We start from the raw sequence: 55,447 nt of genomic DNA, 5'->3' as shown, positions 1-55,447 counted from the left end.
TCGAAGCCCAGGTCGTGCTGCAGGTGCAGTTCCGCGGTGAGCCGGGCGGGCGGCCGGTCGAGTATGCGCTGTACTTCCTCCACGAGCACGGGCAGCGCGGTGCCGCCCGGTGCGGGATCGACGCTGTCGGCGGTGCCGGCGATGTCGTTCATGGTCTGCCTTCCTCATCGGCCTATGGGTGTGGCGTACAGGTCGTAGCTGCGGGCGTCGTCGAAGCGGTCCAGCACCTCGGCCAGCAGGTGTTCGGTGCCGGACTCCGGTGCGCGTACGGCGCTGCGGTCCAGCCGGCCGACGATGCGGGACAGCGCCAGCGCGGCCCAGGCGGGCTCGGCGAGCAGGCCGCTGTCCCGGGGGGCGCCGTGCCGCCACACGCCGAGGCAGGCGGCGCCCGCGACGATCAGGGCGTAGCGGTCGGCCAGGGCGTAGACGCGGGGGCTGAGGTCCTGGCCGGGCGGACGCTCGGCGAGCCGTGCGCAGTCCTCGCGCAGCAGCCGCAGTTCGGTGGCCAGGGCGTCGGCCGCCTCGCCCAGCGCTCCGGCGAACTCGCCGTGCGCGGCGCGCACCCGGCGCACGGTGGCGGGCAGGGAGCCCAGCAGCGAGTCGCCTCCGGCGGGCAGCGCCAGTTCCTCGGGTCGCAGCGGCGGCAGGTCCGGGTCGTGCGGCCGGAACAGCCGGGCGCAGGCCTCGGCGAGGGGCGCCCCGGCTGACCCGGCGGGCTCGGGCGGCGCCGCCAACTCCGGCAGCCGCAGCAGGTGTTCGACGATGGCGGACCGGCTGGCGGCGGTTCCGGCGCTGCCGAGTCCGATCATGGGCAGGTCCCGGGCCGCCTTCTGGAACAGTCCGTAACTGCCGGTGGTGGCGTACGACTCGGCGCCCAGCACGATGGACAGGTCGTAGACCATCTCGGTGAGGATCGTGGGCAGCAGGTACTTCACGGCCGCGCTCAGGGTGCGGCTCTCGCGCGGCAGCAGGTGCGCGGCCCGGGTGGCGACGAGCGAGAGGCAGTCGCACACCAGCAGGTCGGTGAACGCGTCGACGAGCGCGAACCGGGTGCGGGCGCTGTGCAGCGAGGCGCGGCTGCGGGAGCGGTGCGCGCGGGCGAAGGCGACGGTGGTACGCAGCGCGGTGTCGGCGCAGCCCAACGCCATCGAGGGGCCGGTGCTGCGGGTGATGGGGAAGACCCGCTCGGCGAGCAGGCCGCCACCGCCCTCCGGCCCCAGCAGCCGGTCGGCGCCCAGGCGGTGGCCGGTGAACTCCAGTCCCTGGACGACACAGCCGCGGATACCACTGGTACGGCGTCGGGGCAGCACGGTGATCCCGGGTCCGGCCGCCCCGGGGCCGGGCAGGAGGAACGCCGTCTGGGCGTCGCCCCCGGCCTCGGGGGTGTGCGCGAACACGACGAGCGAGTCGACGCGCGCGGCGTTGTTGAGTGCTTCCTTGCGGCCGTCGAGCCGGTAGCCGCCGGGCTCCCGGACCGCGGTGAGCCGGTTGTGCAGGAAGTCGTTGCCGGGGGCGGGTTCCGGGTAGGCGCCGGCCATCCGGCCGCCGGACAGCAGCAGTTCGGCGGTCTGCCGTCGCTGCTGTCCGGTGCCGTCCGCCCACACGGTGGCGGCCGCCAGGTACGAGGTCATCCCGTGGGCGAGCCCGAGGGCGGCGTCCCGGCGGAAGACCGCCCTGAGCACCCGGGCGAGCACGTCCAGCCGGTCGAGCCGGCCGCCCAGCTCGCGGGGCACGAACTCGGCGTTGAGCCCGAAGTCGTCGAGGAGCCGTTCGGCCGCCGGCAGCAGCCGTTGTCTTCCGTCGGCGGCGAGGAAGTGGTCCGCGCCCAGAGGGTTGCCAGGGTCGTCGAGGTCGCCGAGGTCGTGTTCGAGCCGCGCTATACGTTCCTGTACGGCCCTCTCGGCGGCCTCCGCCCTGTTCACCACCGTGGTCATGGCTGTCTCCGTCCTCGATTGGGTCCCGCTCCGCCCATGCCTAACCGGCGTGGCTCAAGAGGCCCTCAAGTCCTCCCGGGCAGGCTCGGGAGCGTCGTGAGGGATCGGCAGGATCGGCACGGGCGTACCGTCGGCTTCGAACCTGACGCCGCCCAGCCACATGCCGCCGTAGGCGACCAGCGCGTACCAGACCGGCCTGACCAGGCGGTCGACCGCGAAACGGGTGAGTGTGCGTCCCGGATCGCGGGGAATCCGGCCGACGTCGTCGGTGGTGGTGGTCATGAACGTCCCTTCCGTGGTTGTTCTCGGATGAGGGACGGTCCTCGCCCGCGCTCGGCGGGTCCTCGAGGAACTCTCGTGACGGCCGGTCCCGGCCCAGGTTCGAGTGAGGCTCGAGCGGGGCGTGGTCGACTGTCGGCGCGCGTACGCGAGGGGGTGTGCGGGCATGCGGAGAGGCGGAGGGGGAGGTGGGTCTCGCTGATGCCCCCACGTGATCTCGTCAACCGGGTGACGGCCCTGCAGCACTTCACGGCCGCGGACGCCGACCTGGCGCCGGCCGCCGGACTCCGTGCCTACGCGCGCCACCGCGAAGACCTGAGGGGCTTCGACGACGGGATCACGCTCCGGCTGATCGGGCGGCCCGGCGGCTATGTCCGCCTGGAGCAGTGGCGCGGTATGAACGCCCTGCTGAAAGCCACGCACGACGACAGCTTCCTTCCGCATCTGGCCTCCGTGACGGCCCTGGCCGCCGTACGGCACGAACTCGCGGTGAGCGTCGGCCGGATGCCCGCCGCCGCGCCGCTCACCGACGCGGCGCGCGTGGTGCTGGTGCGGGCCGTGGTGGAGAGCGAACCGGCGCGGTTCGAGATGGACTTCGGGGCGCTCGTGGGGTCGTGCGTGACCGCCGGCGGCTACGGCGGCAGCGATCTGCTGCGCTCGGTGGTCGACCCGCGCGCCTACACCGGCGTCCTGTGGTGGCAGGACCCCGAGTCCTGCGACCGGATCCTCAGCACGTCCGCCTACCTGGACCGCCGAACGAAACTGACCGGCACGGCCGAGGTGACCGAACTCCACGCCCTGCCACTCGAAAGCGAGTGACACGGAGGTGGGCAGGCCTTCGCCCCGCCCACCTCGGCCTGGACACCGGCTCCGGCCCAGGCTGTGGATGCGGCTCCGGCTCCCGCTCCGGCTCCGGCTCCGGCTCCGGCTCCGGCTCCGGCTCCCGCTCCGGCTCCGGCCTTCCGCACCCCGTCGTCCACCGGCCCATCGTCCATCGGGCCGTCGTCCATCGGGCCGTCGTCCATCGGCCATCGGCCATGCCCTGTCGCCCGTCCACACCGCGGCTCGCGGGCGCCGCGAGCGACCGGACCGCACGGCGACTTCCGGCCGCCCCCTCCCCCTCCGACAGGCAGGCTCGGAAAGCCGTGCTCGAGGGAAGGCACCGTCGGGCCGCGAGCGGGTCTCGAGGTGGCGGCGGCACGCTCGGAGCATGGAAGCTCCCTTGTCTCTCGCCATCGTGCGCGGCCGGCCGACCGCGGAGGAACTCGCCGCGGTGACCGCGGTACTGCTCGCCCGGCTGCGGTCGGCCGCAGGTCAGGACGGGGCGCCGGACGGCGCGGCCGGGGTGTTCGACGAGCCCCCGCTGCGGGCCGGCTGGAGCAGAAGGCGTCCGCGCCCGCGTCCGCCGGTCGGCTGGTCCCGCTCCTGAGTTCGCGCCCCGCGACCAGCCCGCGTCGAGCGTCCCTCTAGAAGTCGCACATTACGTTCGAAAACAACGATGGGTCCGGGCGCGCGGACGACAAGTCGGGCGCCCGTACCCGACGAACTGCCAGGGGGACCCCACATGACGGAACACGGCACCTTCACCGGACTGATACTCGACAGAACAGAGCGGACACCCGACCGCGAGGCTCTCCTCCTGCTGCCGGAGAGCGACGACCGCGGACGCCCGAACACGGTTTCCTACGGCGCCCTGGACGCCGCCGCGCGCGAACTCGCCGGCTGGCTCCAGGCGCGGGGCGCGACGGGCGAGCGGGTGCTGCTGATGCACACCTCCCGCCGCCAGTTCGCCGTGTCGTTCCTGGCCTGCCTGTACGCCGGTGCCATCGCGGTCCCGGTCCCGCCCACCGGCGGGCGCCGGCATCACGCGGTCCGCGTGGCGGGCATCGTCAAGGACGTGGCGCCCTGCGCGACGTTCACCGACGCCGCGCTGGCCCCCGACGTGTCACGGCTGCTGGCCGCCTGCGGATACGGGTCCGTGCCGTGCCTGGCCGCCGACGCGGTGCCCGCGCGCAGCCCGTGGCGGATGCCCGAGCTGTCCCCGGACACGGTCGCCTACCTCCAGTACACGTCCGGCTCCACCGGCACCCCGCGCGGTGTGGTGGTGACCCACGGCAACCTGCTCGCCAACCTGCGGGCGCTCGCCGACACCCTGGGCACCGAGCCGGGCGAGCGGGTCGGCGGCTGGCTGCCGTTCCACCACGACATGGGCCTGGTCGGCCAGTTGCTGCTGCCGCTGTGGCTGGGCGGCACCGCCGTCCTGCTGTCGCCCGAGGCGTTCCTGAAGCGGCCGGCGCGCTGGCTGGAGGCGATCGGCCGGTACGGCATCACCGTCAGCGGCGCCCCGGACTTCGCGTACGAGCTGTGCGCCCGCCGGGTGACCGACGAGCAGCTGGCCGGCCTGGACCTGTCCGGCTGGCGCACCGCGGTCACCGGCGGTGAGCCGGTGTCCGCCGCCACGGGCCGCGACTTCGCCGAGCGGTTCGCGCCCGCCGGGTTCCGTCCGGAGGCCCTGATGCCCTGCTACGGGCTGGCCGAGGCGACCCTGCTGGTCTCCGGCGAGCGGACCGGTGCCGCCCCCGCGGTGCGCACCGTGGACGGCGCGGCCCTGGAACGCGACGTGCTGCGCGAGCCGGTGGCGGGCCGTCCGCGGCGGACGCTGGTCTCCTGCGGCCGCCCGGCGGGCACCGAGGTCAGGGTCGTCGACCCGGAGTCGTTCGAGGTGCTGGAGGACGGCGCGATCGGCGAGATCTGGGTCCGGGGCGCCGGGGTCGCGGGGGGCTACTGGCGCGACCGGGCCGCGACGGCGGAGGTCTTCGAGGCCGCGACGGCCGGCGGCGCGGGAGGGTACCTGCGCACCGGTGACCTGGGCACGCTCATCGACGGCCGGCTGCATGTGACGGGCCGGCTCAAGGACATGATCGTGGTCGCCGGCCGCAACCTGTACCCCCAGGACATGGAGCACGCCGTCCAGCGGATCAGCTCGCTGTTCGGCACGGGTACCGCCTTCTCGGTGCCCGGCAGGCGTGAACGCGTCGTGATGGTCCAGGAGTTGCGCACCCACAAGCGCTACGACCTCGACCTGGACCGGCTCGCCGGTGACGTGGAGCGCTGCCTGGCCGAGGAGTTCGAGGTCAGTGTGGACGGTGTGCTGCTCGTACGGCCGGGCACCATCCGGCGGACGACCAGCGGGAAGGTGGAGCGGGCCGCGACGCGCCGGCTCTTCCTCAACGGCGGGATCCAGCCTCTGCACCAGCGGCTCGACGAGGAGTTGGCAACCGCGGCCGGGCGATCCGGCGCGGCACGCAGTCGGTGAACGTGTCCGGAAGGGGCAGATGGTGACTGGATCGGGGCGAGGTCAGCCGGACGAGCAGGGCTATGTCGAGTGGCTCACGGAACAGGTCGCCGAGCGCGTCCGCCGGGAAGTGCGCGAGGACATGCCGCTGATCGAGTGCGGCCTGGACTCCGTGGCCCTGCTGGGCCTGTACGGCGAGGCGGAGGAGGCGTTCGGCCCGCTGCCGGACCATCCCCTGGAGGTCTGGCCGTACACCACGATCCGCAACCTCGCCCGTCGGCTGGCCGGCCGGGACCGCGCGGAGCGGTCCGACGGCCGGATCCGCACCGCGTTCGTGTTCACCGGCCAGGGCTGTCAGCATCCGCGGATGACGGACGGCCTGCACCGGCACTGCACGGCGTACCGCCACCACCTCGGTGAGGCGGACGAGGCGCTGGCGCCGCATCTGGGGCGTTCCGTGGTGGCGTTGGTGCGCGACGGCGACCCGCTGATCCACCAGACCGAGCTCGCCCAGCCGGCGCTGTTCGCCGTCGGGTACGCCCTGGCGATGACGCTGCTGGAGGAGGGCGTACGGCCGGTCGCCGTGCTGGGACACGGCGTCGGGGAGTTCGCGGCGGCCACCGTGGGCGGTGCGCTGCCGCTGGCGGCGGCCGCCGAACTGGTGGCGTCGCGGGGGGCGTTCATGCAGCACCTGCCGGTCGGCGGCGGCATGATGGCGACCTGCGCCGACCCGTTCGAGGCCGCCGAGGCGGCGACGCTGGAGCCGGGGGTGTCCATCGGCGCGATCAACGCGGCGCGGGCGACCGTGCTGTCCGGTGACATCGCGGGCCTGGAGCGGGCGCGTCGGCGCCTCGCGGACATCGGCATCGCCAGCACCTTCCTGAAGGTGACGCACGCCTTCCACTCCCCGCTGATGGAACCCGTGGCCCCGCGCCTGGAGGCACTGGCCCGCCGGATGCCCACCACGGCACCCGCGATCCCGTACTACTCGACGGTGTACGGCCGCGAGTACGACGGCCCGCTGGACGCCGCGTACTGGGCACGTCAGATCACCTCACCGGTACGGTTCGCCGACGCGGCCCGCGCCCTGCTCGCCGAGCAACGCCCGAGCCACGTCGTCGAGATCGGCCCCAAAGCGGCCCTCACCCCGTTCCTGCGCCGCATGGGCGGCACCCGGGGCCCCCGCTGCCTCCCCGTATGCCGCGGCCCCCACAGCAACGCGGTGGACCTGGCCGGCATCCTCTCCGCCCTCAACGCCGGCCCCTTGGCCAACGACGAGAACACCACCCTGTAGGGACACGGGACACCCACACCAGGGCGCGGGGAACGGCGCACCAGGGGCGCGGGGAACTGCGCGACCAGCCACACCCAACCCGCACCCGTGAACGAACCCACAGGAACCTCAGGGGCGCGGGGAACTGCGCGACCGGCCGCAGCCGACCGGCACCGAGGAAGCCGGGCCGGCTACGGGACCCACCCCGCCTCCTCCGCGATCCGAATCGCGTCGACCCGATTCCGCGCATGCAGCTTGTCGACGATCGCCGTCAGATAGTTCCGCACAGTCCCCGGCGTCAGAAACAACTGCTCCGCGATCTCCGCCGCGTCAGCGCCCCGCGCCGCCAGCCGCAGCACCTGCGTCTCGCGCGGCGACAGCGGGTTGTCCGGCGCCTCCCACGCGCTGAGGGCGAGTTCGGGATCGACGACCCGCCCGCCCCCGGCGACGGTCCGTACCGCCTGGGCGAGCCGGTCCGGCGGCGAGTCCTTCAGCAGGAAGCCGGAGACCTGCGCCGACATCGCCCGGCGCAGGGTCCCGGGACGGCCGAGGCTGGTGAGAATCAGGCTGCGGCACTCGGGCACTCTGACGCGCAGTTCGGCCGCCGCGGTGAGCCCGTCGGTGCCGGGCAGGTCGATGTCGATGACGGCGACGTCGGGCCGTACCTCCAACGCGGTCTTCACGATGAGGTCTCCCCGGTCCACCGAGGCGACCACCTGCAGATCCTGTTCCAGTTCCAGCAGAGCCACCAGGGCGCCCCGGATCATGTGCACGTCCTCGGCAAGCAGGATCCTCACCGACAGCATTCTTCTCCCCCTGTTCCCCCGTGTTCCATGCCATGCGCGGTGCTGCGGACCTCACGCCACGGACACGCTCGGCTCGCCGGTGCCCGCGGCGCCGGTGGTGTCCGTGGTGTCGGGCCTGAGGGGCGCCTCGGCCACCAGCCGGAAGTGTCCCGCCTCGGTGGTTCCCGCGGCCAGCCTGCCGCCGATCTCGGTGAGCCGGGTGCGCAGGTTGCCGAGCCCGCTGCCGCTGCCGAGGCCCGCGGCGGGCTTCTCCTGGACCACCACACCGTCGTTGACCAGCGTCAGACGCACCGTCTCGCCCTCCACAGCGGCCGCGATCCCGCACGACTGGACCTTGCTGTGCCTGAGGATATTCGTGACGCCCTCCCGAAGGGCAGTGGCGAGCACGGTGTCCACGAGCGGGTGCAGCCTGCCGCAGGCGATGTCCGTCTCGACCTGGACGTCCGCCGCGGCCATCACCTCGGCGACCGCGGCCGCCTCGGTCTCCAGCGACATCTCCCGGTAGCCGCTGGCCACGAGGCGTACGTCGGCGAGCGCCTGGCGGGAGACACCGAGCACTCCCGCCACCTCGTCGCGGGCCCGTTCGGGGTTGGCCGGGATGAGCCGGTGGATCAGCTCGCTCTTGAGCGTGATGGTGGACAGGCTGTAGCCCAGCAGGTCGTGCAGGTCACGGGCGAACCGCAGCCGCTCCTGGGTCACCGCCATCCTGGCCATCTCGGCGCGTGCGGCGTGCACTTCGCGGACCAGGTCGGTGAGGCGGGTCAGTCCGAATATGACCAGCCCGGTCAGGGCGGTGGAGATCGTGAAGTAGCCGACTTCCAGGGCGTGTACGCCCGAGGACTGCGAGGACCAGGCGAGGATCGTCAGCGTGACGGCGCCGTAGCAGGGCCAGGCGAGCCGCGGCGGAAGCAGCAGCAGAATCGATCCGCCGAGCGGACCCGCCATGCTTCCCCAGGCGATGCCGACCCACACCATGGGCACGAACGTGAGCGAGGCCTGGAGGCAGAGCGCGAGTGCCCGGCGGCGGGGGGACCACCGCCGGGCGCCCGACGAGGTGACCATGAACTGAAGGGCGTAGAGAACCAGTACGGCACCGACGCACAGGCCCAGCTGGACGCCTCCCGAGACCGCGTTGCGGACGTTCAGCATCGTGATGACGCCGAATCCCGAGATGACGGTGATGCTGATGCCTTGAGCCAGCCGCGGCGCGGGAACCTCGGTCCGGTTCCCCTGCCGTTTCGCCCCCGTGACAGGGCTCCGCATCGCACATTCCCCCTATCCGGATCCTCGCCGGCCGGTGCGCGGTGGCGCACCTCCAGGTGTCCGGAACATGCGCGGTAGCGGCCCGCCCACATCGGACCCCGGGTCTGGGACTCGGGAAGATCTGAGACTGAACTATAGGCCGTAGCGGCACGACAAGAGGGATATGTGATGCATGCAGCTGTTCTAGACGGGCAGTGGAACGGGGTTCAGTTCCTCGAACACGAGGGGACGGCTTCGATGGCCGAGATGTACCGGTACGTCGTACAGCCGCCCGGGAGCGAACCTGGCATAGAACGGCCGTAGTCCGGGCACCAGCACCTTCACCACCGCGATCCCGACATCCGGCCGGGTCTGGTCGAGGACCAGCAGTTCCATGCCGTGCCTGGTCACCAGTGCGCGGATGTGCTCGATGTCCGAGAGCAGGTCGTCATGCCGCCTGAAGGCCGGCCAGTCGCCGGGGCCTCGGGCCGACTGCCCGGGATCCGGCACGAGTTGGGGCTGTGCGAGTTCGGTCCCGCCGGGCATCGGCTGTGGCGCCGGAAGCAGTTGGGCGGCCTCGGTGAGCGCCCGGCGCAACGCGAGCCGTGGCTCGAAGTGTGCCCCGAAGCCGCACACGAAGTCGGGCTCCGCGTCGCCCGCGGGCCTGGACACGGCGGCCACGACGGGTACGCCGAGGTCGGTGGTGAGGTCGAGCGCCCACACCGTACGGCCGGCCCGGTCGAAGGCGTCCCGCAGCCCGGCGAGCCACGGCTCGTCGAACGAGTCGAGGTCGACGGCGGGCAGCCGCAGCCGGTTGTACCACCACACGGCGACCGCGTCCCGCTCGACCAGCTCCAGGAACCCCTGGACCACGGCGTCCTCCAGGCTGCTGCCCGCCGCGTTGCCGTTGGAGTCGGCCCACAGCCCGTCGGCGGCGCCGCCGGGCGAGGTGTCGAAGTACAGGGTGGAGGTGGGCAGCAGCCGGTGGGTGCCGCCGGTGAGCGACCAGACCGGTGTCCAGTCGGTGGGCGCCGTGGTGTCGAAGGGCCGGCCGACCTGGTGGAAGGAGCCGTGCACGGCGTTCCAGCGGTCCCGTTCGGCGAACTGCCGCTGGTGGAACAGCTGGTAGGTGTTGGGGTGGACGGCCCGGTCGCCCAGTGCGGCACAGCTGTCCCGGACGGTCAGCTCGTCGCCCTGGCGAGAGGCGCAGTAACGTTCCACCGCCTCACCCAGCGCGCTGGCCCGTGCCTCCGCCGCCGTCGCGCCCTTGCCCCCGCTGCGCGCCCGGAGCACCCGCCTCACCCCGGCCGGCGCCTGCGCGCGCAGCGCGAGGTTGGGGCCGGAGTCGTAGGCGTACATCCCCTCGGGCATCCCGGGCAGCGGCCGGATGTCGGTCACGATGCCGGTGAGCTGCCCGACGAGATGGCGGTTGCGCTCCAGCATCTGATCGGCGGACAGCGCCCGGTCGTTGCTGCCGCCGCCGGCCGCCTTGGGTCTGGAGACCGGCACCACCGGGCGCCGGGTCCGCTCGGCCACCAGCGCCGGGTCACCGCAGTCCGGGCACTGCGGGCGCCTGGCCACCGGATGATGGGTGCTGCGCAGCGTCAGGCTGTCCAGCGCGCACACCGCCCGCTGCTCCGGACACCGCAGTCCCGCCAGCCACTTGGCCGCCTCCAGGGCCGCACTGTGCAGCCCCAGAGCACGTACGGCGGCCAGCGAGGGCGCGGGCCTCGGCACCGGTCCGTCCAGCCCGAGCGCCCGCTGCACCTCCAGCTCCGCCCGCCGGTGCGCGCGCAGCCGGTGCGCCAGGCACTCCCAGCAGGGCCCCTCCCCGCCCGGCGCGAACACCGGTCCGGTCCAGGGCTCGGCCCCGAACGGCCTGGCCAGCAGCCAGGGCCGCCCCCGGCCGCGCAGACGCGCGGCCAGGGAACGGAGCTGGGGATGCAGGTAGTCCTCGCACAGCACCAGCGCGAAGGGCGCGTCGGTGCCGGCCGGTACGGTGCTGAGGCCGGCCCCCCGGCAGGCGGCGTGCGCCTCCGCGTCGTCCACGTCGCCGACGGTGAACAAGGCCACCGGGGTGCCGCGGACCTGCTCCTGGGCCGCGGTGCCCTCGAGACCGGCACGGTCCCAGTAGGCCTCCGCGGACCGTCCCTCGGCGCCGGCTTCCTCCGCGCGCCGGCCGTCGGGCCGGTATCCGACCAGGTTGGCCTGGGCCAGCCGGCCCAGCAGCCGCCCGGCCTCGTCCACGGGCATGGCGGCCGCGGCCTCCCGCAGCAGCTCGGGGAGCGTACGGCTGCCGTCCAGCAGGGAGGCCAGGGTCCCCACCCCGGCCCCCCGGAGCGACGTCACGTCCTTGTCGGACAGGACGAACACGGCCTCACCGTGCGCGGTTTCGGTCCGCACGTGGCGCTTGAACGCCACGAAGGGGCCGAGGGCGGATCTTTCCGCCCCGCTCACTCACTCACCTGACCGCTCGGCAGCTCCGGGGACCAGCAGGTGCACCAGCGGGCCGTCGACGCCTCGGCCGCCACCGCGGTGAGGCTCTCGACGACACGGCCCTCGCCGGCCGCGCCCTCCGCCTCGGCGGCCGTCAGACCGAACTCCCTGAGAACGGCCTCCCGGTCCGCCTCCAGGCGCCGGGCGAGCTCGGGCTCCAGACCGGTGCGTGCCGCCAGCTCCGCGAACCGGATGACTTCTTCTGCGACGTTCATGTGTGCCCCCTGTGATGAACGAATACGTGATGGCCGAATGCGTGCTGAACGAGATGCGCGACGGGTGGAACTCACTTGCGCAGATCGAACTTCCGTCGGCGTCTGCTTCGGAAGTCTGGGGCGGACGGCGCCCCGGCGGCAGTGCCACGTTCACAGGACTCCCATGACATTTTCATGAATGAGCGCATGCCTGACTCACTGGGCCGAAGACGCACCCGGATGCGAGTCTCGATGTCAGGACTCCGTACCGGTCGCCGCGGGGATTACCAGGCGGCTGTGCCCAAGGGGGAGACACGCATGGAGATCAAAGTCCTGGGGTCGCTCGCCGCACACGAGCGCGGGGTCCCGGTGGTGCCCACCGCCGCCAAGCCTCGCCAGTTGCTGGCGCTGCTCGCCCTGCACGGCGACCGCGTGGTCACCGTACCCACGCTGATGGAGGAGATCTGGGGCGAGAACGTGCCCCGCAGCGCCTCCACCACCCTGCAGACGTACATCCTCCAGCTCCGCCGGAAGATCGCCGCGGCCCTGGTGGACGAGCCGGCGATGGACGCCAAGGACGTCCTGGTCACCCGGCTCGGCGGCTACCTCCTGCGGGTCCAGCCCGGCCAGGTCGACGCCCACGAGTTCGAACGGCTCGCGGACCACGGCCGGGCCGCCTACGACGTGGCCGACTACCGCACGGCCTCGGACCTGCTGCGCCGCGCTCTGGGCCTGTGGCAGGGCCCGGCCCTGGTCGACGTACCGGCCGGCTCGGTGCTGGAACTGGAGGTGCTGCGCCTCAACGAGGAACGCACCACCGCCCTGGAGCGGCGCATCGAGTCCGACCTGCGGCTCGGCCGGCACGCCGAGGTGGTTCCGGAGCTGCGCGTGCTGGCCGCCCGCCACCCCCTGCACGAGGGCTTCTGCGCCCAGCTGATGCGCGCCCTGCACCACACCGGAGGCAGCTGGCGGGCGCTCGAGGCCTACCAGCGGCTGCGCGGCTCCCTGGTGCGCGAGCTGGGCCTTGAGCCCTCCGCCGCGCTGCGGGGACTGCACCAGGCGGTGCTGTCCGGCGACCCGGACCGCGTGCTGCACCCGGCCACCGCGGACTGACCGCGGGCGGGCGGCGGTCGAGCCGTTCTCCAGGCGACGTGCCGAAGGCTTTGAGGACGTCTCCCTACGGTGGCGCAATGACGACCTTCGACGAACTGCTCGCCCTCGCCCCGGCGCCCGATCTGGGCCGTTCCACCGACGAGTTGAAACGGCTGAAGGAGGAGCTGAGCCGGGGCCCCGACCCGGAGGCCACCCGGCGCCAGCACGCCAAGGGCAAGCTCACCGCACCCGAGCGCCTCCGCCTGCTCTTCGACGAGGGCACCTTCAGCGAGATAGAACCGCTGCGCCGGCACCGCGCCGCCGGATTCGGGCTGGAGGCCCGCAGGCCGCACGGCGACGGCGTGGTGATCGGCTGGGGCCTGGTGCACGGCCGCACGGTCTTCGCCTACGCCCACGACTTCCGGGTCTTCGGCGGCGCCCTGGGCGAGGCCCACGCCCAGAAGATCCACAAGGTGATGGACCTGGCCGAGGCGGCGGGCGCTCCCCTGGTGGGGCTGAGCGACGGCGCCGGCGCCCGCATCCAGGAGGGCGTCACGGCGCTCGCCGGCTACGGCGGCATCTTCCGCCGCAACACCCGCTCCTCCGGGGTGATTCCGCAGATCAGCGTGATCCTGGGCCCGTGCGCGGGCGGCGCCGCGTACTCGCCGGCGCTGACCGACTTCGTGTTCATGGTGCGCGGCACCGCCCAGATGTTCATCACGGGCCCGGACGTGGTCCAGGCCGTGACGGGCGAGAAGATCACCCACGACGGGCTCGGCGGCGCCGACGTGCACTCCGGGATCTCGGGCGTCTCCGGCTTCGTCTACGACGACGAGGCCGAGTGCCTCTCCGACGTCCGCCATCTGCTGTCCCTGCTGCCGCAGAACAACCGGGAACTGCCTCCCGTCGACCGGGCCGGCGACCCCGCCGACCGGCGCACGGACGCCCTGACCTCGCTGGTGCCGGCCGACCCCCAGCAGGCGTACGACATGCGCGCGGTGATCGAGGAGATCGTCGACGACGGCGACTACTTCGAGGTGCACGAGGCGTGGGCGCGCAACGTGGTGTGCGCGCTCGCCCGGCTGGACGGCCACGTCGTGGGTCTGGTCGCCAACCAGCCCGCCGCGCTGGCCGGTGTGCTGGACATCCACGGCTCGGAGAAGGCCGCCCGGTTCGTGCAGACCTGCGACGCCTTCAACATCCCGCTCGTCACCCTGGTCGACGTGCCCGGCTTCCTGCCCGGCGTGGACCAGGAGCACGGCGGGATCATCCGGCACGGCGCCAAACTGCTGTACGCGTACTGCAACGCCACCGTGCCCCGGATCTCGCTGGTGGTCCGCAAGGCGTACGGCGGCGCCTACATCGTCATGGACTCGCGCTCGATCGGCGCGGACCTGTCCTTCGCCTGGCCCACGAACGAGATCGCGGTGATGGGCGCGGAGGGCGCCGCCAACGTGGTGTTCCGCCGGGAGATCGCCGCCTCCGACGACCCCGACGCCACCCGGGCCCGGCTCATCAAGGAGTACAAGTCCGAGCTGATGCACCCCTACTACGCGGCCGAGCGCGGACTCGTCGACGACGTCATCGACCCGGGCGAGACGCGCGCGGTGCTCATCCGGTCCCTGGCGATGCTGCGCGCCAAACACGTCTCCCTCCCGGAGCGCAAGCACGGCAACCCGCCGATGTGAGCCGCCGCCCGCCCACGGGCGGAGGGGCCCGCACCGGCACGTCGTGGAGTCGGTTCCCCTGATCACGGAAAGGGGACCGGCGTGCGGCTCAGTCCACCGTCGGCGCCCACCTGCACGGCCGCCGGCTCGGGCTGCTCGGCCTCGGGAAGACCGGCGGCCGGGTCGCCCGCATCGGCCTCGCCTTCGGGATGGAGGTCGTCGCCTGAAGCCCGCACCTCACCAAGGAGCGCGCAGACGAGGTGGGCGTCCAACTCTGCGCCTCCAAGGAGGAGTTGCTGTCCGGCAGCGACTTCGTCTCGGTTCACCTGGCACTCGGCGAGCGCACCCGCGGTCTGCTCGGCGCCGCCGAACTCGCCCTCCTCAAACCCACCACCTACCTGATCAACACCTCGCGCGCGGCGATCGTCGACCAGGACACGCTGCTCCCCGCCCTGCACGAGGGCAGGATCGCCGGCGCGGGCGTCGACGTGTTCGACATCGAGCCCCTCCCCGCCGACCACCCGATGCGCACCGCTCCTCGTCTGCTGGCCACACCGCACCTCGGCTATGTGTCGCGGGCCAACTACGCCACCTACTACGGCCAGGCCGTCGAGGACATCGGGGCGTTCCTCGCGGGTTCCCCGGTACGGCGCCTGCCCTGACCGGGCCGGCCGTGGCCCGACCCCGCGAACAGGTGGAGACGCGCCTGTTCAAAATGGGTGATTCCACATGATCGCCGTTACCAGCGGTGGGCGGAGGCGTTGAACGGGAAGTGCGGCGGCGGGTCCTGCCGCCGCGCTCACCGAATCAAAGGAGAACGTGATGTCTCGCATCGCGAAGGCAGCCGGAGTCGCCCTCGGTACGGGTGCCGTGGTGCTCAGCGGCGCCGGCCTGGCCATGGCGGACGCGGGTGCCCAGGGCGAGGCCGTCGGCTCGCCCGGCGTCCTGTCGGGCAACGTCGTCCAGGTCCCGGTCCACATCCCGGTCAACGTGTGCGGAAACACGGTCAGCGTGATCGGCCTGCTCAACCCGGCCTTCGGCAACCACTGCAGCAACGACGGCCACGGCAAGAAGACCGACGACGGCAAGCACGGCAAGCACAGCGACGACGGCAAGCACGGCAAGGGCCACGGCAAGGCCGGCTACGGCGGCTGACGTTCCCCGCACGTCTGACGCGCACGGCCCCGAACCGTACGCACCAGGAGAGCCCCGGCACCTCGAGCGCCGGGGCTCCTTCCTGTGCCGGTCACGCGTACCGGTAGATCCTGCCGACGTCCTCCAGCTGGTCCGGCGTCACGTCCCACGGGGGCAGCTTCTCGTGCCGCGCGACGATCCGCTTGTGCTGCTCGCTGCGCGGGCCGGGCGGCCGCGCGGGCTGGTAGCGGGCGCCGCGGTGCCGCTGCTGCCAGCGCGACCACTGCAGGTCGACGAAGGCGTGGTGCAGCCAGAACACCGGGTCGTTGACGGACGCGCCGCCGACCATGACCCCGCCGACCCAGCGGTGTACACGGTTGTGGTTGCGCCAGGCGACGCTGCCCCGGCCGGTCCCCCACCCCTCCAGCCTGTTGCGGAACCCCTTGGCGGACGTCGAGTCCCAGGGCGCGGAGTCGTAGACCGACTCCCGCAGGGCGGACTCCAGCTCCCCCTTGGTCGGCAGCGCGATCGGGTCGCGGGCGCGTCCGAGGTCCCGGGTGAGGAACTTGCCGTCGGTGACACCCTCCTTGAGCGTCCAGTTGCCCCCCGCGTAGGCGAACGGCCCCGTCGTCACCCGGTGGTCCGAGCGCCGCCCGTTGCCGCCGAGGAGATCCGCGGTCCAGGGCCCGGACGTCGCCGTGCGGTCCTTCGTCCAGTCCCAGTAGGGCAGGGTCACCGACGCGTCCACCCGGCGCAGCGCACGTTCCAGGTCCAGCAGGAATTGACGGTGCCAGGGGAAGAACGACGGCGCCATGTGGGCCGTACGCAGTCCGTCCTCGCCGTCCGAGACGTAGTGGTCGATGTGCATGCGCACGAACTCGTCGTACTCGCCCCGCCGTTTGACCTCCAGCATCGCCTTCACGAACCGCCGCCGCTCGGCGCGCGTCAGCGTGCTCACGTCCTTACGGGTGTACGCCATGATGTCCCCCCATGTGGTGCTGTCCCCCACCGGTCAGGTCCGTGGCGGACCCCGCGCCCGCGCCTCCCGGGGCGCGCAGCCGCTGTCCCGGACCCAGTTCGTCGACCGCCGCGCGGGTCGCCTCGAGCGCCGTCGGGTACGACCGGTAGTGGTCGACCATGCTCAGCCAGGTGCCGTCGGCGCGGCGCATCAGATGCAGGGGCCGCCCGTCGACCGTGACCTGCCAGCGGCCGCCGCCGGTGCGGCCCGCGGCGGTCCGGAGGCCCTGGATGCGGCGGCCGAGGTGGGTCTCGTCGAACGCGAGGTCCGCGGGAGGTTCGACCAGGCCCGGAGGCCGGGAGGACGCGAGGACCGGGGCGAGCGCCACGGCGACGGCCGAGCCGACCAGCCCGCGCAGCGCGTCCCTCCGCGTCCCGCTCAGGTGCGCGGGTCTTCCCCGCCCCGTGTCGCCGGGCTCCGTGTCCACCGGTACCGCGCCGACTCCGGCACTGACGCCGGCACTGACGCTGACGACCATCGTTTGCTCCTCGTCCGGTTTCGGTTGTCCACAGCGGTAACCGTCCGGCGGCCCACCGGGTCACGTCCGGCGCCGTCCGCTCCATCCGGTGGCGCACACGATGGCCGTCGGCTCCGCACGGCCCGTCGGCGCGTCCTACAGGCCGGGGCCCATCCCCAGGTCGGCGCCCGGCACGGTCTGCAGCACCGGGGCCAGTACGCCCGCCTGCGGCAACTGCACGGCGGGGAGGCCGTAGTTGTCGGGGTTCGGCGCGGTGAGCGGGGCGTCGAGGGTCAGGCCCGGGGACAGCGTGCGCAGGTCGGCGACGGGCACGCCGACGGCGACGTGGTCGAAGCCGTCACCGAGGACGTGCGGCAGCGGGGCGCGCAGGCTCGCGCCGGGCAGCGCGCCGTCGAGCGGCACCTGCGGGATCACCGGCTCCGGGATGAGGCGGCCCTCGACGTACCGGGGCTGGTCGGGCAGGCCGGGCATCAGCATGGGCACTTCCCCGCCGATCACGGGCAGCTCGAGGCTGAGGGCCTTCTCGGCGCCGTCCAGGGGCACGGGGACGGGGACCGTCCCGAGCGCGGCGGCGGGCGCCGCGGTGGCGCCCACGGCGGCGGCGACGCCCGTGATGACGGCGGCAAGGGTTCCTCGGGTGGTCGGCTTCATGTCAGGTACGGTCCCTTTCGGTATTCGGGGGGCTCAACGTCCGTACCACGTAACGATCCTGAGGCGGACACCAGCGCAGGATTCCCCCGAGTGCCGCAGTAGTACGACGGAGCGTTTTGTCAGCTCGTCCAGAAATCCCACCATCGGGTCAGGACCAGCATCCCGACGATCCCGATGTGGAGGGTCGGCACGACCCAGGTGAACTCGGTGAAGAACGCCCGCGACCAGGCCGGCGCGGGCAGGAACTCCTGTCGTACGGCGAAGGACGTCACGTACCAGAACATGAAAATCGTGGCGACCCAGGCGAGACAGCACCACAGGCAGAGGGCGTTGATCCGGTACAGCGACTCGAACTGCAGCCAGGAGACGAACCCGACCCCGAACAGACAGCCGGCGTCGAGGAGCAGCCAGTACCAGCGGGGGAAGCGGGCGCCGGCCAGCAGGCTCATGCCGACGCAGATCACCATCCCGTAGGCGACCAGGCCCAGCATCGGATTGGGGAAGCCGAAGACCGACGCCTGCTCGCTCTTCATGACGCTGCCGCAGGACACCACCGGGTTCAGGCTGCATCCGGGGGTGAACGCAGGGTCCTCCAGCAGCTTGAACTTGTCGACCGTGATGACCCAGGAAGCCAACAGCCCGGCCGCCCCCGTGATCAACAGCAGCAGGGCGAAGGCGGTACTGCCGCCCGCGGCCCTCGCCCGCTCCGCGGGGGCGTCCATCAGGAGCGCAGGCGGCGGGCGGGCAGGACGATGTGCGCCGCGGCGTTGAGCGTCTCGTCGGCGCCGGCGAAGGCGGCCAGTGCCTCCGGCTCGACGGGCTTGCCGGGCTGCGCCTCGGGCCAGGGGCGCGTGGTGAACACGAAGTAGGCGTAGCCGCGTTCGGCGACGGCCTCGAGCCACTCCGGCGGAGGGGTGCAGGTGGCGTTGAAGCCCGGCATGGTGAGGACGGCCTGGCCGGACTCGACCAGCAGACTGACCGGCAGGCTCGGCCTGGCGTTGCCGTCGACGAGGTCCCCGCCGACGGGCAGGTTGTTGGTCTCCAGCAGTGCTTCGACGGCGGCCGAGGAGGCCTCCGGGCCGTCCGCGGCGTCCCCGAGGGAGTAGGCGAGAAGGTAGGGCATGTCGCCGTCGGGGCCTTCGCCACTCCAGGCCATCACGACGAGCGTGCCCAGATCCGCGGCGGAGGAGGGGCGGGTTCGGTTGGGGGTTGAGGTCACCGCGCGACCTTATCGACGCGCCGGAATACGGCCGTACGGGTCTCACCCGACCGGGCGATCGAGCGGCCCGCGTCCACACGAACGAGGGACCCCCTTCGAACAGCGCGAAGGGCCGGTTCCGTACGCCCCGGAGCCGGCCCTCTTCGAAAGACGGCGCCCGGTGCGCGCACCGCCCGCCGTCAACGTCAGTGCCGCATGGGAAGCCCGCCGAGAAGTCCGCCCTTGTTGTTCAGCGCGTCGGTGGCGCCCTTCACGGTGTTGAGCACGGAGCCCTTGTTCTCGGTGTTGAGCGCATCCGACTGGTGCTGCAGCGGCATCAGGTCGTTCACGTTCGGGGGGTTCTTGGCGAGCGTGTCGACCGCGCCGTTGAGGCTGGTGGGCGTGAGGTCGGCGGTGCTCTGGGCGTACGCGGGCACGGCGACGCCGGCGAGGACCATGGAACCGGCAACGACAGCGGCGGCCTTCAGGGACTTCATCATGTTCCTTTCTGCGGCAACTCACGTCACCGACGGGGATGCTGACGTCGTGCCTAACGATCCGCGGCCGGAGCGGAAACCCCGTACGCGGAAGGTTTCGGCAGGCCACCCGAATGAAGCGCACGGAAAGGCCGTTGTGCCGGCCACGGGGCGGGACCGGCACAACGGCTCGGGTGGTTCGGGGCGACCACCGCTCACGAGGTGGACGGCGCGACTTCCGCCGGCGTCTCCGGCACGGCCGGCACCTCGGGCGCCGCGGGCAGCGCCGGCAGCTCGGGCAGGCCCTCCAGGCTCGGCGCGGGCAGGCCGCTGTCCAGCAGCGTCGCGGTGAGCAGGTTGACCAGGTCCGTCATCAGGTCCGTGACCGCCGGACCCACCTGGCTGACGTCGCCCGAGGTGGCCGCCTTGACCAGGGCGTCGATCGCCGTCTCGAGCTCGGTGAGGGCGTCGTCCGTGAGGTCCGCGGACGGTGCCGCCGCCTTGGAGTCGCCGGCGCTCGTGGTGAGCACGGGTGCCGCGGGCAGCGCCTGCACGACGACGGTCGAGTCGGCGGCTGCCGACGTCGCCGGGAGAGCCGTGGCCGGCAGGGTCGTCACGGGTGTGGCCGGCAGGGTCGTGGCCGGTGTGGTCGCCGTAGCGGCCGGGGTCGCGGCGATGATCTTGCCGACGGCCGTCTTCACGGCCTCGACCAGCGAGTTCGCCTCGACGGCCGAGAGCTGACCGCTGTCGGACTTGAGTACGGCGTTCAGCAGGTCGGTGACCGGCGTGAGCACGTCGCCGAGGTCACCCAGGGACTTGACCTGGGCGACGAGCGCCTCCGCGTCGGCGACGGGCTGGTGGGACGCCGCACGGGTGTGCTCCCGGTCCGGGTGGCTCTCGGCCGCCAGGGCGGCCGGCGCGGCGATCGCGAGCAGAAGGGTGGCGCAGAGTGCGGTGGACGCGATACGCCGTGCGGGCAGAGCACGCATGGGTGTTCCTTTCGATGTGCGTCGGATCTTGTGCCCACCGTGGAAGCGGCCACCGCACTCTGCAACCGAGCGAACGCACCAGGTCACCGCCCCTTCGCCGGTCCGGAGCCGTCATCCCTGGTCAGGGGCGCGTCAAGCCCGGCCCGGCACCCCGGCGGCCCCACCCCCCATTCGGGGTACCGCGCGCGGGCCGAAAGGAGGCGCCGCGGGACACGCCGAGGAGAGCTGCCGGGCACACGCGAACCGGCCGCCCTCCCGTGGCGGAACCACGGGAGAGCGGCCGGTGAAAGAAAGTGCGGCGCCGACGTCAGTCGTTCACGCACTCGTTGCCGAAGGCGGGGTTCAGCAGGCCGATCACGTTGACGGTGTTGCCGCAGACGTTGACCGGGACGTGGACCGGAACCTGGACGACGTTGCCCGACAGCACGCCCGGGGAGTGGACAGCAGCGCCGTGCGCGTCGCTGTCGGCGGCGGCGATGCCGGCGGTGCCCGCAACGGCGGCGGCCGCAACGGAGGACAGGACCAGGCCCTTCGCGATACGCGACATGGAGAGGTGCTCCTTGGGGGTTGACACAAAAACACTCGGGCAGGGATGCCCGGCGCTGTGTCAACGCGTGGCGCCCGCGCGGGTTGCGCCGCCAATGGGGTGATCTCGCCGAGGGGCGGGTTCACCATTCCGACACACTTATCCGGTTTCGCCGTATTAGTACGGATAGCGATTAGTGTGGCCCACCTCCCGACGGCACACCCCCGCCATCCAACGACGCGCGATCCGCAGATTCCCGATGTGCGAACCATTCCCGAAAGGGCACCGCCGGTCATGCTCATTCCCCCGGGTCCGCTGCTGCGCCGTGCGAGGGCCGGCGTCTTCGCCCTCGGCGTTCTGGGCACACCGGTCTGCGCCTCCGCGGCCGCTGTGCCGGCCCCGGCCCCCACCCCGTCCGCACCCCCCGCCGCCCAGGCCCGGCGGCTCGCGTGCGCCGAGCGGTACCGCGCGCTCCAGCACGGCGGGATCGTCCGCGCCGCCAACGCGTCCATCAGCTGCCGCACCGCCGGCGCCCCGGCCTCGCCCTCGTGCCCCGCCGCCCGTGCGGGCTCGGCCGCGGCCAACGACCGCGGCCGCACGGGCGATTCGCTCACGCTCTCGACGGGCCTCGGCTCGTCCACCGCGCTCGCCGCCACCGCCAACCCACGCGACGACGTCCTGAACTCGACGATCAGCGGGCCGGGGGCGGCGCCGGTGGAGCGCACGCCCGCGTACGTGAACACGCTCGGCTACGACGCCGACGTGTTCGATCTCGGAAATGCTCTGCGCCGCGGTGGTGACCAGCTGGCCTTCCGGCTCGTTTCCCAGCGGGACGCGGCATGGGCCGGTGCGCTCTTCGTCGCCCTCGACGCGCAGCACCAGGCGCGTTCCCGCCTGTCCCGAGCAAGCACGTGAGCGAGGAAACCGCGCAATGCACCAGTCAGCAACCGACCCTCGGCCGCGGGTCCTGCACGTCATCCAGCCCGTGGACGGCGGGGCCGCCCGGGTCGTGACGGACCTGACGCGGGCCCAGGTCGCCGCCGGCCTGCGCGTCACGGTCGCCTGCCCGGACAGCCCGCTCACCGCCGCGCTCCGCGCGCTCGGCGCCGACGTACGCCAGTGGGAGGCGGCACGTTCACCGGGCCCGGCACTCGCCGGCGAGGTACGGCGGCTCGCTCGCGTGGTCGAGGCCGTTCGACCCGACCTGGTGCACGCGCACAGCGCGAAGGCCGGTCTGGCCGGGCGGATCGCCGTACGGGGACGGATTCCGACCGTGTTCCAGCCGCACGCCTGGTCGTTCGAGGCGGTCGGAGGGATCACCGAGGCGCTCGCTCTGCGCTGGGAGCGGTATGCGGCCCGGTGGGCCTCGCGGGTGGTGTGCGTGAGCGAGGCGGAGCGCCGGACCGGGCTGCGGGCCGGTATCGGCGGGCGGTGGAGCGTGGTCCCCAACGGGATCGACCCCGAGCGGTTCCACCCGGCCGCCGTGGACACCGTACGGGCCGGGATCGGGCAGCTCGCCGGGGTCGATGTCGCCGCGCCGCTGGTGGTGTGCGTGGGACGGCTGTGCCGGCAGAAGGGGCAGGACGTCCTGTTGCGGGCGTGGGACACCGTCCTCCGGCGCGTGCCGAACGCCCGTCTGGTGCTGGTCGGTGACGGACCGGAGCACGCCCGACTGCGCTCCTGCGCACCGGAGTCGGTGCTGTTCGCGGGGGCCGTCACCGACGCCGCGGCCTGGTACCAGGCCGCGGACCTGGTCGTGCTGCCCTCGCGCTGGGAGGGCATGGCGCTCGCCCCGCTGGAGGCGATGTCCTGCGGGCGGCCCGTGGTGGTGTCGGACGTGGACGGAGCCCGGGAAAGCCTGCCGCCCGCCCTCGCGTCGCGCTGCCTGGTGCCTCCGGACGACCCCGCGGCGCTGGCCGGGGCCGTCGCGGAACTGCTGCTCGACCCGCTGCTGCGCGAGTCGCTCGGCCACCAGGGACGCCGCCATGTCCTGTCCACGCACGACGTGCGGCACGCGGCCCAAGCGGTGGCGGGCGTGTACCGCGAGCTGCTCGACGGTGGGCCCGCCGACGCGGGCCCTCGCGCCCCCGGGGCGAACCGAGGAACAGGGCGTGTCGTGCCCACCGAGTACAGGGAGTCCATCCACTCGTGACTGCGGAAAGCACCGTTCCCTCGCCCGGTGGGCGGGACCTCGGATTCTCGCCCGTCTCGGTCATGCCGGTCCGCGGTCCCGAGGCCGGCTTCCGGTTCCCCGCCCACCGCCCCCGGACCCTCCCCGCCTCCCCCTTCCCCCTGCTCGTCGCGGACTTCGCCGCCGCCCTGCTGGGCGCCCTGGCGTGCGCCGGGGCCCAGATCCGTCCCGTCCTGGTGGCGTCCCTGGTGGCCGCCTCGATACTGCTGCGCCCGCGAGCGCCCCGGCCGGTGGCCGGCGTACTGGACGAACTGCCCGCCGTCAGCGGCCGGATCGCGTTCCTCTGGCTCTCCCTCGCGGCCGCGGTCGCCGCGTACGCACCCGACCGGGCACTGACCGCCTCCGCTCTGCTCCTGGGTTTCGGACTGCACGCGGTCGCGAGCTGCGCGGGCCGCGGCGCCGCGCACTGGCGGCGACGCACGGAGCTGATCGCCCGCCCGCGCACCGCGCTCGTCGTCGGCCCGGCGGCGAGTGCGCAGCGCGTGGCGGCGGCCGTGCTGCGGCATCCCCGGTGCGGGATCCGGCCGGTCGGCATCGTGACCGAGCAGCCGGCCGGCGGCGAGGGACTGCCCGTCCTGATGACGGGTGAGGAGGTCGAGCGGGCGCTCATCCAGAACGGCGTACGGGACGTGCTGACCGTGCATCCGTCCGTACGGTCGAGGCAGGGGCCGCTGCTGCGGGCGCTCGCCGAGTCGGGCTGCGCGGTCTGGGAGATCGACGCGGACTCGCCGTCGTACGAGATGCGGGACCAGATCGCCGGGTTCGCCTGCCGACGGCTGGAGCTGGGATCGCGGCGGCGCGGCAGCGCCGGCAAGCGGGTGCTGGACGTGGCGGTGTCGGGGACGCTGCTCCTGCTGGCCGGCCCGCTGCTGCTGGTGTGCGCGGTGGTGCTGCGGCTGACCGGCGGCCAGGGCGTGGTGTTCCGGCAGGAGCGCATCGGCCTGGACGGCAAGCCGTTCACGCTGCTGAAGTTCCGCACCCACCGCCCGGTCGACGAGCACGAGGCGGCGACCCGCTGGAGTGTGGCGAACGAGCACCACATGCCGTGGTTCTGCCGCTTCCTGCGCCGCACCTCGGTGGACGAGCTGCTCCAGCTGTGGAACGTCTTCCGGGGCGACATGAGCCTGGTCGGGCCGCGGCCCGAACGCCCCTACTTCGTCGCGAAGTTCAGCCAGACCTACCCCGGCTACGCCGCCCGGCACCGGATGCAGACCGGGATCACCGGCCTCGCCCAGGTGCACGGCCTGCGCGGCGACACCTCCATCGAGGACCGGGCCCGGTTCGACAACGCGTACATCGACAACTGGTCGCTGTGGCAGGACGTGTGCATCCTGCTGCGCACCGCGGCCGCGCTCCTGCGCCCGACGGGGAGCTGAGCTGATGAGCCACGCACTGACCCTGCCCCGGATGCGGTCGTTCTCCCCGGTCCTGCCGGTGGTGGCCGTGGTCGCCCTGCTGGCACTGCCGGTGTCACCGGACGGCGAGGGCGGTGCGGGCCCCGCCGACGCGCTGTCCGCACTCGTGGTCCTGTACTGCGTGATCCGTGTCCTGCGCGACCGGCGGCGCCCCCTGTCGCGTACGGCCGCCGTCGTGCTGGGCCTGCCCGTGGCCGGGCTGGCCGTGGCCGCGACGGGGGCGGCCTCGGCGGCGGCCGGGTTCGCCGGGATGGGCCGCTATCTACAGGTCTTCGTGCTCGTCCCGGTGGCCGTCGTCCTGCTGGTCCGCGGCCGGTCCGACTTCAGGCTGCTGGCCTGGTCGTTCGTGGCGCTCGCGGTGTGCCAGGGCGCGATCGGCGTGCACCAGTTCGCGACCGGGACCGGCGCCTCCTACCAGGGCGAGGAGATCCGGGCCGTCGGCACCTTCGGCGCGACGGACGTGATGGGCATGGCGAGCGTGGTCTCCTTCGGTCTGGTGTGCGCGCTGGGGCTGGCCCTGGGCCGCGCGCCGGTACGCCACCGGGCCGTCGCCGCCGGCTGCGCGCTCGCGCTGCTGCTGCCGCTGGCGCTGTCCTTCAGCCGCGGGGCGTGGATCGCGACGGCGGTGACCTGCGTCGCGCAGCTGCTGCTGGCCGGGCCGCGGCGGGCGCTGAAGGTGGGCGCGGTCCTCGTCGCCGTGAGCGTGGTCCTGGTCGGCGGGTTCGGGGTCGGTTCGGCGATGCTCCAGGAGCGGATCGGCAGCATCACGCAGGTCGCCGACGCCCCCGACCAGTCGGTGACCGACCGGTACACCATGTGGGCGGCGGCCGTCGGCATGTGGCGTGAGCGGCCGCTGACGGGTGTGGGGCTCAAGGGCTTCCCCGAACAGCGGGACGCGCACGCCTCGCTGGCGCTGTCCTCGGGCAGTGACACGGAGGGCGCGGGTGCGGCCTTCCGCAGACAGCCGCTGCTGTCCCCGCACAACATGTACCTCCTCGTCCTCGCCGAACAGGGCCTGATCGGTCTGCTCGCCCTCGCGGGAAGCTGGCTGGCCCTGCTGGTGTGCGCGCTGCGCGGGCTGGTGCGGGTGCGCGGGTCCGGCCCGGGCCTGGACTGCGCGCTCGTCGCCTGCGGGCTGCTGGTCTGGCAGTTGACCGACTTCTTCTACGCGGACATCGGCGGGCCTTCGACCGTGCTGACGGCTCTGTGCTTCGGACTGGTCGCCTGGTGGGCGCTGGTCGGCGGCCGCTTCCGGGAGGCGTCCGCCCCATGCCGGTGACCCCTTCCCCGCCCTCCCGGGCCGACGCGGAGGACGCGGACGACGCGGCGGGCGCGCAGGATGCCGGAGAGCCACGGTTCACGCCCGACGCGCAGGACGCCGCCGGCCCGCCCGCCGCGTCCCCCGCGGCCGAGACGCCGACCGTGCCGGCGGCGCGCGTCCGGACCGAGGCCGGGCGTGACATCGCCCCTGTCTCACGGAAGTTCCTCGTCCGGGCCACCGCCGTCACGGCGGCCCTGTCCATCGCCGGCTCGCTGCTGGGACTGCTCCGGGACCAGTTCCTGGCCCGGCTGTTCGGGGCCGGCAGCGACACGGACGCCTTCCTGGTGGCCTGGACCGTGCCGGAGTTCGCGGCCACCCTGCTCATCGAGGACGGGCTGGCCTTCGCACTGATCCCGGCGTTCAGCCTGGCCCTGGCCCGGCGCGCGCAGGGCGCCCCCGGCGACCCGGTGCGCGCCCTGGTCGGCGCGACCCTGCCCCGCCTCACCCTGGCGTTCGTCGCCGCGTCCGCGCTGATCGTTGCCGGTGCCCCCTGGGTCGTCGGGGCCCTCGCGCCGGGGCTGCCCGACCCCGCCCTCGCCGTGACCTGCACCCGGATCACCGCGACCTGTGTACTGAGCTTCGGGCTCGCCGGGTACTTCAGCGCGGCCCTGCGGGCGCACCGCCGGTTCCTGCTGCCGGCCGGGATCTACGTGGCGTACAACACCGGCATCATCACGACGATGTTCGTCCTCGGTGACAGCTGGGGCGTGCGCTCGGCGGCCGTCGGCGTCGCGGCGGGCGGCGCGCTGATGGTGGCGCTCCAGCTTCCGGCGCTGTGGCGGCAGCTGCGTCGGCGGCCGGTGGCGCAGGACGGGCCGGCCGAGACGTCCGGACAGGCGGTGACCCTGACGCTGGTCGCCACGGTCCTGCTGTTCGCCGTGTGCCGGCAGTCGCAGGTCCTCGTCGAACGCTTCCTCGCCTCCACCCTGCCCGTCGGGGCCATCTCGCACCTGAACTACGCGCAGAAGGTGGCCCAGATTCCGATGACCCTCTCGCTGATGCTGTGCACGGTCACCTTCCCGGTGGTCGCGCGGGCCCTGGCGGAGGGTGACACCGAGCGGGCCCGCACCCGTGTGGAACGGGACCTCGCACTGGCGGCCTGCACGGTGCTGCTCGGTGCGGCCACGGTGATCGCCTGCGCCCCGCAGATCATCGGACTCCTCTTCCAGGGAGGTGAGTTCACCGCGCGGGACACGGCGGCCACGGCCGCCGTCATGCGCGTCTACGCCCTCGGGCTGCTCGGCCAGACCCTGGTCGGGGCGCTGGTCCGCTCCTACTTCTCGGCCGGCCGGCCGAGTTGGTACCCGGTCGGCGCGATGGCCGTGGGCATCATCGTGACCGCCTGGCTCGGCAGGTGGGCGGTGGGCCCCTGGGGCGTCTGCGGGATCGCCGCCGCCAACGCCACCGGCATCACCGTGACGGCCGCGCTGCTGCTGGCCGGCATGGGCAGGCGCAGCGTCCCGATCCGCACCCGGAGGGTGCTGGGCGAACTCGGCAGGCCGCTGCGGGCGGCGGCGCTCGCGGCGCTCGCGGGCTGGTTCGTGGCAAGCCGTGTGCCGGCGCCGTTGTCCGGCCTCCTGGCCGGCTCGGCCACCGTCGCCGTCGTCTTCGCCCTGCTCGGCCTCGCCCTGGGCGTCCAGGGCTTCGCACCCGCACTCCGTTCCCTACGAACCGTCACACGAAGGCTCACACATGGCCGCATCCGCTGATCCCCGCGCCCCCGACGACACCCGCAGACCCGCCGGGCCCCGTCCTGGACCGGCCCCCTGGGTGGCGATGTACCACTCGGTGGGTGACTGCTCGGACGACCCGTACCGCGTCACCGTCACCCCCGACCGGCTCGGCCGGCAGCTCGGCTGGCTGGCCCGGCGCGGTCTGCGCGGGGTGTCCATGACGGACCTGCTGGCCGCCCGGGCCGTCGGCGGGGGCCGGAACCTGGTGGGGCTCACCTTCGACGACGGCTACGCCGACTTCCTCACCGACGCCCTGCCGGCGCTGCGCCGCCGGGACTTCGGCGCCACCCTCTTCGTCCTGCCCGGCCGGCTCGGCGGTGACAACGCCTGGGACCCGCTCGGCCCGCGCAAGCCGCTGCTGACCGCCGACGGCATCCGGGGTGCGGCGGCCGAGGGTGTGGAGATCGGCTCGCACGGGCTGACGCATATCGACCTGACGGCGGCGGACGACCTCACGCTGAAGAGCGAGGTCGCCGGGAGCAGAGCCGTGCTCTCGGAGTTGACCGGCACCGAGATCGCCGGCTTCTGCTACCCCTACGGCACGATCGACCGGCGTGCCGTCGACGCGGTACGGGAGGCCGGGTACAGCTATGCCTGTGCCATCGACCCGGGCCCGCTGAACGGTCCGTACGCCCTCCCCCGTCTGCACATCGGGCAGGACGACAACGCCGTACGCCTCTTTCTGAAGTACCGCCTGCACCGGTTGCGCCGCCGTCCCGTGGCGGGGCTGTGACATGAGGGCCCTCCATGTCATCACCGGTCTCGGCGTCGGTGGCGCCGAGCAGCAACTGCGGCTGCTGCTGCGGCATCTGCCCGTCGACTGCGACGTCGTGACGCTCACCAATCCGGGCGCGGTCGCCGACGGACTCGCCGCGGACGGGGTGCGTGTCGTCCATCTCGGCATGGCCGGCAACCGCGACCTCGGCGCGCTGCCCCGTCTGGTCCGGGTCATCCGCGAGGGCCGCTACGACCTCGTGCACACCCACCTCTACCGCGCCTGCGTCTATGGCCGGCTCGCCGCGCGCCTGGCGGGCGTCCGCGCGATCGTCGCCACCGAACACTCGCTCGGCGACTCGCAGTTGGAAGGGCGCGGGCTGACCGCGGGCGTGCGGGCGCTGTACCTGGCGAGCGAACGGCTCGGCCGCGCCACGGTCGCCGTCTCCCCCACCGTCGCCGACCGCCTCCGGCGCTGGGGGGTGCCCGGCCCGCGCATCGAGGTCGTCCCGAACGGCATCGACCTGGCCCGCTTCGGATTCGACCCGGGCCGGCGGCTGCGCACCCGCCGCCGGCTCGGCCTGCCGGACGACGCGTACGTCGTCGGCGGCATCGGCAGGCTCACCGCCGGCAAGCGGTTCGACGTGCTGCTGCGGGCGCTCACCCGGCTCCCCGACGACTACTGGCTGCTGCTGGTCGGCGGCGGTCCGGAGGAGCACGCCCTGCGGCGCACCGCGCAGGAGGTGGGCGTGGCCGGCCGCGTCCTGTTCACCGGCGAACGCCCCTACCTCCCCGACGGCTCCGCCGGCCCCGACCTGCCCTCGCTCACCGACGCGATGGACGTGCTCGCCTCGCCGTCCCCCGAGGAGGCGTTCGGGCTGGCGGTCGTGGAGGCGCTGGCGTCCGGACTGCCCGTGCGCTACACGTCCTGCCCGGCGATCGAGGACCTGCCACCGCACACGGCGCCCGCCGCACGCCGCGTCCGGGGCGGCTCCGAGGCGTTCGCCCGCGCCCTGGCGGAGGCCCGGGCGTGCGGACCCCGCCCGCGTACCGCACCGGACGCCGCCCGCCACTACAGCATCGACCGCAGTGCCGCCCAGCTCATGGGCGTGTACGCCACCGCGGCCCCGCACTCGTTGTCACCGTCACCCCAGGGAGCCAGTTCCTCATGACCGAGAACCCCGCCGGACCGCACCGCCCGGCCCTCGCCCGCGGCCGGGCACTGCCGTCCTGGTCGCTGCTCGCGGCCGGACTCCTCGCCGGCTCGCTGCTCGGCGGCACCTACGGCCTGGTCAGGACACCGACGTACACGGCCACGAGCTACGTCGTCGCCGTGGCGACCGAGAAGACGGAACCGGCGTCCGCGCTCGGCTTCGCCCAGGCCTACAGCCGGGTCGCCACGCAGCTCGCGGTGCTCGGGGACGCGCAGGTGTGGGCCGGAGTGCCGGTGAGGACACTGAGGTCGAGCGTGCAGACGGCGACCTCGCCGGACGCGCCGATGGTCGCGATCACGGCGACCTCCTCCCGCCCGGACCTCGCCGCCGACATGGCCAACGCCGTCTCGCGCGCACTGACCCGGCACGCGAACGACACCAAGGCCGACACCCACGTCGAGCTCCAGCAGTTCGCCCGCGCCATCCGGCCCACGGATCCGTCCTCGGCCTCGCCGACCGTGACGGCTCTGGTGGGGGCGAGCGCGGGCGGTCTGCTCGGCGGGCTGCTGCTGCTCGTCCGGCCCCGGCGGGCCACCGAGGAACCGGCGTGGCCCGCCTCCGTCCCGAGCCCGGCCACCGCCGCCGACGTGCACGGACAGCTGTGAAGTACACGGCGGAACTCGTCACCGACGAGACCGCTTTCACCGAGCTGGCCAAGGACTGGGGGCGCCTGTACGAGCGGTGCGCCGCGGCCACCCCGTTCCAGAGCCACGCCTGGCTGCACTCCTGGTGGCTGTCGTACGGTCGGCGCGGCCGGCTGCGGCTGGTGCTGGTGCGCGACGGCGCGGAACTCGTCGCCGCCGCCCCGCTGATGCGCGTACGACGTCCGGTGCCGGCGCTCGTGCCGCTGGGCGGGGCGATCTCCGACTACGGGGACGTCCTGCTGGACGACGAGCGTGGCGAGGAGGCGGTGGCCGCGCTCACCGAGACGCTCTCCGCCGCCGCCCGCACCGCGCTGATCGACTTCCGCGAGGTCCGTCCCGGCGGCGCGGCCGAGCGGATCTACGACCGCTGGCACGGCCCGCGCCGCCGGGTGAGCGACTCGGTGTGCCTGGAGCTGCCCGCCCTGCCGATGGAGGAGCTGGTCGCCCGGCTGCCCTCGGCGAAGGCCCAACGGGTGCGCGCCAAGCTGCGCAAGCTGACCGCGCTGGGCGTGGAACGTCATGTCGTACGGCCCGACGAGGTGGACGCGGCACTGCGCCGGCTGCTGGAACTGCACCAACTCCAGTGGCAGGGACGGAAGGTGACGTCCGAGCATCTGCGGCCGCGGTTCTGCGACCACCTGGTGCGGTCGGTGGGCCCGATGGTGCGCTCCGGGAACGCCGTGGTCACGGAGTTCCGGCTGGACGACGACGTGGTGGCGGTCGACCTGACGCTGCTGTCGCGGCGACTGGCGGGCGGCTACCTCTACGGCGCCCACCCGCGGCTGCGGGAACGCAAGGCGGACGTGGCGGTGATGCTCCTCGACGCGTGTGCCGAGCACACCCGGACCGGCGCGCCCGGCACGCTGAGCCTGCTGCGCGGCAACGAGCCCTACAAACACCACTGGCGCCCCGAACCGGTCGTCAACCAGAGGCTGTTGCTGGCCCGGCGGCGCACCGCCCCGCTGCTGTCGGCGGCGCTGTGCGACGTCGCCGCCCGGCGGCGGGGCAAGGAACTGCTGCGCAGGTGGAGGGAGCGCGGTGGCGACGGGTCGTGAACGACCCGTCGCCCCCGCGGCTTCACCGGGTGCGCGACCACCAGTCGAAGCGCAGGCACAGCTTCCCGCCGAGCCAGTACTCGACCCAGTCGCCCAGGTCCAGCGGCGAACAGTTGGTCGGGGGCAGCGGAACGGTCGGTGTGGTCGGGGCCGGCGGCTTGGTGGGCGTGGGCTGCGGGACCGTGCCGTCGGTCCGGCCGAAGAGCATGGACCGGTAGATCCGGGACGACTCGGGGTTGTCCCCGCACTGCCAGACACCGTGCGGGCAGTAGTCGGTCAGCGTGTTGTAGAGCGGTTTGTGCTCGTCCATCCAGGCGAGCATCCGCCGCATGTACGCGGAGTTGTCCCCGTTGCGGAACAGTCCCCATTCGGGATAGGAGATGGGCTTTCCGTGGGCCTTGGCGAAGTCCACGTGCTCCTGGAGTCCGTAGGGCTCTTTCACCTGCTCGTCGAAAGTCAGTCCGCGCGGCTGGTCGTAGGAATCCATGCCGATGATGTCGACCGTGTCGTCCCCGGGATAGCACTGCGTCCAGGGGACGGCGTCCCGGCCGCGCGTCGGCGTGAAGTCGAACCGGAATTTCTGGCCCGGCACCGCACGCATGGTGGTGACGATCCTGTTCCAGTACGTCTTCCAGGACTCCGGGTCGGGCCCGCAGCGATGGGTGTACGTGGTGCCGTTCATCTCCCAGCCGAGCACGATGACGGTGTCCGGCACGTCGAGAGCGACCAGCCGCCGGGCGAGCGCGCGGTAGTGCTCGTCGAACTGCCCCGCGGCGGCCCGGCGCAGCAGCAGCCGGACCTCGGTGTCGGAGAGGTCGTCCTCGTTGCGCTCCATCATGGGCACGTTGAGGACGAGCATCCGGTCGGCCTTCTCGGTGCGCCAGTCCGCCCAGACGTCGAGGAATCCGTGGGCGCCCTCGATGTTGCTCCAGCGGTCGCCGGGCAGATAAGTGTGGCCGACGCGCAGTTCGGCGTTGCCCAGCCAGTGGCTCAGCTCGGCGATGCGGGCAACGCCGCGGGGCCCGTAGTCGAGGTAGGCGCCGAAGGCGGGCACGTCCTGCACGGGCTTGCCCGGCTTCGTCGACTCCCCGGGTTTCGCCCCTGCCGCCGGCGGCACAGGCTTCACGCTCGGTTCGGTGACGGTGGGCGGGGTCACCGGCTTCGCCGGGACGGGGAACGTCACGGGGGCCAGGGGGGCCGGGGTGGCCGCGGTCGCCGGAGCGGGTGGGTCGGCGACCCGTTCCGCCCCCGCTGCGAATCCCGGGCCCGAGGTCAGGGCGGCCGACGCGGCGACCCCCGCTGCGATGACCGCCAGCCGCCGGGAACGTGGCCGTCGCTGTGGTGAGGACATGCCTGCTCCTGTCTCCGCTCTCGCGCGCTCTCGTGCCATCTCGCTTGGCGGCCCGATATTTCTTTCCGTCACCTGACACTCAGTCATATCAATATGAATTCCGCCACCGTGGTTACGGCTTTCGAGTGCCTCGATCGCCCGCACGAGTGAAAAAGACCCGAAGGAAAAGTCCGTGTCGCTGTTCGACATCCGCGTCCCCGCCGTTCTGCTGCGGATCGACCGGAATCCCTTTCACCACGGAACGCTGGGCGCCGTACGCTCGCTCGGCCGGGCGGGAGTGGAGGTGCACGTGGTCGCCGACTGCACGGCGAGTCCGGTACGCGAATCCCGCTTCGTACGCCAACTGCATCCCCCACCGCCGCCCTTGGCGTCCCCGGACGACATCGCCGTCGCCCTGCGCCGGGTCGCCGCCCGCGTCGCCCGTCCCGCGGTCCTGATCCCCATGGACGACGCCGGCGCCATCGCGGTGGGCCGGCTGGGCGCGGAACTGGCGCCGGCCTATCTGCTGCCGCGGCAGCCCGGCGCCCTGTCCGCAGGCGTGGCCGACAAGGCGGAACTGGCCGAGGTCTGCGCGTCGGTGGGCATTCCGCACCCGGTCACGCTGATCCCGGACAGCGCCGCACAGGCCGAGGGCGCGGCCTGGCAGCTGGGGTTCCCGCTGGTGGCGAAGTGGAGCAGGCCCTGGCTGGTCCCCGCGGGCAGCGGGCTGCGCAGCACGGTCGTGGTGCGCTCGGTGCTGGAGGCACGCGAGCTGTACCTGCGCACCCAGGAGGCCGGCAGCCGGCTGCTGCTCCAGGCGTTCCTGCCACCGGGCCACGACCGCGACTGGTTCTTCCACGGGTACGTGGACCGCTTCGGGGCCCTGCGCGGCGGCGGCTCGGGGGTGAAGCGACGGGCGTGGCCGCGCGCGGCCGGGCTGACGGCGGTCGGCCGCTGGACGCCCAACCCGCAGGTGCGGGAGCTCGCCGAGCGCCTGACCCGGGAGCTCGGCTACCGCGGCATCCTCGACCTCGACTTCCGTCGCTGCGGCACGACGGGGCGCTACCACCTCCTCGACTTCAACCCGCGCCCCGGAGCGCAGTTCCGGCTCTTCACCGACACCGCGGAACTGGACGTCGTACGGGCCCTGCACCTGGACCTCACCCATCGGCCGCTGCCGGCCGGGTCGCCGCGGCCGGGGCGGGAGTTCGTGGTGGAGAACTACGCGCCGCTGACCGCGCTGCGACCCCCCTTCCCCCGGCGTGGCGGGCGCGAGCGGGCCTGGCACGCCCGGGACGACCGTGCGCCCGGGCGGGCGATGTGGGGGCTGTGGGGCCGCCATGTGTCCCGCCGGCTGCTGGACCGGGTGCGCGGCCCGGGCACGGAGGGCGGGATGCAAGCGGCCGGGCGCGTGGTGCGTCAGGCGACGCCCCCCTCGGCCGGCGGGCACGACCTGGCCGTCGGCCTGCCCACCGTCACCTCCCCCGGCGTACCCGACGGCATGCCCGACGCTCTGACCGACGACGAGAAAGCGAGCAGCCGCTGATGTACGACCTGCTGGTGGTGGGCGCCGGCCCCTATGGCCTGTCCATCGCCTCCCATGCCGCGGCCGCCGGACTCAGGCTGCGCGTCTTCGGCCGGCCCATGGCGTCCTGGCGCGACCACATGCCCCGCGGGATGTTCCTCAAGTCGGAGCCGTGGGCCTCCAACCTCTCGGACCCACAGCGGCGTTGGCGCCTGGACGTGTACTGCGCGGGCCAGGGCGTGCGAGCCCGGCACGGTGAGCCCATTCCGGTGGAGATGTTCGCCGCGTACGGCCAGTGGTTCGCGCGCAACGCGGCGCCCGAGGTGGACGAGCGCACCGTGACCCGGGTGGCGCCCTGCCCGGGCGGCTTCGAGGCGGTCACCGACGACGGGCAGGTCCTGCACGCCCGTACGGTCGCCCTGGCCGTCGGGGTCATGCCCTTCGTGCAGGTCCCGGCCGCCCTGCGCCCGCTCGGCCCCTCCCTCGTCTCGCACAGCAGCCACCACGCCGAGCTCGGGCGTTTCCGAGGCCGCGACGTCACGGTGATCGGCGGTGGCCAGGCGGCTCTGGAGACGGCGGCCCTGCTCGCCGAACAGGGCACCCGGGTAAGGGTGCTGGCCCGCGCCGAGCGGCTCTGCTGGAACGAGGTGCCGCCGCCGTGGGCGCGCCCGTGGTGGCGGTCGGCCCGTTCCCCGCACACCGGCCTGGGCTGCGGCTGGCGGAACTGGTTCTACGCCGAGCGGCCCGGCCTCTTCCACCGGCTCCCCGAGGCGACCCGGGCCCGGATCGCGGCCACGGCCCTGGGACCGGCCGGCGCCTGGTGGGTCCGGGAGCGGGTGGAGACGGCGGTCGAGGTACTCCCGGGCCACGAGGTGGTGGCGGCCAGGGAGGTGACGGGATCCCGCGTCCGGCTGGACGTGCGCGCGACCGGCGGGGCGCTCCACTCCGCGGCTTCCCTGCGATCCCTGGAGACCGACCACGTCATCGCGGGCACGGGCTTCGCTGCGACCTGCGAGCGGCTCGGCCTGCTCGACGACGACCTGCGCGGCACCCTGGCGACCGTCGCGGGCTGCGCGCCGGAGATCGGACGGGACTTCGAGTCGTCGTACCCCGGCCTCTTCATGGCAGGCCTCGTCACAGCCCCCGGCTTCGGCCCGTCGATGCGCTTCGTGCACGGCGCGACCTATACGGCGGATGCGCTGGTACGGGGAGTGCGGCGCCGGCTGCGGACCGGGGCGGCCGACGCGGAGCGCCGGACGATCCCGGCCCCCGGGCACCGGCGCGGCGCGGTGGACGCGGCAGGCCGCTGACCAGACGGTTGCCGCCGCGTCGCAAGCCGGGCGGAGCCGGCAAGCACGGAGACCCGGACGATCCCGGCACCCGAGGGGACGGCGAGGCTCGGTGGACGCCGTGCGCCACTGAACAGACGGAGCCGCCGCGCCACGAGCGGGGCGGAGCCGGCAAGCGCGGAGACCCGGACGGTCCCGGCACCCGAGGGGGCGGCGGGGCTCGGTGGACGCCGTGCGCCGCTGAACAGGCGGGGCCGCCGCGACGCGAGCGGGGGCGGGTGCCGGACGCGGAACGCCCGGCACCCGTTCCTTCAACGGCGGGACGTGACTCGTCCCCGTCGGTACAGGATCGAACCGCCCGCGACCAGCACGGCGGCGGCACCCGAGGCGGCCAGCAGGGACTCGCTGCCCGTGTGGGCCAGGGACGGCGGCGTGCCGAGGTGTTCACCGCCCGAGGGCGGCTGGTCCGGGTGCCAACCACTGGTGGGCGGGGTCCCCGGGTGCTCATCGCCCGTGGGCGGGTGGCTCGGCGGCGGAGAGTGCCGAGGCGGACTCGGTGGGGTGTCCCCGTACCCGGCCGGTGACTGGTGTTCGTTGTCGCAGTCGTTGCCGAAGACGGGGTTGAGCGCGCTGATCACGTCCACCGTGTTGCCGCACAGGTTCACCGGCAGGTCGATCGGCGCCTGCACGTTGTCGCCGGAGCCGACGCCTGGCGAACCCTCGGTGCTGCCGTACGCGCCGGAACCGGTCGCGTCGTCGTCGCTCATGCCCCGGCCGTGCCCGTGACCGAGGTCGCGGTCATGACCCGAGCCGTCGCCGTACCCGGAGTCATGGCCGTCGCCGGAGCCGGAGTCTCGGCCCGCGCTGTGGGCGACGTCGCGACCGGAGTCGTGACCGTGGCCCGCCCCCTGTCCGGAACCGCGACCGGAGTCGTGGCTCGAACCGGAGACCGAACCGTGACGCGGGCCGTGACCGTCGTGACCGTGGCCCGAGCCGTGTCGCGGCCCGGATTCGGCGTGGGGCGCGCCGTGCGAACCGCTTCTGTGCGAGTCCTCGTCGTTCGCGCAGGAGTTGCCGAACGTCGGGTTGAGCGCGGCGACCCCGTCGGCGGAGTTGCCGCAGGCATTGACCGGCACCTCGACCGGAACCTGCACGTTGTTGCCGGCCAGGACGCCGGGCGAATCGGTGGCAGACGCGTTCGCCTGCGTGTCGGCGACGGCGGGGCTGCCGCACAGGGACAGAATGCTGGTCGCGGCGGCGGCCGCGACCATTCCCCTGCTCAGGGTCTGTCGCAAGGTCGTTGTCTTCCTGCTTGGAGAAGTGGGAAAGCCGGCCCCGGAGCGCGAGTGAACGGTCCGAGGCCGGCCAAAACCGACCTGGCGGCCGGTGCGCTACATCGTCAGTCGTTCTCGCACGAGTTGCCGGCCGTGGGGTTCAGCAGAGCGATGACGTTGATCGTGTTGCCGCACACGTTGACCGGGATGTGCACGGGAACCTGGATCACGTTGCCGGAGAGGACACCGGGAGAACCGACGGCCACACCCTCCGCCTCCGCGTCCGCGAAGGCCGGGGCGGCCATGCTGAGAGCCATGATCGCGCCCGTGACGACAGCAGCGGTCTTTTTCATTGAATTTCCCTTCTCTGCGGTCATGCCCTGTGACGGTCGAAACCGAGCGAGCACAGTCGGAACGGCTCGCACCATGACCTGCAGCTGTAAAACGAGGCATAGACAGCCGAAGAAACTACGGAACATGGGCCGTAGGGGAATTCACTCGAACGCCTTGGGATTATTACTACAAATGCTGCGAACGGTCGCGTCGCCCACGACAGGAAGAAAGGTGGCCCGAGTGGTCGCGGGGGCGTCGGCTCAGCCGTTGCCCGTGCCGTTGCCGGAGAGGGCCGAGATGTCGTCCAGGATGTGCGACAGCGGCTCGTCACCCTTGGCCTGGGTGGAGTTCTCGGCGCACTGCTGGGTCTGCGGGGCCGACAGGACCGGGATGTCCTGAACGCCGACGTTGGCGATGAAGGCGACCAGCGACTGGGCGTCGGCCTTGGCCGGCAGGCCGACGCAGAGCTTGTTCAGCGAACCCTGGACCAGGGTGGCCTGCGGGCTCATCTCGCCCTTGGTCACCTGGTTGCCGAACGCGCTGTGCGCGCCGTTGCCGCTCGCCGAGGTGGTGCCACTGTCGTCACCGATGGCAAGCGCCTGGGGGGCAGCGGCCGCCGACACACCGCCGACCGACGCGGCGATCGCCGCCATGGCCATTGCCTTCTTCAGCATTTCGCTTTCCTTTCCTGGAACAAGAGGCGTCCTGACAAGACGCATCCCGGCAAGACGCGTGCTCCTGCAGTCTCATCAACCGAATACGCGGGGTTTGGTTTCGGCGCTTCACCCGATCGGATCTTTCCTCTTTCCTGGGCCGTCGGAGTGAACGACAGCAACCAAGCGCGCCCGCGGGAGTTGAACCAGAGCGCTCCGGTGGACGGGGTTTCTCCAGAAGGGACCAGCAAGTGATCAAGAAGGTTCTGGCTACGGCCGCGGTCGCCGCGTCCGTCGTAGGCGTCTCCGCCGCCGCCGCGCCGCAGGCTCTGGCGATCGGCAACGACGACGGCACCACCTCCGCCAGCGGCAACGGCGCGTACCAGGCGTTCGGCAACTCGGCCACGTACGGCACCATGAGCCCGCAGATGGCGCTCATCCAGGGGTCCCTCAACAAGCCCTGCATCGGTCTGCCGGCGAAGGCCAACGCCCAGTCCCTGTTCGGCGCGCTCAACATCGGCGCCCAGGACATCCCGGTCCTGTCGGCCCCGCAGACCCAGCAGTGCGTCGAGAACTCCACCCAGGCCAAGGGCGACGAGCCGCTGTCGCACATCCTGGACGACATCTCCGTGCTCGCGGGCAACGGCGTCAAGAACCACTGAGTTCCGGGTCCTTTCGAGAACGCCCGTCAGTGAACCCCGTCTGCGGGCCGCCGGTTTCCGGTGGCCCGTTGCTCGGCGTCCACGGAGTGAACCGGGGCGCACATACGGCCCGTGAACACGTTGGGCCAATCGGGGCAAAGCCCGCTACCTCCGCCCGGTCAGGGCGTTGATGATCATGCAGCTCCTCCCCGGAGTCCGCTTTTCGAAGGGAACGAACATGAAGAAGCTGTGGGCGACCGCGGCTATTGCCGCTTCCGTCGCCGGTATCTCGGCAGCGGCCGCCACCCAGGCGCTCGCCATCGGTGACGACAACGGCACCACCTCCGCCAGCGGCAACGGCGCCTCGCAGGAGTTCGGCAACTCGGCGACGTTCGGTGACATGAGCCCTCAGCTCTCGCTGGTCCAGGGCTCGCTGAACAAGCCCTGCGTCGGCCTGCCGGCGAAGGTCAACGCCCAGTCGATCCTCGCGCTGGCCAACGTCGGTGTTCAGGACATCCCGGTCCTGTCGGCCCCGCAGACCCAGCAGTGCGTCGAGAACTCCACCCAGGCCAAGGGTGACGAGCCGCTGTCGCACATCCTCGACGACATCTCGGCCCTCTCCGGCAACGGCACGGGCAACGGCTGAGCCTCGGCTCCGCCAGGCGGCGGGTCACCGGTCTTCCGGTGGCCCGCCGCTTTCGTGTGCCGGGAGCCCCGGCGCCGTTCAGAGACGCTGCGCCCGGTCGATGGCGTCGGCGAGCCGGCGTACCTCCTCGTCCTCGGTGGTCCGCGCCAGGTCGGCCGCGTGCTGTGCGAGGTCGGTGGGACCCGGGTCGCCGGGCAGGGTGCGATGGCGCTCGTCCCCCGAGCGGAGGGCCTCGGCGAAGTAGGCGGCGACGGCGGTGACCTGGAGGCGGGGGGCCGCCGTCCAGAGGGAGCCGTCGAGGGAGCCGGTCTCCAGCTGCCCGGTCCGCTCGTGCGGGGCGCGGGTGCCGGGGTCGAGCCAGCGGACGCTCGCCGTGGCGAGGTGGCCGTCGGCGCCGGACCTGGTGCGGACGGCGTAGAGGGCGGTGACCGTGTGGCCGGGCCCGACCTCGCCGCCGTCGACGCGGTCGTCCCGGAAGTCGTCGTCGGCGACCCGGCGGTCGTCGTAGCCGACGAGGCGGAACTCGGCGACCGTTTCGGGGTCGAAGGCGACCTGGGCCTTGGCGTCGCGGGCGACCAGGTCGATGTTCTGCGGGAGTTCGTCGCAGAAGACCTTGCGGGCGTCGTCCTCGCCCGACACGTACACGGTGTGGCCGTCGCCCTTGTCGGCGAGGCGTTCCATCAGGGCGTCCCCGTAGTCGCTGCCGACGCCGACGCCGAAGAGGGTGATGCCGTGCTCGCGGCGGGCGCCGTCGATGCGGTCGAGGATCGAGTCGGCGTCGGTGTCGCCGTCGTTGGCGAGCGCGTCGGAGATCAGGACGACGCGGTTGGTGGCGCCGCGGCGCAGGCCCTCGACGGCGGTGGCGTAGCCGGTCTCCACGCCCGCGCCGAGGTTGGTGGAGAAGGTCGGCTCCAGGCCGTCGACGGCGTCGTGGACGAGGCCGCGGTGGTCGCCGAGCCGGGTCATCGGCAGGACCGTCTCGGCCTTGTCGCTGAAGGTGACGATCGCGACCGAGTCGTCGTCGCGGAGCCGGTCCGTCATCGTGTCGAGGGACCTCTGGGCGAGGTCCAGGCGGCCCGGTTCGCCCATCGAGCCCGAGATGTCGATGACGAAGGTGAGGGCGGCGGGCGGGCGTTCGCCGGACTGCCCGGTGGAGCGGGTGGCGAGTCCGACGCGCACCAGCGACCAGTCACGGCGGTCGGTCCGGGCGCCGTCGACGGTGACCGAGAAGCCGTTGCCGTCGGGGCGTTCGTAGTCCTGGCGGAAGCTGTTGACGAACTCCTCCGGGCGGACGGTCGAGGGGTCGGGCCGGCGGCCGTCGGCGAGGGAGCGGCGCGCGTAGCCGTAGGAGGCGGTGTCGACGTCGAGGGCGAAGGTGGAGAGGTAGTCCGGTGGCGGCGCCACCTCCCGGGCCGTGCCGTCCTCGTCCTGCTCCCCCCGCTGTTCCCCGCTGCCCTGACTCTGCGCCGGGGCGGGAGCGGGGAGGCGACCCTCGCCGTAGGAGCCGTCCGAGCTGTGGGATCCGGAGCCGCCCGCACTGCAGCCGGTGAGCAGCCCGGCGGCCGCGAGGAGGGCGATCAGGGCGGCGCGCGGGCGTGTCGCGCGCGGCCATCGTATGTGGTGGGTCTCCATGTGCCGTGCCCCCTGTGTCCGTTGACGTCGACGTCTGTGACTGTGACGGCGCAGGGGGCCGGAGTGTGCGCTACGGAGCGTTGCGGATGCGTCTCGAAGAGGGCACGGAGGGCGGGTTTCGAGACCGGTGGGTGATCTTCCGTTGACCTACGACACCACGTCCTTGCGGGCGAAACCGCGGAAGGCCAGGGCGAACAGCACCAGGGCGTACGTTATGGAGACCGCGGTGCCCTGGATCATTCCGGACCACTCGAGATGGGGCTGTACGGCGTCGGCCCAGGCGAACTGCCAGTGGGCCGGGAGGAAGTCGCGCCAGTCGCCGAGGGCGGTCACCGCGTCGAGGACGTTGCCGACGATGGTCAGCCCGACCGCGCCGCCGACCGCGCCCAGGGGGGCGTCCGTCTTGGTCGACAGCCAGAAGGCGAGGCCGGCGGTGACCAGTTGGGACACGAAGACGTACGCCACGACCACCAGGAGCCGCTGGGCCGCGGTGCCCGCCGCGAGCGCGCCGCCGGTGGGGATCTCCAGGGGCCCCCAGCCGTAGGCGGCCGTGCCGACGGCCAGCGCCACCACCGGCAGCAGGACCATCGCGGCCAGGCTGAGCCCCAGCCCGACGACCAGCTTGGACCACAGCAGGCGGGCCCGCGGCACGGGCGCGGCGAGCAGATAGCGCAGGCTGGACCAGCTCGCCTCGGAGGCGACGGTGTCCCCGCAGAACAGGGCGACCGGGACGACCAGCAGGAAGCCCGCCGACACGAACAGGTTGACCGCGGCGAAGTTGGCGCCGGACGCGGTGGCCGTGTCCATCAGCGTCACCGTGTTGTTGCGGCCGCCGGGATCGCCGCCGATCGCGAAGGCGACGAGCAGCACGAACGGCAGCGCGGCGAGGATTCCGCCCATGACCAGGGTGCGGCGCCGCTTCAACTGGCGGACCAGCTCCACCCGCAGGGGCAGGGTACGGCCGGCCCGGTAGCCGGAGGCGACCTCGACGGGCCGGGTGCGCTCGGCGAGCGTGCTCATGCGGAGCCTCCGATCAGGGTGAGGAAGGCGTCTTCCAGGCGGCGGTGGGGGCCGACCGAGGCGACGGGCACCTCGAGCCGTACGAGGTCGACGACCAGGCGCTCGGCGGATCCGCCCGGGTCGAGGCGGATCAGGAGTCCGTCGTCGGTGCTGAGGGCCGAGGTCACGCCCGGCAGCGCGGCGATCTTCTCCACGACGGGCTCCTCAACGGGCGCGCCGGTGCCGACGAGCAGGGTGTCGCCGGAGCCGACGATGTCCCGGACCGGACCGGCCTGGACAAGCCGGCCGCGGTCCATGACCACGAGGTGCGTGCAGGACTGCTCGACCTCCGCCAGCAGGTGGCTGGAGACGATCACCGTGCGTCCGGCGGCCGCGTACCGGATCAGCACCTCGCGCATCTCGCGGATCTGCGGCGGGTCGAGGCCGTTGGTCGGCTCGTCGAGGATGAGCAGGTCCGGGAGCCCGAGCATGGCCTGCGCGATGGCCAGGCGCTGCCGCATGCCCTGCGAGTAGGTGCGGACCGCGCGGGCCAGTGCGTCGCCGAGGCCGGCGATCTCCAGGGCGTCGTCCAGGTGGGAGTCCTCGGGCGGGCGGCCGGTGGCCCGCCAGTACAGCTCCAGGTTCTCCCGGCCGGAGAGGTGCGGCAGGAAGCCCGCTCCCTCGACGAAGGCGCCGACCCGGGACAGGACGGGCGCGCCCGGGCGGATGGCGTGGCCGAAGACGCGGATCTCGCCGGCGTCGGGCTTGATGAGGCCCATCAGCATGCGCAGCGAGGTCGTCTTGCCCGCGCCGTTGGGGCCCAGGAGGCCGAGTACCTGGCCCTTCTCCACCCGGAAGGACAGGTCCCGTACGGCGTACCGGTCGGAGGACTTCGCGTACCGCTTGCTCAGGTCGGTGATCTGGAGCGGGACCTCGGCCAGCGCCGGGTCCGGGGCGGGTGTGGCGGTGCGGCGGCGGCCGGTCAGCAGCAGCACCAGGGCGAGGCCGGCGCCCGCGAGCGGCAGCCACCACACCCAGGACGGCAGCGTGGCGGCCGCGGTGGTGACGCCGGGGGCGGTGGGCACCTTCAGGTCGGACTTAAGGGAGACGGTGTACGTCGCCGGCGTCACCGGGGAGGAGTAGCCGAGGTCCGTGGAGGCGAGGACCAGGCGCAGCCGGTGGCCCTTGTCGATCTCGTGGTCGATGGCGGGGAGCGTGATCGTCACGTCCTTGCCGGACTTGGTGCCCTCGGCGCGGACCGGGGTGACGAGCTGGGCGGGCAGCACCTGCCGGGTGCCGCCCGGGCTGACGTCGTACACCTTCCCGAAGAGGACCGCGTCGTCGCCGGAGGACCGGATGTGGACGGTGACCGTCGGCGATCCGGTGATGCGGAGATCGTCCTTGACGGGGGCGGAGTCGAAGCGCGCGTACTGGCCGGGGAAGTCCAGTGACACCCCGACGCCCAGCGAGGACAGCTGGGCGAGGCCGCCGGAGCCGCCGAGGCCGGGCAGGGCCGAGACGGCGGGCGGGCTGGCGCCGGCCGGGTTGTCGAAGGTCTGCTCGCGGCCGGTCAGGGCGACGGACTCGGTGCCGTTGTCCAGGCCGGGGTACGCGGTGTCGCTCGCGCCCCTCAACTGGGCCGCTCCGTCGGTGGAGTCGACGCCTCCGGTGCGGGTGACCCGGAAGGCGGGGCCGGTGTCGACGCCCTTGTCGCCCTTCAGATAGCGGTCGAACCAGGACGTCACGCGCGCCTGTACGCGGCCGCCCTCCAGGTCACCGCCGTCGTGCCCGCCGGCGATCCAGTCGACGTCCACCGGGGCGCCGTTCGCGCGGATGGCCTTCGCCGCCGCGTCGGCCTGGCCGAGCGGGAAGAGGGAGTCGGTCTGACCCTGCACGAGGAGCGTGGGCACCTTGATGCGGTCGCCGACGGCCACCGGGGAGCGGGCTTCGAGCAGGGACCGGGCCGCCGCGTCCGGGGTGCCGGACTCGGCGACCCGCTCGTACATCCGGCACAGCGCGGGCTCGAACTTGTCGCAGCCGCCGCCGGAGTTGACGAAGATGCCGGACCAGAGCTTCTTGAAGACGTCGTCGGGGAACAGGGCGTCCGCGAGGTTCCAGTACGTGATCGACGGGGCGATGGCGTCCACCCGGTCGTCGTGGCCGGCGCCGAGCAGGGAGATCGCGCCGCCGTACGAGGCGCCGGCCATGCCCACACGCGGGTCGCCCGCCCTGTCGAGCTGGACCTGGGGTTGCTCGGCGAGCCAGTCGATCAGCTTCGAGACGTCGGCGACCTCGCCCTTCGGGTCGTTCAGCCCGATTTTTCCGGTGGACCTGCCGAAGCCGCGCGCCGACCAGGTGAGCACCGCGTACCCGTCCCGGGCCAGGTTCTGCGCCTGCTGCCGGACGTCGGCCTTGCTGCCGCCGAAGCCGTGCGCGAGGAGGACGGCGGGGCGGCGGCCGGCGGAGCCGGAGGTGAAGTACGAGGTGTCCAGGCGCACTCCGTCGCCGGTGGCGAGCACCCGGTCGGTGCGGTGCACCGGGGGTGCGTCGTCGGAGGCGACGGCCGTCCAGGTGCCGGCGCCGGCGAGCACGACGACGGCGGCCGCGGCGGCACCCCACCGACGCGGCCCCCGAAGTAGCCCTCGCAGTCGGGGCAGTCGAAGATCCATGCGTCAACGGTACGGGCCGCCGCCGACAACCGATGCAGCCCCCGGGCTGAACCCCCGGCCATCCCAGCGGCGTAGGAGCCTCCCGGCCCGTACAGCAGGCGCGGTACGCGGCTCAGGCGCCCGGCTCCCGCGCGTCCTGCGGAATCGACACCAGCCAGCGGGTGGCGCGGCGGGGGCGGAGGTAGAGGACCCAGTAGAGGGAAGCGACGGCTGTGATGCCGCCGGTCCACAGGAGGTAGTCGGTCTCCTGTTGGCTGAGGATGTAGGCGAGGACCGCGATCAGCAGGAGTGGCATCGCGGGCCACAGCGGCATGCGCCAGGCGGGGGTGTGCCGGTGGGAGCCGTGTCGGCAGAGCAGGGCGGCGACCGCGACGAGCAGGTACATGGCGGTCACGGAGACGCCCGTGACGCCGTACAGGGTGTCCAGGCTGACGAAGCAGAGCAGCGCGCCGGGGATGCCGACGGCGAGGGTGGCGACCCACGGGGAGCCGAAGCGGCCGAGCTTGGCGAAGACCTGGTTGACCGGTTCGGGCCAGGCCTTGTCGCGGGCGGAGGCGAACAGGACTCGGGAGTTCTGGATGACCATGACGATGCCCGCGTTGATGATCGCGAGGGCCACGCAGAGGCTGACGAAGGTGCCGACGGCGGAGTTGGACCAGGCGGTGACCATGCCGCTGATGTCGCCGCCGGAGAGCTCCGTGAGGTCGGAGGCGCCGAGGGTGATGGCGACGACCGGGACCAGGATGATCACGGACGAGATGGCGAGGGTGGCGAGGACCGTGCGGGCGACGTTGCGGCGCGGGTTCTCGAGCTCCTCGGAGAGGTAGACGGCGGTCGAGAAGCCCTGGGTGACGAAGAGGGCGATGGCGAGGCCGGAGACGACCAGCATGGCGGTGACGGTGTCCGGGTGGCCGTCGGCGCCCGCCACCCTCATCGACACCAGGCTGCCCGCTCCCCGCTCGCTGTGCGCGAAGCCGAGCACCGCCACCACAGCCGCCGCGATGACCTCCAGGACCAGGAAGATTCCGGTGATCCAGGCGTTGGCGCGCAGGTCGAGCAGGCCGGCGAGGGTGGCGAGCAGCATGACCGCGGCACCCGCGAGGGACGGGTCGAGGTGGACGATCGGGGCGAGGTAGTCGGCGGTGCCCATCGCGATGACCGGCGGGACGATCATGACGACGAGGAGGGAGAGGACGAAGACGAGCCAGCCGGCGAGGCGTCCGGCCATCGTCGAGACCATGGCGTACTCGCCGCCCGCGCTGGGGATGAGGGTGCCCAGTTCGGCGTAGCAGAACGCCACGGCGATACAGAGGAGCGAGCCGATCGCGATCGTCAGGGCGGTGGCGGTGCCGAGCGAGCCGAACAGGTCGGGGACGACCACGAAGAGGGTGGAGGCGGGCGTCACGCACGAGAGCGTGAGCAGGGTCCCGCCGACGACACCGATGGAACGCTTGAGTTCCGGCGAGCGGGTCTCGGCGGGCCCGGTCGCGGACGGTGCCAAGGTCTCGGTCATGCGCGGTTCCGATCGACTCGTGCGGATGCCTCCGGCGGCCGGGGCGGTGCTGCATGGAACCCCGACGAAAACCGACGCGTCAATAGGTGTTTACCTACGGAATCCGTAGATCAACGCGCTCCAGAATCACGTATTCGGCAGTTCGACCCAGCCCGCTCCGCCCCCTTGAGCGGTACGGGAACCGCAGGGAGGGCGTCGAAAAAACGTGACGCCGTCCGGCATCCGGACCTGTCGGCGTGTCCCGCCACGTGGACGGCTCGGCCGCCTTCGGCGAGAAGGGCGCCCCGGGCACTCGGCGGAAGCGGGCCGAGCCCGGACACGCCGGTGCCCCGCCTCCCCGTGGAGAGGCGGGGCACCGAACGGCCTCAGTGGTTGCGCGGGAACCCGAGGTCGACGCCCGCGGGCGCGTCGGACGGGTCGGGCCAGCGGGTGGTGACGACCTTGCCGCGGGTGTAGAAGTGCGTGCCGTCGTTGCCGTAGATGTGGTGGTCGCCGAAGAGCGAGTCCTTCCAGCCGCCGAAGCTGTGGTAGCCGACGGGGACCGGGATCGGGACGTTCACGCCGACCATGCCGGCCTCGATCTCCAGCTGGAAGCGGCGGGCCGCGCCGCCGTCCCGGGTGAAGATCGCGGTGCCGTTGCCGAAGGGCGAGGCGTTGATGAGGGCGACACCCTCCTCGTAGGTGTCGACGCGCAGCACGCACAGCACCGGGCCGAAGATCTCGTCCTGGTACGCCTTCGCGGTCGTGGGCACCTTGTCGAGCAGCGAGATGCCGATCCAGTGGCCGTCCTCGAAGCCGTCGACGGTGAGGCCGGTGCCGTCCAGGACGACCTCCGAGCCCTCGGCCGCCGCGCCCTCGACGTAGGACGCCACCTTGTCGCGGTGGACCTTCGTGATGAGCGGGCCCATCTCGGAGGTCGGGTCGTTGCCGGGACCGATCTTGATCTTCTCGGCGCGCTCGCGGATCTTGTCCACCAGCTCGTCGCCGATCGCGCCGACGGCGACCACGGCCGAGATCGCCATGCAGCGCTCGCCCGCGGAGCCGTAGGCCGCCGAGACGGCCGCGTCGGCCGCCGCGTCGAGGTCCGCGTCCGGCAGCACCAGCATGTGGTTCTTCGCGCCGCCCAGGGCCTGGACGCGCTTGTGGTTCGCGGCGGCCGTGGTGTGGATGTAGCGGGCGATCGGGGTCGAGCCGACGAAGGACACCGCCTTGACGTCGGGGTGCTCCAGGAGGCGGTCGACGGCCACCTTGTCGCCGTTGACGACGTTGAAGACGCCGTCCGGCAGACCGGCCTCGGCGAGGAGTTCGGCGATCTTCAGGGAGGCCGACGGGTCCTTCTCGGACGGCTTCAGCACGAAGGTGTTGCCGGTCGCGATGGCGATCGGGAACATCCACATCGGGACCATCGCCGGGAAGTTGAACGGCGTGATGCCGGCGACGACACCGAGCGGCTGGCGGATCGAGGACACGTCGACCCGGGAGGCCACCTCGGTCGACAGTTCGCCCTTCAGCTGCACGGTGATCCCGCACGCCAGGTCGACGATCTCCAGGCCGCGCGCGACCTCGCCGAGCGCGTCCGAGTGCACCTTGCCGTGCTCGGCGGTGATCAGCTCGGCGATCTCGCCCCGGTGCGCGTCCAGCAGCGCGCGGAACTTGAAGAGGATGGTGGTGCGCTTGGCCAGCGAGGACTGGCCCCAGGTCGCGTAGGCGTCCTTGGCGGCGGCGACCGCGGCGTCGACCTCGTCGACCGTGGCGAACGCGACCTTCGTGGTGACGGCGCCGGTCGCCGGGTCGGTGACCGGCCCGTACGTACCCGACGCGCCTTCGACGGTCTTGCCGCCGATCCAGTGGTTGACGATCTTCGTCATGACCGAGTACTCCTTCACAGATGGCGGCGTCGGGTGGAGACGTGCCGTTCGTACAGCTCTCGTGCCTTGACCGCGGACGATCGGGTCGCGGTCTCGGCCACAGGTACATCCCACCAGGCTTGCGCGGGGGGCGCCCCCGACACTGTGTCTGCCGTTTCCGTCTCGACGTAGACACATGTGGGCGTGTCGGCGGCACGGGCTTCGGCGAGTGCCGCCCGCAGGTCCCGTACGGTCTTCGCGCGCAGCACGCGCATGCCCAGGCTGGCGGCGTTGGCGGCGAGGTCCACGGGCAGTGGCGCCCCCGTGTACGTGCCGTCCTCGGCCGGATAGCGGTAGGCGGTGCCGAAGCGCTCGCCGCCCACCGACTCGGAGAGTCCGCCGATGGACGCGTACCCGTGGTTCTGCACCAGGAGGAGCTTGATCGCGATGCCCTCCTGCACGGCGGTCACGATCTCCGTCGGCATCATCAGGTAGGTGCCGTCGCCGACCAGCGCCCACACGGGACGGTCGGGGTCGGCGAGCTTCACGCCGATCGCGGCCGGGATCTCGTAGCCCATGCAGGAGTAGCCGTACTCCAGGTGGTACTGGTCCCGGGAGCGGGCCCGCCACATCTTGTGGAGGTCCCCGGGGAGCGAGCCGGCCGCGTTGATGATCACGTCCGTCTCGTCGACGATCGCGTCCAGCGCGCCCAGGACCTGCGGCTGCGTCGGGCGTACGTCGGGCTCCTCGGCCTCGTAGCAGGCGTCGACGCGCTGCTCCCAGCGCTCCTTGTCCTCGGTGTACTCGGCCACGTACGAGTCGGGGACCCGGTACCCGTGCGTGCCGAGTGCCTCGGTGAGTTGCTGGAGACCGCCGCGGGCGTCCGCGACCAGGGGCAGCCCGGCCAGCTTGTGGCCGTCGTAGGGCGCGATGTTGAGGTTGAGGAAGCGGACGCCGTCACCGGTGAACAGCGTGCCGGAGGCGGTGGTGAAGTCGGTGTACCGGGTGCCCACGCCGATCACCAGGTCGGCGGTGCGGGCGAGTTCGTCGGCCGTGACCGTGCCGGTGTGGCCGACGCCGCCGACGTCCTGCCGATGGTCGTGGCGCAGCGAGCCCTTGCCCGCCTGGGTGGAGGCGACGGGTATGCCGGTGGCCCCGGCGAACTCGGCGAGGGCCTCCTCGGCCCGGCTGTGGTGGACGCCGCCGCCGGCGACGACCAGGGGCCGGCGGGCCGCGCGGATCGCCCGGACGGCCGCGGCCAGTTCGGCCGGGTCGGCGCCGGGACGGCGCACCGTCCAGGTGCGCGGCGCGAAGAACTCCTCCGGCCAGTCGTACGCCTCGGCCTGGACGTCCTGCGGCAGCGCGAGCGTGACCGCGCCGGTCTCCACCGGGTCGGTGAGCACCCGCATCGCCTGGAGCGCGGCCGGGATCAGGGCTTCGGGCCGCATGATCCGGTCGAAGTACCGCGACACCGGGCGCAGACAGTCGTTGACCGACACGTCACCCGCGTAGGGGACCTCGAGCTGCTGGAGCACCGGGTCGGCGACGCGGGTCGCGAAGGTGTCGCCGGGCAGGAGCAGCACCGGGAGGTGGTTGACGGTGGCCAGGGCGGCGCCCGTGACGAGGTTGGTCGCGCCGGGGCCGATGGAGGTGGTCACCGCGTGCGTGGACAGCCGGTTCGACTGGCGCGCGTAGCCGACCGCCGCGTGCACCATGGACTGCTCGTTGCGGCCCTGGTGGAACGGCATGTCGTCGGCGTACTCGACGAGCGCCTGGCCGAGGCCGGCGACGTTCCCGTGGCCGAAGATGCCCCAGGTCGCGCCGATCAGCCGCTGCCGGGTGCCGTCACGCTCGGTGTACTGGGCGGACAGGAAGCGGACGAGCGCCTGGGCGACCGTGAGCCTGGTCGTCGGGGTGGTCGAGGTCGTCGGAGTCATCGGTAACCCTCCGTATGGTCCGGGTGGAAGCAGATCCGCCACTCCCGTGTCCCGCCCGGGCCGGCCATGACGTTGAGGTAGTACATGGCGTGGCCTGGCTGGGCGATGGACGGGCCGTGCCATCCGTCGGGGACGAGGACGGCGTCGCCGGAGCGGACCTCCGCGAGGACGTCCGATCCGCCCTCACGGGAGGGGAATACGCGCTGATAGCCGAAACCGTTCGGACCGTCGATCTCGAAGTAGTAGATCTCCTCCAGCTCCGCCTCCTCGCCCGGCCGGTGCTCGTCGTGCTTGTGCGGCGGGTACGAGGACCAGTTGCCGCCGGGCGTGATCACCTCGACGGCGATGAGCTTGTCGCAGTCGAAGGCGTCGGCGGAGGCGAAGTTGCGGACGTGGCGCGTGCAGGTCCCGCTGCCGCGCACCTCCGTCGGAACCTCCGGCGCGGGGCCGTAGCGAGCGGGGAGTCGTCGCTCGCACTTCGCTCCTGCCAGGGCGAAGCGGCCTCCCGCGCCGGAGGCGATCTGGACCCGGGCGTCTCGGGGCACGTACGCGAAGTCGGTGACCGACGCGAACACGCTCTCCCTGCCCAGGAGTTGGAACTCATCGGTACCGGTCTGCACGGTACATCCGCCGTGCAGCGGAAGCACGATCCACTCGCTCTCGCCGGTGGTGAAGGTGTGCGTGCCACCGGCCTCGAGTTCGACGATCCGCAGGCTGCTGTGGGTCCAGCCGGCCAGCTTGGGGTCGATGTCGACGGTGTACCGGGCGTTCGCGGCGGCGCCTTTCGGCACGTACAGCTCACCGCCCGTCGGGGAATGCGGCTCTGTGTTCGTCATGCGGCCCTCACAGCAGTCCTACGGCGGTGTCCACGGCCGCGACCACGTCGCCGTCGGCCGGGTACAGCAGCGAACGGCCCACCACCAAGCCCTGCACGGTGGGCAGTTGGAGCGCGCCGCGCCACTTCTCGTACGCGCCGGCCTGGTCCTCGGGTGAGCCGCCCACCTCGCCGCCGAGCAGCACGGCGGGCAGCGTCGAGGTCTCCATGACCTCGGCCATGTCGTCGGGGTTGTCGGTGACCGGGACCTTTAGCCAGGTGTAGGCGGAGCTGCCGCCCAGGCCCGAGGCGATGGCGATCGACTTGGTGACGGCCTCGGCGCTCAGGTCGTTACGGAGTCTGCCCTCGGAGTTCCGGGCGCTGATGAACGGCTCGACGAAGACGGGGAGCCGACGGGCGGCCATGTCGTCGATGGCGCGGGCGGTGGACTCCAGGGTGGTGAGGGAGCCCGGGTCGTCGTAGTCGACGCGCAGCAGCAGCTTGCCGGCGTCGAACCCGAGGCGCTGGATGTCCTCGGGGCGGTGGCCGGTGAAACGGTCGTCGAGTTCGAAGGAGGCACCCTGGAGGCCGCCGCGGTTCATCGAGCCCATGACGACCTTGTGTTCGAGGGCGCCGAGCAGCAGCAGGTCGTCGAGTATGTCGGCGGTGGCGAGGACGCCGTCGACGCCGGGGCGGGACAGCGCGAGGCAGAGGCGCTCCAGCAGGTCGGCGCGGTTGGCCATGGCGAACTTGCGGTCACCGACGCCGAGCGCGCCGCGGGCCGGGTGGTCGGCGGCGACGATCATCAGCCGGCCGGAGTCGCCGAGGAGCGGCCTGCGGGCCCGGCGGGCGGCCGCCTCGGCGATCGCCTCGGGGTGCTGGGTGCGGGTACGGACCAGGGCCGATACGTCGACGGTCACCGTACGGCCCCTGCCGTGAGCGCCGCCTCGACCTCGGCGGGAGTGGGCATGGCGGACGAGCACTCGAGGCGGGAGGCGACGATGGCGCCGGCCGCGTTGGCGTGCCGCATGATCGTCTCCAGGTCCCAGCCCTCCAGCAGGCCGTGGCAGAGGGAGCCGCCGAAGGCGTCGCCCGCGCCGAGGCCGTTGAGGACGTTCACCGGGAGGGGCGGGACCTCGGCCGACTCGCCCTTGCTGTTGACGGCGAGGACACCCTTCGGGCCCTGCTTGACGACGGCGAGTTCGACTCCCGCGTCCAGCAGCGCCCGGGCGGCGGCGTGCGGCTCGCGCACCCCGGTGGCGATCTCCACCTCGTCGAGGTTGCCGACGGCCACGGTGGTGTGCTTCAGCGCCTCGGCGTAGAAGGGACGGGCCTCGTCCGGGGCGGGCCAGAACATGGGGCGCCAGTCGAGGTCGAAGACCGTCGTGCCGGCCCTGGCCCGGTGGGCGAGGGCGGCGAGGGTCGCCGTACGGCTGGGCTCCTCGCTCAGGCCGGTGCCCGTGACCCAGAAGATCCGGGCCTCGCGGATGCCGTCGAGGTCGAGCTCGTGGGCGTCGATCTCCAGGTCGGGGGCCTTCGGCCGCCGGTAGAAGTACAGCGGGAAGTCGTCCGGCGGGAAGACCTCGCAGAAGGTGACCGGGGTGGGCAGTCCGGGGACCGGGGTGACCCAGCGGTCGTCGACGCCGAAGTCCCGCAGGGCCTCGTGGAGGTAGGTCCCGAAGGGGTCGTCGCCGGTACGTGTGATCACCGCGGTACGCCGTCCCAGCCGGGCCGCGGCCACCGCGACGTTCGTCGCCGATCCGCCGAGGAACTTGCCGAAGGACGTCACCTGCGGCAGCGGAACGCCCGTCTGCAACGGATAGAGGTCCACTCCGATCCGCCCCATGGTGATCAGGTCGTACGCCATCGAGTTCCCTTCGCGCTGATTCGGTTCGCTCAAGCGCGGACCAGCGGCCCACACGGCTCTCCACGGTTTCTAGCCCCGAGCGCGCGGCCCTGTCAATGTTTTGTCCAGACATTCGGACCAGCCCTTGACACTCTCGGCCCGGATCCGCACGCTGGCCGCCATGACGTCGTTGTCGCCTCAGTCCTCACTGTCCCGCATCCGGGTCGGATCGGCCCCCGACTCCTGGGGCGTCTGGTTCCCGGACGACCCGCAGCAGGTTCCCTGGCAGCGCTTCCTCGACGAGGTCGCCGCCTCCGGCTACGAATGGATCGAACTGGGCCCCTACGGGTACCTGCCGAGCGATCCGGCCGTGCTCGCCGAGGAGACGGCGAAACGTGGCCTGAAGGTGTCTGCCGGCACGGTCTTCACCGGCCTGCACCACGGCCCGTCCGTCTGGGACAAGACATGGGCCCACGTCGCGGACATCGCCGCGCTCACCCAGGCGATGGGCGCCTCCCACCTGGTGGTCATCCCGTCCTTCTGGCGTGACGACAAGACGGGCGAGGTGCTGGAGCCGGACACGCTCACCCCCGAGCAGTGGCGGAACCTGACCTCGCAGACCGAGCGGCTCGGACACGAGGTGCGCGAGCGGTACGGGCTGGAGATCGTCGTCCACCCGCACGCCGACACGCACATCGACAGCGAGGAGAACGTCGTCCGCTTCCTCGACGGAACGGACTCCTCGCTGGTCTCCCTCTGCCTGGACACCGGGCACTACGCGTACTGCGGCGGCGACAGCGTCAAGCTCATCGAGACCTACGGCGAGCGGATCGGCTACCTGCACCTCAAGCAGGTGGACCCCCAGATCCTGGCGGACGTACGGGCCGACGAGGTGCCGTTCGGGCCGGCGGTCGCGCGCGGTGTGATGTGCGAGCCGCCGTCCGGAGTGCCCGCCCTGGGGCCGGTTCTGGAGGCGGCACAGCGGCTCGACGTCGACCTGTTCGCGATCGTCGAGCAGGACATGTACCCGTGCGAGCCGGACAAGCCGCTGCCCATCGCCCAGCGGACGCGGGCGTTCCTCAGGTCCTGCGGGGCGTAGGCCCCTGCCGGGGGCGCGGGACGCCTCCCGCGCCCCCGGCACGACAGCGCGCGCACGCACCTTCCGCCCCTCCCCCTGCCGTAGCACCATGGGTGCCTTCCGGCGGCGGGAGGCAGAGGCGGATGGCGCGTGCGGTGCAGACCCGGTCCGGGCAGGGGCCAGGCGGCCGGTGGGAGACCGTGGTCGCGCCGCCCCATCCTCGCCTGCGGCCCGGCGTGATCAGCTACCGCGGGATCCGGCTCCGGATGGACCGGCCGCGGCGCAGGCTCGAGGCGCCCATCGGCGCGGCCACCCTGCTGCTCGGCTTCGACCAGCCGGTACGCGTATCGCGCGCGGGCCGGCCTCCGGCCACGCTCGTGTCGGTCTTCTCCGGGCCGACCACGACGGCCGCCGTCGGCGAGCACGGGGGGCGGCTGTCGGGCATCGAGGTGCTGCTCATGCCGTGGGCCGGGTTCACCCTCTTCGGCACCCCCCAGTACGAACTCGCCAACCGCGCCGTCGACCCCGACGAGCTGCCGCACGCCCTGGGCTCCCGGCGGGCCGGCGGGCGGCTGCGCAGCATCGGCGAACTCTCCGCCGCGCTCGCCGCGTTGTCCGACTGGGCGGACCGGTTCGCGCTGCTGGACGACGTGTTCGCGCGCTGGTCCGAGGCCGGCACCCCGAGTTCGGCGCGGGTGGTGCGGGCCTGGTCGGAGCTGGTGCGCACCGGCGGCGCGATGCCCGTACGACAGCTCGCCGACGAGGTCGGCTGGAGCGTACGACACCTGGAGAACCGTTTCCGGGAGCAGATCGGGCTGGGCCCGAAAGCCGCGGCGCGGGTGCTGCGGCTGCAGCGGGCCCGGCGGCTGCTGGCGGACGGACGGGGGCAGGCGGAGACGGCGGCGGCCTGCGGTTTCTACGATCAGGCGCACCTGAGCGGCGAGTTCAGGGCGATGACCGGGTGCACGCCGCGCGAGTTCACGGCGGCCCACCGGTTGGCGGACGCGACACCCGCGGCGGACCGGATGACAGGTGAGGCGACGAGCCTGGTTCTCGCCTCCGGCAGAAGCGCGGTTTTTTCCAAGACCGGCAGGGTCAGCACCATGCAGGCTGTGCGTCCGGCCAGTTGAACCCGGGGGAACGACCGGGGGCCGGGGGTGGCCGGTGGGCCGGGTCCGGCGCAGCGGACCCGGCCCACCCCGCCGCGCGCCTGACCGGCAAGGGGGAACCGGGAGTCGCGGGCCCGCGAGCTGCGGGGGGGGCAGGGCGCTGCGGGGCGTGACAGCAGGCGCGGGGGCGGCGGGGGCGGTGGCCGGGGGGCGGCAGGCCGCGACGGCGTGCGCGCCTGGCGCGGGAGCCGCCGGCCTCGCGGCCCGCACACAAAACGCGGGAGTCGCCGCCATCGCGGCCTGCACACAAAGCGCGGGAGTCGCCGCCCACGCGGCCCGCACGCAAGACGCCGGAGCCGCCGCCCACGCGGCCCGCACACAAACGCCGAACCCCCTGCCCACGCGGCCCGCACACAAGGCGCATGGCCGCAAGGTGTCACGGTGTCACGGCAGACCCGGGACGCGGGCGTCGACGCCGTTGAGGGCGTTGCGACGGGTCGTGAGGGCGTGCGGTCGTGAGCGGGTGCGGACCCGCCCCGGGGCCGAAGTCAACGCGCCGCGCCCATGGACCGGCGTACGCCTTTGCGTCACTCGTGTCACAAACACCCCCTTCCTGTCACACATGTCTCGTGTACGCGGGCTTTCCGTCACACCCCGTGCACCGCCCCTGCCCTGCCCTCACTCCGCGTCGTTCAGGGAGCACAGGTTTTGTGATCGCCAGCGCAGTGCCCGGCTCCCCCGACGGCCGCTCCCCGGCCGCCGCCGCGGCACGCGCAGGGAGGTACAGCTCATGACCGACCGAAGGCTCTGGTCGTACAAGGAGATCGCGGCGCACATCCGGGTGCAGCCGGACACCGTGCGGTCCTACCGCAAGCACGGTCTCCTTCCGGCACCCGACCACGTGGAGGGCGGCAAGCCCTACTGGTATGCGGACACCGTGCGGGCGTGGGTGGCGTCCCGGCCGGGAAACCGCGGCAGACGCGAGGACTGACTCACCTGCCCCCCGTCTCTGGGGCGATCGCCCCGGAAAAAACAACCTGTGCCCCACGCGTGCGGTGGTGCACAGTCGTCCCATGGACTTCTCCGTGAAACCCGTGCTCACAGGCGAGCGGACCGTGCTGCGGCCGTTCACCGAGGACGACGCCGACGGCATCCGGACGATCCTCGAGGACCCGGAGGTCATCCGTTTCACCTTCGAGCCGTCCACGGACCTGACGCCGGAACGGCTGCGTGCCTGGTACGGCTCACGGTCCGCCCAGACCGACCGGCTCGACCTC

52 protein-coding genes and 1 pseudogene (2 of these 53 cut by a window edge) are annotated in these 55,447 nt (G+C 72.8%); 25 read left to right on the top strand and 28 right to left on the bottom strand.

Going from position 1 to position 55,447, the window contains the following annotated elements; translation table 11 throughout:
• The 3 genes in view from OG985_RS29690 to OG985_RS29680 are tightly spaced (at most 54 nt apart) and all read right to left on the bottom strand, a layout consistent with a single transcriptional unit that may run on beyond the window.
• On the bottom strand, nt 1-152 hold the 5' portion of the coding sequence (locus OG985_RS29690) for an acyl carrier protein (RefSeq protein WP_371671405.1). It extends 151 nt beyond the left edge of the window; 152 of the gene's 303 nt are visible here — the first part of the coding sequence; the start codon lies at nt 150-152; its stop codon lies off the left edge, out of view.
• 12 nt (nt 153-164) lie between these two features.
• Complete coding sequence (locus tag OG985_RS29685) at nt 165-1,934, bottom strand: acyl-CoA dehydrogenase (protein WP_371671404.1); 1,770 nt, start codon at nt 1,932-1,934, stop codon at nt 165-167.
• Nucleotides 1,935-1,988: 54 nt separating this feature from the next.
• Complete coding sequence (locus OG985_RS29680) at nt 1,989-2,216, bottom strand: hypothetical protein (protein WP_371671403.1); 228 nt, start codon at nt 2,214-2,216, stop codon at nt 1,989-1,991.
• Nucleotides 2,217-2,414: 198 nt separating this feature from the next.
• Here OG985_RS29680 and OG985_RS29675 point away from each other — a divergent pair, with 198 nt between their 5' ends.
• The 4 genes from OG985_RS29675 (at nt 2,415) to OG985_RS29660 (ending at nt 6,802) form a co-directional block, all read left to right on the top strand.
• A complete protein-coding gene (locus tag OG985_RS29675; RefSeq protein ID WP_371671402.1) occupies nt 2,415-3,032 on the top strand; it encodes a hypothetical protein in 618 nt (205 codons plus the stop codon).
• A gap of 391 nt (nt 3,033-3,423) precedes the next feature.
• Nucleotides 3,424-3,642 carry an acyl-CoA carboxylase subunit epsilon gene (locus OG985_RS29670; RefSeq protein ID WP_371671401.1) on the top strand — a complete coding sequence of 73 codons (219 nt, stop codon included), beginning with the start codon at nt 3,424-3,426 and terminating at the stop codon, nt 3,640-3,642.
• 135 nt (nt 3,643-3,777) lie between these two features.
• Nucleotides 3,778-5,529: a fatty acyl-AMP ligase gene (locus tag OG985_RS29665; RefSeq protein WP_371671400.1), complete on the top strand. Its 1,752-nt coding sequence runs from the start codon at nt 3,778-3,780 to the stop codon at nt 5,527-5,529.
• 19 nt (nt 5,530-5,548) lie between these two features.
• Nucleotides 5,549-6,802 (top strand): acyltransferase domain-containing protein, encoded by a 1,254-nt coding sequence (locus OG985_RS29660; protein ID WP_371671399.1) that lies wholly within the window; start codon nt 5,549-5,551, stop codon nt 6,800-6,802.
• Between the two features lie 170 nt (nt 6,803-6,972).
• Here the strand turns inward: OG985_RS29660 and OG985_RS29655 are convergent, their stop codons facing one another.
• The 4 genes from OG985_RS29655 to OG985_RS29640 form a co-directional block, all read right to left on the bottom strand.
• A complete protein-coding gene (locus tag OG985_RS29655; RefSeq protein ID WP_371671398.1) occupies nt 6,973-7,587 on the bottom strand; it encodes a DNA-binding response regulator in 615 nt (204 codons plus the stop codon).
• Nucleotides 7,588-7,638: 51 nt separating this feature from the next.
• Nucleotides 7,639-8,850: a sensor histidine kinase gene (locus OG985_RS29650; protein WP_371671397.1), complete on the bottom strand. Its 1,212-nt coding sequence runs from the start codon at nt 8,848-8,850 to the stop codon at nt 7,639-7,641.
• Nucleotides 8,851-9,033: 183 nt separating this feature from the next.
• Nucleotides 9,034-11,286, bottom strand: coding sequence for a TOMM precursor leader peptide-binding protein (locus OG985_RS29645; RefSeq protein ID WP_371671396.1), 2,253 nt, complete (start codon nt 11,284-11,286; stop codon nt 9,034-9,036).
• The gene (locus OG985_RS29640) at nt 11,283-11,540 is read right to left on the bottom strand and encodes a hypothetical protein (RefSeq protein WP_371671395.1); all 258 of its coding nucleotides are present in this window, start codon (nt 11,538-11,540) and stop codon (nt 11,283-11,285) included. The genes OG985_RS29645 and OG985_RS29640 overlap by 4 nt, the downstream gene beginning before the upstream one ends.
• A 297-nt stretch (nt 11,541-11,837) precedes the next feature.
• Between OG985_RS29640 and OG985_RS29635 the strand changes: the two genes are divergently transcribed.
• From OG985_RS29635 to OG985_RS29620, 4 genes and pseudogenes are all read left to right on the top strand, one after another.
• Nucleotides 11,838-12,632 (top strand): BTAD domain-containing putative transcriptional regulator, encoded by a 795-nt coding sequence (locus OG985_RS29635; RefSeq protein ID WP_371671394.1) that lies wholly within the window; start codon nt 11,838-11,840, stop codon nt 12,630-12,632.
• Nucleotides 12,633-12,709: 77 nt separating this feature from the next.
• A complete protein-coding gene (locus OG985_RS29630) occupies nt 12,710-14,299 on the top strand; it encodes an acyl-CoA carboxylase subunit beta (RefSeq protein WP_371671393.1) in 1,590 nt (529 codons plus the stop codon).
• Between the two features lie 89 nt (nt 14,300-14,388).
• A pseudogene (locus OG985_RS29625) lies at nt 14,389-14,940 on the top strand (NAD(P)-dependent oxidoreductase); the annotation flags it as partial.
• Between the two features lie 160 nt (nt 14,941-15,100).
• Nucleotides 15,101-15,433 (top strand): chaplin, encoded by a 333-nt coding sequence (locus tag OG985_RS29620; RefSeq protein ID WP_371671392.1) that lies wholly within the window; start codon nt 15,101-15,103, stop codon nt 15,431-15,433.
• 91 nt (nt 15,434-15,524) lie between these two features.
• Here the strand turns inward: OG985_RS29620 and OG985_RS29615 are convergent, their stop codons facing one another.
• From OG985_RS29615 to chpG, 8 genes are all read right to left on the bottom strand, one after another.
• Nucleotides 15,525-16,391 (bottom strand): tyrosinase family protein, encoded by an 867-nt coding sequence (locus OG985_RS29615; RefSeq protein WP_371671391.1) that lies wholly within the window; start codon nt 16,389-16,391, stop codon nt 15,525-15,527.
• A complete protein-coding gene (locus tag OG985_RS29610) occupies nt 16,375-16,908 on the bottom strand; it encodes a tyrosinase cofactor (protein WP_371671390.1) in 534 nt (177 codons plus the stop codon). Before OG985_RS29610 ends, OG985_RS29615 begins: the two co-directional genes overlap by 17 nt.
• Nucleotides 16,909-17,043: 135 nt before the next feature.
• On the bottom strand, nt 17,044-17,559 hold the full coding sequence (locus OG985_RS29605; RefSeq protein WP_371671389.1) for a hypothetical protein: 516 nt from the start codon (nt 17,557-17,559) through the stop codon (nt 17,044-17,046).
• Nucleotides 17,560-17,678: 119 nt separating this feature from the next.
• Nucleotides 17,679-18,281 carry a vitamin K epoxide reductase family protein gene (locus OG985_RS29600; RefSeq protein ID WP_371671388.1) on the bottom strand — a complete coding sequence of 201 codons (603 nt, stop codon included), beginning with the start codon at nt 18,279-18,281 and terminating at the stop codon, nt 17,679-17,681.
• Nucleotides 18,281-18,778, bottom strand: coding sequence for a DUF5949 family protein (locus OG985_RS29595; RefSeq protein ID WP_371671387.1), 498 nt, complete (start codon nt 18,776-18,778; stop codon nt 18,281-18,283). Before OG985_RS29595 ends, OG985_RS29600 begins: the two co-directional genes overlap by 1 nt.
• A 185-nt stretch (nt 18,779-18,963) precedes the next feature.
• Nucleotides 18,964-19,254, bottom strand: a complete 291-nt coding sequence (locus OG985_RS29590; RefSeq protein ID WP_371674533.1) for a hypothetical protein — start codon at nt 19,252-19,254, stop codon at nt 18,964-18,966.
• A gap of 194 nt (nt 19,255-19,448) precedes the next feature.
• Nucleotides 19,449-20,222 (bottom strand): hypothetical protein, encoded by a 774-nt coding sequence (locus tag OG985_RS29585; RefSeq protein WP_371671386.1) that lies wholly within the window; start codon nt 20,220-20,222, stop codon nt 19,449-19,451.
• 307 nt (nt 20,223-20,529) lie between these two features.
• On the bottom strand, nt 20,530-20,769 hold the full coding sequence (chpG, locus tag OG985_RS29580) for a chaplin ChpG (protein WP_371671385.1): 240 nt from the start codon (nt 20,767-20,769) through the stop codon (nt 20,530-20,532).
• Nucleotides 20,770-21,042: 273 nt separating this feature from the next.
• On the opposite strand from chpG, the gene OG985_RS29575 reads away from it, so the two are divergent.
• The 9 genes from OG985_RS29575 to OG985_RS29535 are packed head-to-tail and all read left to right on the top strand — an operon-like array spanning nt 21,043 to nt 31,035.
• Nucleotides 21,043-21,663, top strand: coding sequence for a hypothetical protein (locus tag OG985_RS29575; protein ID WP_371671384.1), 621 nt, complete (start codon nt 21,043-21,045; stop codon nt 21,661-21,663).
• 16 nt (nt 21,664-21,679) lie between these two features.
• Entirely contained in the window at nt 21,680-22,900 is a 1,221-nt protein-coding gene (locus tag OG985_RS29570; protein WP_371671383.1) for a glycosyltransferase, read from the top strand.
• Nucleotides 22,897-24,315: an exopolysaccharide biosynthesis polyprenyl glycosylphosphotransferase gene (locus OG985_RS29565; RefSeq protein WP_371671382.1), complete on the top strand. Its 1,419-nt coding sequence runs from the start codon at nt 22,897-22,899 to the stop codon at nt 24,313-24,315. The genes OG985_RS29570 and OG985_RS29565 overlap by 4 nt, the downstream gene beginning before the upstream one ends.
• Nucleotides 24,316-24,319: 4 nt before the next feature.
• A complete protein-coding gene (locus tag OG985_RS29560; protein ID WP_371671381.1) occupies nt 24,320-25,633 on the top strand; it encodes an O-antigen ligase family protein in 1,314 nt (437 codons plus the stop codon).
• Entirely contained in the window at nt 25,624-27,384 is a 1,761-nt protein-coding gene (murJ, locus tag OG985_RS29555; protein ID WP_371671380.1) for a murein biosynthesis integral membrane protein MurJ, read from the top strand. The genes OG985_RS29560 and murJ overlap by 10 nt, the downstream gene beginning before the upstream one ends.
• Nucleotides 27,368-28,141, top strand: a complete 774-nt coding sequence (locus OG985_RS29550; RefSeq protein ID WP_371671379.1) for a polysaccharide deacetylase family protein — start codon at nt 27,368-27,370, stop codon at nt 28,139-28,141. The genes murJ and OG985_RS29550 overlap by 17 nt, the downstream gene beginning before the upstream one ends.
• Nucleotide 28,142: 1 nt before the next feature.
• Nucleotides 28,143-29,294 carry a glycosyltransferase gene (locus OG985_RS29545; RefSeq protein WP_371671378.1) on the top strand — a complete coding sequence of 384 codons (1,152 nt, stop codon included), beginning with the start codon at nt 28,143-28,145 and terminating at the stop codon, nt 29,292-29,294.
• Nucleotides 29,291-29,941, top strand: coding sequence for a lipopolysaccharide biosynthesis protein (locus OG985_RS29540; protein ID WP_371671377.1), 651 nt, complete (start codon nt 29,291-29,293; stop codon nt 29,939-29,941). The genes OG985_RS29545 and OG985_RS29540 overlap by 4 nt, the downstream gene beginning before the upstream one ends.
• The gene (locus OG985_RS29535; protein ID WP_371671376.1) at nt 29,938-31,035 is read left to right on the top strand and encodes a GNAT family N-acetyltransferase; all 1,098 of its coding nucleotides are present in this window, start codon (nt 29,938-29,940) and stop codon (nt 31,033-31,035) included. The genes OG985_RS29540 and OG985_RS29535 overlap by 4 nt, the downstream gene beginning before the upstream one ends.
• A gap of 22 nt (nt 31,036-31,057) precedes the next feature.
• On the opposite strand, the gene OG985_RS29530 is transcribed toward OG985_RS29535, so the two are convergent.
• Nucleotides 31,058-32,386, bottom strand: coding sequence for a glycoside hydrolase family 26 protein (locus OG985_RS29530; protein WP_371671375.1), 1,329 nt, complete (start codon nt 32,384-32,386; stop codon nt 31,058-31,060).
• 172 nt (nt 32,387-32,558) lie between these two features.
• Between OG985_RS29530 and OG985_RS29525 the strand changes: the two genes are divergently transcribed.
• Both OG985_RS29525 and OG985_RS29520 read left to right on the top strand, forming a co-directional pair.
• Nucleotides 32,559-33,911 carry an ATP-grasp domain-containing protein gene (locus tag OG985_RS29525; RefSeq protein WP_371671374.1) on the top strand — a complete coding sequence of 451 codons (1,353 nt, stop codon included), beginning with the start codon at nt 32,559-32,561 and terminating at the stop codon, nt 33,909-33,911.
• The gene (locus OG985_RS29520) at nt 33,911-35,200 is read left to right on the top strand and encodes an NAD(P)-binding domain-containing protein (RefSeq protein WP_371671373.1); all 1,290 of its coding nucleotides are present in this window, start codon (nt 33,911-33,913) and stop codon (nt 35,198-35,200) included. The genes OG985_RS29525 and OG985_RS29520 overlap by 1 nt, the downstream gene beginning before the upstream one ends.
• Nucleotides 35,201-35,490: 290 nt before the next feature.
• On the opposite strand, the gene OG985_RS29515 is transcribed toward OG985_RS29520, so the two are convergent.
• The 3 genes from OG985_RS29515 to OG985_RS29505 form a co-directional block, all read right to left on the bottom strand.
• Nucleotides 35,491-36,474 carry a chaplin family protein gene (locus OG985_RS29515; RefSeq protein ID WP_371671372.1) on the bottom strand — a complete coding sequence of 328 codons (984 nt, stop codon included), beginning with the start codon at nt 36,472-36,474 and terminating at the stop codon, nt 35,491-35,493.
• Between the two features lie 104 nt (nt 36,475-36,578).
• Nucleotides 36,579-36,806 (bottom strand): chaplin, encoded by a 228-nt coding sequence (locus tag OG985_RS29510; RefSeq protein ID WP_371671371.1) that lies wholly within the window; start codon nt 36,804-36,806, stop codon nt 36,579-36,581.
• Nucleotides 36,807-37,046: 240 nt separating this feature from the next.
• Nucleotides 37,047-37,460: a rodlin gene (locus OG985_RS29505; protein ID WP_371671370.1), complete on the bottom strand. Its 414-nt coding sequence runs from the start codon at nt 37,458-37,460 to the stop codon at nt 37,047-37,049.
• A gap of 230 nt (nt 37,461-37,690) precedes the next feature.
• On the opposite strand from OG985_RS29505, the gene OG985_RS29500 reads away from it, so the two are divergent.
• A complete protein-coding gene (locus OG985_RS29500; protein ID WP_371671369.1) occupies nt 37,691-38,101 on the top strand; it encodes a rodlin in 411 nt (136 codons plus the stop codon).
• 217 nt (nt 38,102-38,318) lie between these two features.
• Nucleotides 38,319-38,726, top strand: a complete 408-nt coding sequence (locus OG985_RS29495) for a rodlin (protein WP_371671368.1) — start codon at nt 38,319-38,321, stop codon at nt 38,724-38,726.
• Between the two features lie 78 nt (nt 38,727-38,804).
• Here OG985_RS29495 and OG985_RS29490 read toward each other — a convergent pair whose 3' ends face one another.
• The 9 genes from OG985_RS29490 to iolC all read right to left on the bottom strand — a co-directional run bounded on the left by OG985_RS29490 (nt 38,805) and on the right by iolC (nt 52,004).
• Nucleotides 38,805-40,358, bottom strand: a complete 1,554-nt coding sequence (locus OG985_RS29490; protein WP_371671367.1) for a von Willebrand factor type A domain-containing protein — start codon at nt 40,356-40,358, stop codon at nt 38,805-38,807.
• A gap of 147 nt (nt 40,359-40,505) precedes the next feature.
• Nucleotides 40,506-41,378 (bottom strand): ABC transporter permease, encoded by an 873-nt coding sequence (locus OG985_RS29485; protein WP_371671366.1) that lies wholly within the window; start codon nt 41,376-41,378, stop codon nt 40,506-40,508.
• Nucleotides 41,375-44,026, bottom strand: a complete 2,652-nt coding sequence (locus OG985_RS29480; protein ID WP_371671365.1) for a CocE/NonD family hydrolase — start codon at nt 44,024-44,026, stop codon at nt 41,375-41,377. The genes OG985_RS29485 and OG985_RS29480 overlap by 4 nt, the downstream gene beginning before the upstream one ends.
• A 112-nt stretch (nt 44,027-44,138) precedes the next feature.
• Complete coding sequence (locus OG985_RS29475; protein ID WP_371671364.1) at nt 44,139-45,539, bottom strand: APC family permease; 1,401 nt, start codon at nt 45,537-45,539, stop codon at nt 44,139-44,141.
• Nucleotides 45,540-45,904: 365 nt separating this feature from the next.
• Nucleotides 45,905-47,407, bottom strand: coding sequence for a CoA-acylating methylmalonate-semialdehyde dehydrogenase (mmsA, locus tag OG985_RS29470; RefSeq protein WP_371671363.1), 1,503 nt, complete (start codon nt 47,405-47,407; stop codon nt 45,905-45,907).
• Nucleotides 47,408-47,421: 14 nt separating this feature from the next.
• On the bottom strand, nt 47,422-49,323 hold the full coding sequence (gene iolD / locus OG985_RS29465) for a 3D-(3,5/4)-trihydroxycyclohexane-1,2-dione acylhydrolase (decyclizing) (RefSeq protein ID WP_371671362.1): 1,902 nt from the start codon (nt 49,321-49,323) through the stop codon (nt 47,422-47,424).
• Complete coding sequence (iolB, locus tag OG985_RS29460) at nt 49,320-50,159, bottom strand: 5-deoxy-glucuronate isomerase (protein ID WP_371671361.1); 840 nt, start codon at nt 50,157-50,159, stop codon at nt 49,320-49,322. Before iolB ends, iolD begins: the two co-directional genes overlap by 4 nt.
• A gap of 7 nt (nt 50,160-50,166) precedes the next feature.
• Nucleotides 50,167-51,057 (bottom strand): deoxyribose-phosphate aldolase, encoded by an 891-nt coding sequence (locus OG985_RS29455; protein WP_371671360.1) that lies wholly within the window; start codon nt 51,055-51,057, stop codon nt 50,167-50,169.
• Nucleotides 51,054-52,004 carry a 5-dehydro-2-deoxygluconokinase gene (gene iolC, locus OG985_RS29450; protein WP_371674532.1) on the bottom strand — a complete coding sequence of 317 codons (951 nt, stop codon included), beginning with the start codon at nt 52,002-52,004 and terminating at the stop codon, nt 51,054-51,056. The genes OG985_RS29455 and iolC overlap by 4 nt, the downstream gene beginning before the upstream one ends.
• A 160-nt stretch (nt 52,005-52,164) precedes the next feature.
• Between iolC and OG985_RS29445 the strand changes: the two genes are divergently transcribed.
• The 4 genes from OG985_RS29445 to OG985_RS29430 form a co-directional block, all read left to right on the top strand.
• Nucleotides 52,165-53,082 carry a sugar phosphate isomerase/epimerase family protein gene (locus OG985_RS29445; protein ID WP_371671359.1) on the top strand — a complete coding sequence of 306 codons (918 nt, stop codon included), beginning with the start codon at nt 52,165-52,167 and terminating at the stop codon, nt 53,080-53,082.
• A gap of 245 nt (nt 53,083-53,327) precedes the next feature.
• Nucleotides 53,328-54,191 carry a helix-turn-helix domain-containing protein gene (locus tag OG985_RS29440; RefSeq protein WP_371674531.1) on the top strand — a complete coding sequence of 288 codons (864 nt, stop codon included), beginning with the start codon at nt 53,328-53,330 and terminating at the stop codon, nt 54,189-54,191.
• 769 nt (nt 54,192-54,960) lie between these two features.
• The gene (locus tag OG985_RS29435) at nt 54,961-55,161 is read left to right on the top strand and encodes a helix-turn-helix transcriptional regulator (protein ID WP_371671358.1); all 201 of its coding nucleotides are present in this window, start codon (nt 54,961-54,963) and stop codon (nt 55,159-55,161) included.
• 82 nt (nt 55,162-55,243) lie between these two features.
• On the top strand, nt 55,244-55,447 hold the 5' end (the start) of the coding sequence (locus OG985_RS29430) for a GNAT family N-acetyltransferase (protein WP_371671357.1). The gene runs 360 nt beyond the window's last position; the window shows 204 of its 564 coding nt (coding positions 1-204); the start codon lies at nt 55,244-55,246; the stop codon falls past the right edge of the window.

Source organism: Streptomyces sp. NBC_00289 (genome assembly GCF_041435115.1).
GTDB lineage: Bacteria > Actinomycetota > Actinomycetes > Streptomycetales > Streptomycetaceae > Streptomyces.
Note: the sequence above shows the minus strand (reverse complement) of the source record. Positions and strands in the feature narration are given on the sequence as shown.

What these genes read in the sequence shown, in the direction of transcription:
- OG985_RS29435 (WP_371671358.1), top strand. Translation starts at nt 54,961, where the DNA reads ATGACCGACCGAAGGCTCTGGTCGTACAAGGAGATCGCGGCGCACATC.
- OG985_RS29665 (WP_371671400.1), top strand. Translation starts at nt 3,778, where the DNA reads ATGACGGAACACGGCACCTTCACCGGACTGATACTCGACAGAACAGAG.
- iolB (WP_371671361.1), bottom strand. Translation starts at nt 50,159, where the DNA reads ATGACGAACACAGAGCCGCATTCCCCGACGGGCGGTGAGCTGTACGTG.
- OG985_RS29620 (WP_371671392.1), top strand. Translation starts at nt 15,101, where the DNA reads ATGTCTCGCATCGCGAAGGCAGCCGGAGTCGCCCTCGGTACGGGTGCC.
- OG985_RS29655 (WP_371671398.1), bottom strand. Translation starts at nt 7,587, where the DNA reads ATGCTGTCGGTGAGGATCCTGCTTGCCGAGGACGTGCACATGATCCGG.
- OG985_RS29670 (WP_371671401.1), top strand. Translation starts at nt 3,424, where the DNA reads ATGGAAGCTCCCTTGTCTCTCGCCATCGTGCGCGGCCGGCCGACCGCG.
- OG985_RS29615 (WP_371671391.1), bottom strand. Translation starts at nt 16,391, where the DNA reads ATGGCGTACACCCGTAAGGACGTGAGCACGCTGACGCGCGCCGAGCGG.
- OG985_RS29635 (WP_371671394.1), top strand. Translation starts at nt 11,838, where the DNA reads ATGGAGATCAAAGTCCTGGGGTCGCTCGCCGCACACGAGCGCGGGGTC.
- OG985_RS29685 (WP_371671404.1), bottom strand. Translation starts at nt 1,934, where the DNA reads ATGACCACGGTGGTGAACAGGGCGGAGGCCGCCGAGAGGGCCGTACAG.
- OG985_RS29475 (WP_371671364.1), bottom strand. Translation starts at nt 45,539, where the DNA reads ATGACCGAGACCTTGGCACCGTCCGCGACCGGGCCCGCCGAGACCCGC.
- OG985_RS29680 (WP_371671403.1), bottom strand. Translation starts at nt 2,216, where the DNA reads ATGACCACCACCACCGACGACGTCGGCCGGATTCCCCGCGATCCGGGA.
- OG985_RS29440 (WP_371674531.1), top strand. Translation starts at nt 53,328, where the DNA reads ATGGACCGGCCGCGGCGCAGGCTCGAGGCGCCCATCGGCGCGGCCACC.
- OG985_RS29600 (WP_371671388.1), bottom strand. Translation starts at nt 18,281, where the DNA reads ATGGACGCCCCCGCGGAGCGGGCGAGGGCCGCGGGCGGCAGTACCGCC.
- iolC (WP_371674532.1), bottom strand. Translation starts at nt 52,004, where the DNA reads ATGGCGTACGACCTGATCACCATGGGGCGGATCGGAGTGGACCTCTAT.
- murJ (WP_371671380.1), top strand. Translation starts at nt 25,624, where the DNA reads ATGCCGGTGACCCCTTCCCCGCCCTCCCGGGCCGACGCGGAGGACGCG.
- OG985_RS29640 (WP_371671395.1), bottom strand. Translation starts at nt 11,540, where the DNA reads ATGAACGTCGCAGAAGAAGTCATCCGGTTCGCGGAGCTGGCGGCACGC.
- OG985_RS29660 (WP_371671399.1), top strand. Translation starts at nt 5,549, where the DNA reads ATGGTGACTGGATCGGGGCGAGGTCAGCCGGACGAGCAGGGCTATGTC.
- OG985_RS29510 (WP_371671371.1), bottom strand. Translation starts at nt 36,806, where the DNA reads ATGAAAAAGACCGCTGCTGTCGTCACGGGCGCGATCATGGCTCTCAGC.
- OG985_RS29675 (WP_371671402.1), top strand. Translation starts at nt 2,415, where the DNA reads ATGCCCCCACGTGATCTCGTCAACCGGGTGACGGCCCTGCAGCACTTC.
- OG985_RS29575 (WP_371671384.1), top strand. Translation starts at nt 21,043, where the DNA reads ATGCTCATTCCCCCGGGTCCGCTGCTGCGCCGTGCGAGGGCCGGCGTC.
- OG985_RS29495 (WP_371671368.1), top strand. Translation starts at nt 38,319, where the DNA reads ATGAAGAAGCTGTGGGCGACCGCGGCTATTGCCGCTTCCGTCGCCGGT.
- OG985_RS29505 (WP_371671370.1), bottom strand. Translation starts at nt 37,460, where the DNA reads ATGCTGAAGAAGGCAATGGCCATGGCGGCGATCGCCGCGTCGGTCGGC.
- OG985_RS29485 (WP_371671366.1), bottom strand. Translation starts at nt 41,378, where the DNA reads ATGAGCACGCTCGCCGAGCGCACCCGGCCCGTCGAGGTCGCCTCCGGC.
- OG985_RS29610 (WP_371671390.1), bottom strand. Translation starts at nt 16,908, where the DNA reads ATGGTCGTCAGCGTCAGTGCCGGCGTCAGTGCCGGAGTCGGCGCGGTA.
- OG985_RS29490 (WP_371671367.1), bottom strand. Translation starts at nt 40,358, where the DNA reads ATGGAGACCCACCACATACGATGGCCGCGCGCGACACGCCCGCGCGCC.
- OG985_RS29650 (WP_371671397.1), bottom strand. Translation starts at nt 8,850, where the DNA reads ATGCGGAGCCCTGTCACGGGGGCGAAACGGCAGGGGAACCGGACCGAG.
- OG985_RS29480 (WP_371671365.1), bottom strand. Translation starts at nt 44,026, where the DNA reads ATGGATCTTCGACTGCCCCGACTGCGAGGGCTACTTCGGGGGCCGCGT.
- OG985_RS29590 (WP_371674533.1), bottom strand. Translation starts at nt 19,254, where the DNA reads ATGAAGTCCCTGAAGGCCGCCGCTGTCGTTGCCGGTTCCATGGTCCTC.
- OG985_RS29545 (WP_371671378.1), top strand. Translation starts at nt 28,143, where the DNA reads ATGAGGGCCCTCCATGTCATCACCGGTCTCGGCGTCGGTGGCGCCGAG.
- OG985_RS29520 (WP_371671373.1), top strand. Translation starts at nt 33,911, where the DNA reads ATGTACGACCTGCTGGTGGTGGGCGCCGGCCCCTATGGCCTGTCCATC.
- chpG (WP_371671385.1), bottom strand. Translation starts at nt 20,769, where the DNA reads ATGTCGCGTATCGCGAAGGGCCTGGTCCTGTCCTCCGTTGCGGCCGCC.
- OG985_RS29605 (WP_371671389.1), bottom strand. Translation starts at nt 17,559, where the DNA reads ATGAAGCCGACCACCCGAGGAACCCTTGCCGCCGTCATCACGGGCGTC.
- OG985_RS29630 (WP_371671393.1), top strand. Translation starts at nt 12,710, where the DNA reads ATGACGACCTTCGACGAACTGCTCGCCCTCGCCCCGGCGCCCGATCTG.
- OG985_RS29540 (WP_371671377.1), top strand. Translation starts at nt 29,291, where the DNA reads ATGACCGAGAACCCCGCCGGACCGCACCGCCCGGCCCTCGCCCGCGGC.
- OG985_RS29445 (WP_371671359.1), top strand. Translation starts at nt 52,165, where the DNA reads ATGACGTCGTTGTCGCCTCAGTCCTCACTGTCCCGCATCCGGGTCGGA.
- mmsA (WP_371671363.1), bottom strand. Translation starts at nt 47,407, where the DNA reads ATGACGAAGATCGTCAACCACTGGATCGGCGGCAAGACCGTCGAAGGC.
- OG985_RS29560 (WP_371671381.1), top strand. Translation starts at nt 24,320, where the DNA reads ATGAGCCACGCACTGACCCTGCCCCGGATGCGGTCGTTCTCCCCGGTC.
- OG985_RS29570 (WP_371671383.1), top strand. Translation starts at nt 21,680, where the DNA reads ATGCACCAGTCAGCAACCGACCCTCGGCCGCGGGTCCTGCACGTCATC.
- OG985_RS29530 (WP_371671375.1), bottom strand. Translation starts at nt 32,386, where the DNA reads ATGTCCTCACCACAGCGACGGCCACGTTCCCGGCGGCTGGCGGTCATC.
- iolD (WP_371671362.1), bottom strand. Translation starts at nt 49,323, where the DNA reads ATGACTCCGACGACCTCGACCACCCCGACGACCAGGCTCACGGTCGCC.
- OG985_RS29550 (WP_371671379.1), top strand. Translation starts at nt 27,368, where the DNA reads ATGGCCGCATCCGCTGATCCCCGCGCCCCCGACGACACCCGCAGACCC.
- OG985_RS29585 (WP_371671386.1), bottom strand. Translation starts at nt 20,222, where the DNA reads ATGCGTGCTCTGCCCGCACGGCGTATCGCGTCCACCGCACTCTGCGCC.